The organism is Steroidobacter cummioxidans (assembly GCF_003104955.1).
The window spans coordinates 1-57,671 of the sequence record NZ_LSRW01000057.1; the positions used below are offsets into that span (position 1 = coordinate 1).

The window sequence follows — 57,671 nt, forward strand, 5'->3', positions numbered from 1 at the left end:
GGCTCGGAGATGTTTTACTCAGCGCAGGACGAAGGCCACTTCCATGCGTAGGCCAAGGTCGCCGCCGATGCAAAGCTGCATCCGGTTATAATCCAGCCTGCTCGTTTGCAGAGTCTTGCGGCACGCTATGGGGCGATCCATGTCGACTACCGGGACGGAGTCTTATGGCTGACCCGACCGGATCGTGAACCGGCGCAGGAGCAAAGCCTGACGTCATCGCCTTCTACGGGTCGTCAAGTTAGCCATGGAAACTGAAACGCTCGAATTGCGTGGGGCTCACGGCTGGTTCTCGATGCATGCTCGTCTGCTCGAGCTGGGAGTGAGCCGCCTCTGAAACGTGCAGTACATTCAATACGCCGCGGGCGGCAGCGGGTTTCAGGGAACGGGATCATCATTTGTCGAAGATGAGGCGCTTCATCAATTTTGCCGCGACATCCCTGCGTCAGCTGAAAATCTTACGAACAGTGTCGAGATCTGAGGTCACGAAGAGCGGGGCTTGGTACTGAGCATCAGCCCTGGCCATTCGCCGCAAACGCGGTGCTCTATCGCTTCATCCAATCATCGCAGTGTCGGGTGTTGCACAGTGTCGAAACAGTTGCCGGCGGCTCTCGAATGTCGCACGACTTCAGGATGGCGTTATATACATTCTCCAGCAGCCGAAGTGACGCGATCTCCACTTCGTCGCTCGCCTGGTCATACCAGTAGGACACCATTCGCATGCTCGGCGGCGGTCCATCGAGGACCATTATGCTGACGCCCTGGGCTCCGTCCCGTCTCACGTTGAATTCGACCGCTCCTGCTTGATCCTGTATGCGGCCGAATTTTTCCACCGGCCCGACATATCGGGCCGCCCCGTCAACACACGCTGGATCGATTGGGCTCGGAGTGTCGACAGTAATTGAGGCTCCCGAAAAGCTTTCGCAACCGGCAAGCACGCAGGACAAGCCGACGACGAGGCTTGTCCATGCGCGCTTGTTGAATCGCACGATCCGCATGCTTTATGGGAATATCGCCGGCACTATCACGTTGAGCTCAGGCAAGGTATTGCCAACCTGGTTGCATTGCGACCATTGAGTTTCGCTGTTGTTGAGTAAGTACCGGTCCGACACGAGCTCGGCCTCCTGTTCCAGATTGTACTCCCAGAACGTCTTGCTGAGATCGATCGGCGTGTAGCAGTAGTTCCCCAACGAGATGATACGCAGGGCCAGCATACAGCCGTTCGTCGCCCGGCAACCGCGATTGCGATTCTGATAAACGTGGAACAACTCGTGCACGATGTTGCCCCTGTTGGTGGTGGGCACCCCAGTCGCCATGTAGTCCGGGCGCCAGGGCAGGAACCAAACGTTACGACCCACGTAGATGTGCCCGTTTGGTGCCATGACCTGGCTCTGAATGCCGAGGAATCCGCCATTGCATATCCGCACGCGGTCGACGTTGCGAATGTGCATGCCATTGCCCAGCGCCAGCTCGCTCTTCTCGCCGCTCGTCAACAGCCGGCAACGCGATGAATCCGTGGTAAGAGCGGCGAACAATGCCGCGATCTCCGACAGGATCTCGAAGCCGCGCGATTTCGGCAACTCTGGATCGGCCGAAGACTCATGTTCACGGGTGCCTCCTCCGCGAAGCACGCCCTCCATGACTTCCACGCCGAAGGTTTGCTCGAGCACGTTGGCAATGACCGTGGCGTTGGACGACTGCGCGATCACGGACGTATCCTGCAACGTCGGATCGAACGCATTGGCCAGGTTATTCGCAGCCTGGCTGGTGAACGTGGTCTGAAACTCGAGCACGTTATAGTGAACGTTCAGCCACATGATCCAGCCATACGTGGGGCTATAGTCGCAAAGGCCACCGGTGCACACGTCCGGCACGGTCTGGCTGTTGAACATGTTGCCGGTGATCGGCATGCCATTGATCAAAAAACCCAGCAGCGACAGTTGGTAGAGCGAATACCAACCGGTCTCGACGACTTCTTCGATCCGCGCCGGAGACATGGTCCAGTTATGTACGTCGGTTATGAACTGACGCACCGACGCGGTTACGGTTGTGAGCGCGGCAGGCGGCGCGAAGCGTTGAGAACTGCCGTATACGATCACTGGATCGCTGTTGGGAATGCCGGATACCAGCACGTCGAGGACACCGTCCATGTTGGTGTCGACTGTTTCAACCAGGATGCTCGCCGCCTGCTGCCATTGTGAGATGGCGCTGCGCTGCGCGCCGGTCAGACTGGACACGATCTGAAAGGTGTTGTTGGGCTGACGCTGCAGCACGAACGGCGCCACGTCGGTTCGCGTTGGCACTGGAATGAGCAGGTCTTCCAGCGGGATCATCGCCAGCTTGGGCTTCGCTTTTAGATAAATATCCTGCAATCCGTCGCCATTGAGGTCGCCGGTCACCGCCGAATAGTTGTGATCGAAGCCTGCCGCGTGAGCGACCACCGGAACGATAGCCCAGCACAGAACCAGCAGACATGCCGACGTGAATTTGTTCATGGCCTGTTACTCATTCCTTGTGTCTGACGCCCATCACTGCGTTTAGTCGCGCAGGCGCCGCCGCCCGCAGCCCGAATTGGCCTTGCGATTTTTCGTACTCGCCAAACCTCGCCTCGCCAAGCCCCTGTCGGATCGCATTCGCGGTGGCGGCTCCCGACAGCGGTATGACCCCATCGGTCAGCGCATTGGGACCGGCAGTTGCGATCAACGACGAGAACACGCGACGGAATTCTTCTTCTTCGAACTTGAAGCCGCCCGCAAGCAGAGCCTGTGCAGCCGGGGAGGCGCGCAGCTGATACTCAAAGAGCTCTTCGGGGGTGAGTAACTTTCCCAGCGAGCCGAGAAAGGCTTCGCGGACTTGTGCCAACTCACTTGGACTGGCGCCGCGAATAACGGCCTCCGCGCGACGGCGCGAGGTCTCGGCCTGCAGGCGCGCAAGGTCTAGCTGCTTCGCGGATGAGAGAAACGGATATTCCGTATCCAGCGGCCGGAACAAAGTTCGGAACGCGGGATCTTCGACAGCGCCTTCGCCCTCGATTTTCAAGATGTCGCGACGCGCCTGTTCGGCTGCCGCCGCCTCGGCCACTTGCCTGTTCGAGTCGCGGAGCATCTGCGGCGTCCAGTACTCGTAGGGTGCCGGAGACGCGCCGGCATTGAGGAGCTGTTGCGCCATCAGTTGCTTGGCCGTCCCTTCCGCCATGCCACACTGCTTCAGTTGCGCGACGAGCGAGATGGCATCCGCTGGCCCGTCATCCCCGCTCGACGATCCGACATCAGGTCTGCGATCGATCCCCCACAGAGCGAGGAGTGCAGCGTTGATTGCCAGCGAAACGATTAGCGCAGATCTCATTCAAAGCCTGCCTTAACCGGAATTCGGCACTACGCACCGAGATTTTTCGTATCAGCGCCATCACGGCGGCGCATGAGCGCCGGACCGAGAAAGCCGAGGACAGCACAGATCGAGCATGGCCCGATGAAATGGGAGTTTTCTTGAAAGAGGGAGTCAGCGATCCTTGCCATCTTCTATTGCTTTCATTATTCGCCATCCATGGGAACGTCTGTGTTGCTGAAAATCTCGCACCGCCGTCAGTGCTTGTCAATACGCCATGCTTTGCGGAAACATAAATTCAGGTTTTTGATGAGTTGGCCAATGTTGTCGCACCAACGGCTCTGTTGGCTATCGTCTAACCAGTGGTTCCTTTGCTGATCTGGAAAAGCTCGGTCTCACGCCGGAGCAGGCAATTGGCATGCGGTTCTCACGCAATGGAGGAACCGACGCAGACGAAAATGGCCGGGCTGCTGATATCATGTTCGATGGCACTATCGTCTGCAAGGTGATAGGAAGAATGTGGCCGGCTGCGGATTCAGTAAGCGTGCGTGGCTATCCGAGTGCGTTTGTCGAAGCCTCGGGGAGAGGCGAAACGAGTATATGGGCGGGAGTTTCTTTATAGACGCTCGTGCACGATTGGCCAGTCCAGTCACATCTTGTCGTTCACGGTCTAGGGAGCGCAATCATGAGTGGAATCGGTACGGTGCTTCGCCTTTCTGGCTCCAAGAGGAGCGTGGAGACCTTTCTTGCGGGAACGAAATGGACGCCACTGTCTGTGTATTGGAAAGGTAGGAAGCGTTTCGAGAGCTCAAGATCGGTTTCAAAGGTCAGCGGTCTCAACGTGAACATTTCCGACGCAACTGGTCTGCAACTCTCAAAGCAAGTCAAAGACGCGCTTCGCATTCTTCGTCGAGATGCGGTCGAGTTACACAGGCTGAAAGAGCTCAAGCTGCACGCGGTGCTGGACTTCGGTGTCGAGGTCAAAGACAAGGATGGACCCGCATTCTTTCGTTTCCCATCCGAGCTCCTGCAGTCGCTAGCGCAATGCGGTATCAGCCTAGAGGTTTCCTACTACGGTAGCCAGCCATGACTGCTAACAAGCGCTGCGGAACGAGCGTAAAGGCTCAAGCATGGCGTTAGATCTCAAATGCGGGACTACGGTCAGAGTATGAGTGCATGGCGACGGAAGGCGCTGGGGCTGTTTCCGGATCTTAGGAACGACATCGAAGATCCGGATACGTCCGTTATGGGGCTCTTCTTTGAGTTGCTGTCGCGGTGTCGCGATGCGCACGGCCGCAACGATCTGGAGGAACTGAGGAGGATCTATGGGTTTGCGGATTGGTGTGCCAGCCAGACGGCGAAGGAGCTGTGGAATGCAGCCGGGGTCGGCTTTTACGAGCATCTCGCTGACTCAAGGCAAACGTTCGATGAGATACCGCTATGGGTCAGCAAGCAGGTCTTTGAGGATATCGCAGGCCTATTGGAGGCTAGGGGCGGAAGAGAGCGCGTGGCGGAACTGCGGCGAAGATACCGATGACTGATAACATCCGGCTGGAGTACTCAGCCGATTGCTCAGAATTGCCACCAAGATAGCCTCCTTGGTGGCAAATTGACTTGCCGATCTTGAGGAGTGATCGAGAGTTCAAGTCGGCAATGCGAAGCACGTAGTTAGTCGACTATTCTGATGCCGTGTATGTAACAGGCGTCCCACGCCCCGTACTTGGTCGAATCATAGTAGTACTCGATCACCACCCTGCTTCCAGATAACTTTGCTGAAAGGGTCATTGCCATCTTGTTCTTGCGGCGCTCCTTTACCGCTTCGTCCACAGGAGAGACCTCGCGGTTGTAGAGATAAAGACTGTTCCCTTCAATGCAACTGGAGTTGACGGCTGTTGAAAACCGTACGAACGGGTCACCCCATTCATTCATGTAGATACTGTCGATAGAGAGTGGTGGGCTCGTGGCGACCGTATATGCAGCCGACGCAGTCGTGCTGCCGAGCAAGAGTACAGCCGCTGTAATCGAAATCGTAAATTGTCTGTTCACTACTTTGAATCCTCGCTGACCCTGATATTTACAAGCCGATGTAATATCGCTACGCAAACGGCGCGAGACGGATCACGTGCGTGCGAGTAGCCAGGCTGCGTGCCATATCCGTTCAACGTCGCGTCTGTGATGCAGGTGAATCGCTCCTTGCTTCCCTTCCGTTTGGCAGGTACGCCAAGCTGCTATCTTGTGAGCAGGGCTAATTAGTTGTGTGTCTGGGCGAGAAATTGACGGAAATGCATTGCCCTGTCAACCGCGAGGGATGAAATTCAGGATTTCCAGGAGCGATGCGATTGCGGTCGGCAGGGGGCTCGATGGCAGGCTGCGGTAGACGAAGACAGCGATGCAAGATCGTCATGATTGGACTGGCGAGCGGTAGGCCAGAATCGAAATCATCAGCTCAGTCCCTGAGCTCGTTGCATGCAGTCTTGGGATGTTGACGGGAAGTGTTGATGTGCGTGGCCGTACAAGTGCTTGTTGCAGGCTGCTGGTGTGAGGATATGTCAGACAGGGCCGTGTTCGGGTCCTCGGCTAAACGAAGCGATCGGTGAAGACTTGAGAAAGCGAGGGCACTATCCGGTTTCATTCTAGAGAGACTTTTCTTGCCGGACATTGCTTGAAAAGCAGACGGCCCGAGGATTTCTCCTCGGGCCGTCGCCGGATCAATCGTCTTTGCTATCAGCCGCTGCGCCGGCTTCGCGATAGGCTCAGAACTGATTCATCGTGTTGTGTACGCCGCCCGCTTTGAGGGCCGCTTCACCAGCGAAGTATTCTTTGTGGTCATCGCCGATGTCCGAGCCGGACATGTTCTGATGCTTGACGCAGGCAATACCTTCGCGAATTTCCTTGCGCTGCACGCCGGCAACGTAAGCCAGCATGCCTTCCTCGCCGAAATAGCCCTTTGCCAGATTGTCGGTAGACAATGCAGCCGTGTGGTACGTCGGCAGCGTAATCAAGTGATGGAAAATACCGGCGTCGCGCGCCGCATCGCGCTGGAAGTTTTGAATGCGACGATCGGCTTCCTTCGACAGCTCGGAACCGTCGTAATCTGCGCTCATCAGCTTGGCGCGGTCGTAAGCCGATACATCCACGCCGTCCTTGCTCCAGGCATCGAAAACCTGCTGACGGAAATTCAGCGTCCAGTTGAACGACGGGCTGTTGTTGTAAACCAGCTTCGCGTTCGGCACGACCGCGCGGATGCGATCCACCATGCCCTTGATCTGGCCGATGTGGGGTTTCTCGGTTTCGATCCACAGCAGGTCGGCGCCGTTTTGCAAGCTGGTGATGCAGTCGAGCACGCAACGATCTTCGCCTGTGCCGGAACGGAACTGGAACAGGTTGCTGGGCAGGCGCTTGGGGCGTAGCAGCTTGCCGCCACGATTGATGATGACGTCGCCATTCTTCATGGTGTCCGGCGTCACCTCGTCGCAATCCAGGAAGCTGTTGTACTGGTCGCCGAGGTCCCCGGGTTCGCGCGTGTAGGCAATCTGTTTGGTCAGGCCGGCACCCAGAGAGTCGGTGCGAGCAACGATGATGCCGTCATCGACGCCGAGTTCCATGAACGCATAACGCACGGCGCGAATCTTTGCGAGAAAGTCTTCGTGCGGCACGGTGACCTTGCCGTCCTGATGGCCGCACTGCTTTTCATCGGAAACCTGGTTTTCAATCTGGATGCAGCAAGCGCCCGCTTCGATCATTTGCTTGGCCAGCAGGTAAGTCGCTTCGGCGTTACCAAAACCCGCATCGATATCGGCGATGATCGGCACTACGTGAGTCTGAAAATTGTCGATGCGGTTCAGCACGTCCTTTTCTTTGGCCGCATCTTTCGCGCTACGCGCCGCATCGAGATCGCGGAACAGACCGCCGAGCTCGCGAGCATCCGCTTGGCGAAGAAAGGTGTACAGCTCTTCGATCAGCGACGAAACGGAAGTCTTTTCGTGCATCGACTGATCCGGCAGCGGACCAAAATCGGAGCGCAACGCCGCGACCATCCAACCGGACAGATACAAGTAGCGGCGCTTGGTCGATCCGTGATGCTTCTTGATGGAGATCAGCTTCTGCTGACCGATGAAGCCATGCCAGCAGCCCAGCGATTGGGTGTATTGGCCGGAATCCTTGTCATAGGCGGCCATGTCCTCTCGCATGATCTTCGCGGTATAGCGCGCGACATCCAAACCCGTCTTGAAGCGGTTCTGCAGACGCATCCGCGCTACATATTCCGGGCTGATCGCGCTCCAGCTTGGGCCATTTTGGGCGATGACCGCGCCGGCTTGATCCGCGGTGCTTGCATAGTTCGACACAAACGTACTCCTAATCGAGATGACAGGGCTTCTGGCGACGGGGCCCTGCAGGCGGACCCCGGCGCCGATAGCCACGGGTTGAGGCCACCTTAGCTGCTTGCCATCCCGACGTAAAATATATGGTTCATTGAAAGGCCATACTTTTTTCGTATGGCATATGTGGTTGCGTCGCCTAAGCTATTTTTCGCCGTCACCGAACACGGTCCGGCTTTTAAAATCAATGGCTTAGAGAGTGGGGTGGGTGGGCGAATTGTGTGTCACGCCGTCGCAGGCAGCTGATGCACCCCGCGGCAATGAGGGCGTCAGCGATGCTGAGCTGTACGAAGACACCGGCCAGTACCAGTTTTGACGATACGAGATCAGTTGATGATTATGGATAGCTGAGTGTCTGCCGGAGGGAGCGCTCAGTATCAATCATTTACCGATTAATCATTCGTCGACGTCCGCTTGATCGAGGTCGTGCTTACCGTGCTCCCTGTGAAGCAAGCAGTAGGGCAGGCGTGAAGACGTCCGAAGCGCGGATCGGTCTCTCTACCCGCGGCGCGCTCGATGCCCACTGTCGTGAATACCCCCGTCAAGCCGAGGAAAGTTTCATGAGCAATCGCGTACTTCGAGGCATTGTGCCGCTCGTTGGTTTGCTAGTGAGTGTGGCTCACGCTCAGGCGCCGTTCGACGCGGAGCTTGATCGCATTCAGCAGCAGTGGACCGTCGCGACCTACCAGATCACGTCGAAAGACGAGAAGGTGAAAGCATTCGATGCACTGGCATCCGAAGCACATCAACTCTCGACAGCCAACCCGCAACGCGCCGAGCCGCTGATTTGGGAGGGCGTCGTGCTCATCACCTACGCTGGTGCGAAGGGCGGCATGGGCGGGCTCAGCCTGGCAAAGAAATCCCGTGCGGTGCTCGAAGCGGCACTCGAGATCGACGATGAGGCGCTGGATGGTTCGGCGTATACGAGCCTGGGGGTGCTGTACTCGAAGGTGCCTGGCTCTCCGGTAGGCTTCGGCAGCGACGACAAGGCGCAGGAGCTATTTACCAAGGCGCTCCAGCTCAATCCCGATGGCATCGATCCGAACTACTTCTATGCCCAATATCTTTGTGACCGCAACGAATGCCGCGACGCCTTGCACTACTTGGAGCGTGCTGCAGAAGCGCCGGCTCGTCCGGGTCGTGAGCGGGTAGACGAGGAGCGACGTCGTGAGGTCATGGAGCTGATGGCGAAGGCGCAGTGAACGGCGCCGAGACATCTCGAAGGATCAAGCCCGCCGTCGCCCTGCTTGGCCGCGGCGGTCTCATCCACACACACGCGACAAAAAAACTCTCGGCTGAGCGCGACGACTTCAGCGAGATTCGTTTCCAGCAGCCAATGACCGCCATCGAGGATGTGCATCTCGGCGTTAGGCAGATCACGTAGATAGGCGCGTGCCGAGGCTTCAGGCATGTAGCCATCTTGCGGTCCCCAGACGATGAGTGTCGGCGGCTGATGCTGACGCAGATAAGCTTGATATTTCGGGAACCACGTGAGGTTTTCGCGCAAGCCCGCGATCACCTCGGCTGCAATCTCCTTTCGCCGCGGCGTAGTCAACGACCAATGCAGTTTCCACAGATCGGGACTGATGCGTCGGGCCAGCTCGGGCCGAACTTCGTTTAGAAACTCATCCCGAAACCCGTCTTCGCTCACGGCTTCGCCGAGTTTGGCTCGACGCTCGGGTGTGGGATCGCGAAAATACTCCTGGAGTGCAGCGTATTTCGGACCCAAGACGTCTTCGTAGATGTCACCGTTTTGAACGATCAACGCGACGATACGATCAGGGGCGCGGGTCGCGAGGCGCAGGCCGATCTGCGATCCGAAATCGTGCAGATATAGAACGAAACTGCGAATTCCGAGGTGCTCGATGAACTTCTCCAGGAACGCGGCATAACCATCGAAGTCATAGGCGAAACCATCGGGGGTGTCGCTGTAGCCACATCCCGGGAAATCGGGCGCAAGGAGCCGCCACCGATCCGCCAGCAACGGAATGAAGTTGCGGAACTCATAGGAGGAGCACGGGTAGCCATGCGGAAGCAAGACCGCCGGCGCATCAGCCGGTCCCGCTTCCCGATAGAAGATGCGTACTCCCTCAATTTCGGCAAACCGGTGCTGCACTGGAGCTGGGCTCGTCATATCGGGATACCTCGCGCTGGCGCACTCAACGAACGTGTCGCGTGTGCGGAGGTTCCAAGCGGAGCGGTTTGATACGAAGCAAGCGAGCGGCCACAGATCCGAATGGATGTTGAAAGGCCGGAAACGAGCGCTGGGTGGGCAGCGCCTTCTCAGTACACAAAGAAATTAGCTCAGAAGGTGATTACAGTAACGGCCGGGCTCTAGAAAAAAGTACTGCTCAAAGGCGGGGGCATCGGGACCCGTTTCCGAGCACATGGAACGTATAGATAATATTTTGGACAGGATGCGTAAGATTTGCGCGAGTACACAAGTATGCCCCTCGAGACAGGCGACCTGAATTTGCACGGTTAGCGTGCTCTTGCAGTATCTTGAGCCTGCTTCGACAGCATTCGAAACGTCTGCGACGCGTCGTCTGTACGTGGATCAGGTATGGAGTGCACTGGATCAGTGGTTGCGCGGGTCGGTAGCCCTTGTGCAGCCATCGCGATTCGATGCGGATTCAGATCTCTATAAAGCGTTGCTGGCGAAGTTTCAGGCAATGCGCTAGCCGATCCGACAGGTGTGTGTCGCGGATTCGAATTCGGGTATTTGTTTCTTTAGTTCCGGGAATCTCTGAACTGAATCTTACCAAATGGAACTTCATGGATGATCGCGTTCCATCCTATCCGGCGTAGTTCGGGGAAAGCCTGATTCGATGCTCCGTCACGCCGCCTTCGATTGACAACGTCGAACCGTCTGCGTCATCGTCGCGCAGCGGCACGAATAGCCACACGGAAGGAACGCAAATGAACGGCTCTCTTACAAAAAGATTAATAGCTGCCATCAAGCGCATCTCGACAGTCGGTTCCGCTATATTCATTGTCTGCGCCGCTCCGGCAAGTGCCGATCAAGGACAAGCTGTAGGAGTCGCGATACAAGACGTTGGAACAGCCAACGCAGAAAGCATCGTTTACATACGCCTTGCTTCTGCACCAACGGTACGGGCAGGTTGCTCGACTCATCCGCATTGGCACTTCGCGCTGGATGTGAGTTCCGCGTTTGGGAAGGCGACCTATCCCATACTGCTAGAGGCGTTTGCGTCGGGAAGAGTTGTTACGATCTATGGTACCGAGAGCTGCTATGGGAATATCGAAGCGCTTCGTGCCCTCACAGGGCATAACTGAAACGCAGACGCCTGCGTGCGGTACCACGGCTGGCTGCTGTACCGCGAACGAGGGACGATAGCCGTCGAACAACTGCTTGGCGCACGCGAGCGAGCAGGGCTATTTTTCCCCCGGTGGCTCGACGGCACCCAGGTTCAGTTTGCTCCACAGGCGAAAGGCCGATAGCGCAGCATCGGCGAGCAGCGGCAGAAAGCGCGGCTGCAGTAGTGCTGTATCGAAAGCGCGCATGCGCCGCGCATTCTCACTATGGCACTCCTCGACGAAACGCCGAAACGTCAATCCCTCGAGAAACTGGCTCACCTCTGTCGTCGAGAACTCGCGTGCCTCGGATTCCCTTTGTTCGCGTCGTACCGCGCCTGCGAGCCGCCCGATGGCGCGGCTGTAGAAGCGCAGCGAGTTGGCATGCCGCAGCAGCGCGCTGCGTCCGTGTTGAGTCTCGTGCCAGGCCATCCAGTTGATGAAGAAAACGATGTGGCGTGTTTCCTCGAGCATCAGCATCTCGAAGATATCGAACAGCGAGTCCGGCAGGAATTGCGATTGCCGCGCGAACTTGAAGGCGCCGAAGCCGAGAAAGCTGTCGAGGCACTCGCCGAAGCCGAAATCGATGAAGCGCGTTTCGAGGTCGCCCTCGATCGGCGCGAGCGGCCGCTCCGGCGCGTCGATGCCATAACGTTCGATCATCACCGCGAGCAGCCGGGCGTGGCGCGCCTCCTCGAGACCCTGCAGTACGATCGCTTCGCGAATGAGCGGATCAGCCACGCATGCGGAGAACGCGGCGACAATCGCCGCTGCGCGCCGCTCGGTGTGCCTCACTTCCTGCCAGAACGGCACGCCGCGCATGCGCTCGAGCTCGGTCTCATCCAACTCGGGCCAGGCGAGCGTGGTGGGCTCGAAATCGGTATAGGTGTCGATGAACTGTCGGCAGAACAGTCGTTTGTGAGCGTCCGATCCGATCCGCAGCATCTCGGCCGAGACCGGAGCGCCAAATAGCGAGGATGGCAAGGGATCGTTCATTCGAGGGTGATGTTGGTACGTGAGGTGGGTCGTCGTGGGATCACGGACCGCCGGTGTCCCCCTGCGAACATTCGGTCAAGGGCCTGCGCTTTGCGACTTCAAGAAGTCGACAGCTTCTCGGCGGTGTAAAGCACAACCCGTAGCGCGCTCGTCCGTTCCAAAGTGTTCTCCGAATCGGTCATCGAGTCCGGCGAGAGCATCAACGCGTCGGCAACGCATGACGGCTCAAGTCTCAGTCGGTGTTTGGCGCTGCAAGGTATGAATGCGATGAGCGAATTCGCTGGCTGCTCGTACGTGAAAAGTGACGAATGTTGACGGCAGCGATGGCTTTGGAGGCGATGTTTCGATTCATCTATCGCTGCGGCTATCGTCGGACAGAGTGACGCTCCGAATCATCTAAACCCCTAAATCGCAATAAAGTCGGTGACGAGTTTTGTCGCTGCTGCGATCTTATATCCTATAAGAAGCAATGTTTGCTGCCACGGTGCCTTTTGCCGGTCAGGGAAAACCATCGGGTCCTTGGCGTGTGACAACGGGTCGAAGGGTGGATACCCGTGGAGCGTCGGGTAAGTAGCGCACTTGATAATCAACGGAGTGCCATGAAGAGTGCGACCGCAAGATTCGTTGTGGCGTTATTGGTCGTTGCGGGTGCCTGGGATGATTTCCGTCAGGGACTGATAGAGGGCGCCGCTTGGACAGTAAATAACGAGGCGCCACCGGCGTCGAGCGGCGTTCAGCAGATAGGTCAGGCGATAGGTGCCGTTGGTTCGGGGATGGGGCGACAGCAGTTGAGCGGCTTGACGCCCGTCGCATCACGCAACATAAAATCTACGGCGCTTGTCACGGCTAAGGTCACAGCGGAGGTCGCCAAAGCCGAGGGAGCGACCGCTAAAATGGCCGGTTCACTGGTGCTCAAGGATGGTGAAACATTCACCGGCCTGAGCAATAGAGGCGGTGCGCCGTTTGCACGCAATCCGCTTGTTGACGCAGCGGTCGTGGAAGCGAAACTGGTACTTGGTAAAGCCGCGCCGGGTCATTCCGGGCCAGTGCTGTGAGCTGAATAATGCCGCACAAGCGCTCAATAGAGGATTGGATGTTCGTGGCTCTGCTGCCGCGGCCGTGGAAGTTCAAACGGGCACCGTGCGGCCGCCTTGCCCAACGTGCGCATATGTGATGAGGAAATTGGAAATCGAGCCCGCACAATGAACGCCCACTCTCGACATCTCGACTGGAAGAAGTATGACAGCCGTGTTCAAACTCTGGAGCGGCGGTTGGAGGCATTGCTCTCGTTGCCCCAATACTCGGGCGACGATCGCAGATTGGCGCGCGTCTATGTTGGGTTCGGCCGTCTCGTCGTCGACCGGTTAGAGCCCACCCTGGTCACGCATCTGACCCGGGCGGAAGAGTACGCCAGGACGAATGTTTTTCCAGAGGAGCTCGAGGGCGTATCTCACGAGCTGGGAATCGTTGCTCAGCAGTTGTCGTATCAGGAGTCGCAGTCGGGTATCGAGACCGATCAACCGTTCCTCTACCAACTGCTGGAAAGCTGCACGCGTCGAGAGTTTGCGATCTATCCGGCCACGGATGTCGAACCCGTCGCCCGGATGGCCGCGATCGGCGTCCCCGCGGATGATATTGAGAGCGTCGTTTATTCCGTTTATCCGGAACTGCGGAGCCGGTAACGCAAGCAAGGTGCGGTTGCCTGGGCAATACTTTGACCGGGAGGCCGGACTGCATTACAACTACTTCCGGGACTGCGATGCACAGACAGAGCGATACGTGCAGGGCGACCCCATTGGATTGAACGGCGGCCTCAACACGTATGCATACGGAGGAGCCGATCCGCTCAACAACAGCGATCCGGATGGCTTGGTAGTGCGCGGCTCCGGTTGCTCGGATAAGGGGGGGGCGCAAGGTAAGGAATGTCGAGGAGAGAATTCGACGGGAGCTATCTCGCACATGCACAGCCAGCAGTTCGGGAGGTCGCTGCATTCCTTGCGAATGGCAGACTCTTCTTCTCGGCGTCCTCGACACTGCACGGGTCAATTGTGCGCCCGGGTTCGCCGGCAACTCGCCAGCGGCTTGGCGGCATGCTCAACTTCTACCATCGCAAAGCGCCTGAGGATTGAATTTTCAGACACTACGGCTGTTGGGCGCGACAGCTGTCCGTAGCGAGGGCAGCGTTCGCCGAATCGGCGTAACCGGATTCTGTCGCTCGCCGATGAAGTATCGCCGGAAAGGCGGCGAAACCCAGATGATCGAGTTTGCAGGCCGTGATTGGCGACTCGTGGATTTGCGATCGGTCCGTTAAGGACTATATTCAGTCCTTGGCAGGAGATGCACTGATGCGCTATTCCACCCAGATCAAGCCCATCAGCTACTTGGGTGGCGCACTCCCGATCCACAAGACCGCTGCTGCTAGTGGCAGCGGGGCGAAGGTCAAATGAGCGCACTACGGGATTTCATATTTGCCGCTGTTATCATGGCTATTGCTGGCGTTGTTATTCCGTTCCTCAAGAAAAAGGCTTCGAGCGTAGCGCCTCGGTCGCATGAGAATCGAGCAACAGGCAAGGACATCGGGCGACCGTTGTACGGTCTGTTTATTGCCATTCTCGTGCTAACGCCAGCCGCCAGCTTCATGTTGGCGACGGACTTAGATGTGTATAACCGTGATGCCTTTGTCTTTCTATTCATGGGGATTGGCGTGTTCCTTTCACTGCCACTAACTCTACTGGTAGCTCGTCTGATCGGCGAAGATCGGTATGAAAAGTATTGGCTATATCTGGAAGAAGGTTCGAAGGTGGGCCGTCGCGCGATACTCTTGATGTGGGTCTGCGTTGCATTGATGAGTATCGGGACTGGGGCTGCCATGTTTTTGATGGAATGAGTTAATCATTCCGATCGGTTCCGACCAGCGCTTCGTATTCTTGAGCGAGTAAGGCACGCCGCTGACGAGCCGGCCTCGTCCTCGACGATGTCGACACGGCGGTTTCGTGTATGAGCTTTGAAGCCCATAGGACGCAATTGGACCGGTTCTTTGTGCGCATCGCCGATCCGAGGCGGACAGTCCAGATCGCCAGAGACATCGATCTCATTTTTGCAAACTCTTCTCATCATCGGGCCTTGCATTCAGCGAAAACCTGATTTGAGGACATGCTGTTGACGCTTCCCTGATGGCCTTGGTAGCTTCGACCCACGACTATCGCATAACTCGATTCAACCACCCGTTTGCTCATAACAGGGACGCAAATATGAGAACATCATTGATCGGAACACAGTGTTGCGAATCGTCTCTCTCTGCAATGGAGCCTCTTGGGCTGAAGCGTGGCGCAGCTCCGTCGGAAGTTGCTGCTTGTGGTTCCCAGAAGGTCGGTTACAAGTTGTTTAAAAGGCTGTTTGTGGCGACCGTGACAGCTACGATGTTCTATACGAGCGCTCACGCGGCGCAATGCCGGGGGCCTATCGGCGCTGTTGCCATCCACGACGATGGCCGGCTTCTCGTGCGCCAGGGGACGGTGAATAGCCCGATTTGGGCACTCTGCAATGTCAGTAGCAGCCAGGGTTATGCGGTGAGTGTTGCAACTTGCAAGAGTTGGCAGGCCATTCTCATGGCAGCGCAGAAGACCGGCGCGACGGTTGACCTCTACACGAACTCGTCCCCTTGCAATCTTGTTGATTGGGGAACGGCAGACGTGTACTACATCGAGGATCGTGGCTGAGCTGACCCGTCGTCCGCAAAAAAATCGATCTGGCTTCTGAACTCGCGCTTGGGGTGCTGAGCGCGTTCTGCATGATCGTCCGACTGACCTGGGATCTGTCCCGTGGTGCGGGCTCTTGTGGGTACGCCGGCTAAGCCTGAGACTACCTCCGTGGTCGATCGGCTGGGCTGTCAATTGCGAAATCCATGCTTGATCGACTGATTCAATCCATCCTGACCTTCATTCGCAGACGCGAGCGCACTCATAATGCGCTCGTGCTCTCTTTTCATGCCGCCGCCATCCTCGGTGCCATGATCATTCTCAATCTCCTGACGCTGATGACGGTGGGGCTCGTTTTCAGTCCAGCGGTCGCTCAGGCGATGGACCGGCTGGGTCAGCCGCCTGTCGCGGCAGTTTGTCTTCTCGCAATCGGGCTCATCGCCTATCAGATGATCCGACACGTGCTGCGCAAGGAGGAGCACAATCCAGGCGCGCCGGAGGTGTCCCCGACGATTCTGTATGCGTCGCTCGCGGGCTCATTTTTGGTCTATTTTCTCTGCGCACTTACGGTGAGTGTCATTCGCTGATGAGACGCCTCATGTCTCATGGCGCCACGCTTCTGTGCGGCGTGGGATGCGACTCTGGTTGCTCGTGCCGAGATTCTCGCGAGACCGTCGAATGAAGGTCGACCGTTTCCAGGGCGACGTGAGGAGCGGGTGAGAAGTGCTGCTTCGACTCACTTCCCCAGGCGGAAGTCGGCGACGCTGGTCTGAGTAAGAGACACGTCTTCGAAGGTCGCGGATGTGCCATTGCCGAGCGGCGATTGCGCGCTGACGCCCAACCAGATCCTTTCGGGATACTCATTCCTGAACAGTCGGATGAGCTGCCAACTCTGGTTGTCCATAGAATAGTAGAATCCGACTGTCTGGGTATCTGAGGATATCTTCATATGCACGCCGCGTTCGGAGATCACCTCGTGATTGTTGTCATCCGAGGTGCCGGTGGTGCGAACGGTGACCATCCGAGTGCGACGGCGCTCGTCCATCTCCATGGCCATCTTCAACCATAGATCGTCCTTGACCCAGATATAGAGCGCACCGGCGTCGTAGGTTTCGAGAAATGTCGGCGTTATGCGCGCCGTCAGCGTGAATGCCTTCTTGTTGTCGACCGCGGCCAGCAGAACAGGCGCCGTATTGTTCGACAGCTTGCCGTTGGGATCCCGGAAGTTGTCACGTTTCGCCGCGCTAGTGAGCGTTAGTTTATTGCCGCTGACCTTCGTGTTCTCGCCGGCCCCATTGAGCGAACGAGTAAAGCTGATGCCCGGCAGGGCAATGCTAACGCCGTTGCCGGGGTCCTGTGCGGAAGCCAACGTTGGCACGCACATGGCGGCAATCAGCGCGGCAAATGGGATCTTCTTCAACGTCATGTTTGCTCTTCCTCGAGTGGGCCGACGGTCGTCGACCATCCCTAACGTCTCTTCATGAGAACCATACTATCTTTGTGGTTCAAAGGTCGTCATGCAACGCTTGTACGAGTCAAAGCGATGAGTTCTGCGGACTTGGGGCAAGATGTTTGACATCGCCGCGGATCGGCGGACAATGACAGCGCTTGCCAGACCGCCCAAGGTGGGGCGTTGAACGGACAGTTGTATGGTGATGCGCAACCGAGGGAAGGTGCTATGTTTCAGCTCGCCCGCGCGCTCCGCTCAGTGACAATCGCGTTTTTGAGCGGCGCTGTCATGATTCTCGCTGGCGTGGCCGCGCCGGCAATCGCCAAGGACAACAATAGAAGTGGGCGGTCTCACGTCCGATTCCATGTGGGAAGTCCGAACCCGGCGGCACTCCGGCAGATCTATGAACTAATTCGGCAGCGGCAGTATAAAAACGCCGAGCTTCTCCTCAAACTGGTGCTCGTACCGCAGGCAACGTGGTTGGTCGGTGGTTCGCCTCAGGAGGTGGCCCAGGCGGCCCGACGTACATTGCTGGAGGCCAAGCTTCAGCAGGCAACGCCGGTCTTCGTTCTATACAACATACCGGGCCGCGATTGCGGCAGCTATTCTGGCGGTGGTGCGCAGACGACGGCCGCGTATGTGGCCTGGATCGACGCGATTGCCGGTGCCCTCCGTGACCGCGAGGCAATCGTAATTCTCGAGCCGGACGCTCTGGCCAATCTGCCGGTGGATTGTGGTTACGATCCGACGGGCGACCTCACCGTGGATCGCTACACGCAGCTGCGCCATGCAATCGATACTCTCGGTGCATTGCCAGGAACCCGCGTGTATCTCGATGCAGGTCACAGTCGCTGGCATGCCGTGGGCACGATAGCAAGTCGTCTTGTGCAAGCGGGTGTTGCCGATACTTCGGGTTTTTTCCTGAACGCGTCCAATTACCAACCCACACCTGCGCAGGTCCAGTACGGAACGTGGATCAGCAACTGCATTGCATTCGCGAGCGATCCGTCGGACGGCGGCTGGAGATTGGGGCACTATGATTATTGCGCCAGCCAGTACTATCCAGCCAACGCCGATGATTACAGCACCTGGGCGCTCACCGACGAATGGTATGCGAACAATCTATCCGGGCTGCCGCAGAATCCGACTCACTTCATCATCGATACCAGCCGAAACGGCCAGGCACACGCTTCCAATTCACCAAATGATCCGACGTACGCGACCGAGCCGCCCGGGCGCATGACGCTGTACGCACAATCGCCCTACCACCAGCCTTCGAGCGTCATCTCCACTCTGGCCGCGGGCAGCTGGTGCAATTTGCCCGGTGCGGGAGCCGGCGCTCGCCCCACGGCGGCAACGGGCAATGCTCTCGTCGACGCCTATCTTTGGATCAAGATCGTCGGCGAGTCAGATGGCTCCTGCGACGCAGCTGGCGGAGTTCGCGCCTGGGATTACAGCACATACAGCGAGCCGGGCTGGCCGACGATATTCCTCGAGCAGCAAACATTCGATCCGTTGTGGGGACGCAAGGATCCGGATGCAGGTGCCTGGTTCCCGGAGCAGGCGTTGGAGCTCGCGAAGAAGGCGGTGCCGCGTTTGTGAGCGCTCATCCATGCCTCGCACCAACTGATTCGAGGTCAGTTGGTGTGATCAGGAAAACCATCGAGTCGTGATGAGCGAGATCGGCAGTTTGCGCACTTAATTCTATAGAGAATTATAGAGGCAGCGCTTGTTCCGCTGCGGAGAAAACGTAACTCGCGGAATCTAAAGCAGGAAAGTGGTGGGCCGAGGCAGCGGCGCGCCGATCGAGGTTCGGTCCAATAGCGAGGGCAGAATTTTGCCGAATCGAGTCGGATCCGCAATTGAGCTAGTAGCTGATCACGTCGCGGTCGCTCCTGCCGTCTGAACATCGATGTCGTATCGTTGGATCGCCTCGCTCACGCGATTGGCAGCGATGCGACCCTCGTCCGCAAGTGCTTTGAGTGCCGCGACGGCGATGTAGTGTCGATCTACCTCGAAGAATTTACGTAAAGCCTCGCGCGTATCGGATCGACCAAAGCCATCCGTGCCCAACGAGACGAAGCGATGCTCTGGCAGGAACTGTCGAATCTGATCCGCGACGATCTTCATATAGTCGCTAGCCGCAATGACGGGGCCCGGGTGCGAAGCGAAGCACTGCTGTACATAACTAACTCGTGGCGGATCCTGCGGATGTAGGATGTTCCAGCGTTCCACTTCCAGTCCTTCACGCCGCAACTCGGTGAAGCTTGTGGCGCTCCAGATATTGCTCGCAACTCCAAAGTCCTGTTTCAGCAATTCCGCGGCGGCAATCGCTTCGCGCAGAATCGATCCGCTGCCCACCAGCTGAACCTTGCAGGCGGAGCCCGGATCGTCGGCCTGCTGCAACAGATAAAGTCCTTTCAAGATGCCTTCGTGCGCCTCTTGCGGCATGGGTGGGTGTGCGTAATTCTCGTTGAGCAGGGTGATGTAGTAGAACACATCATCGTTCTCGCGATACATGCGCTCAAGACCGCGTTGGATGATCACGGCGAGCTCGTATGCGAAGGTCGGGTCGTACGACACGCATGACGGGATGACGGACGAGAATACGTGGCTATGGCCATCGGCGTGCTGCAGTCCTTCACCCATCAGAGTCGTGCGGCCCGCGGTAGCGCCGAGCAGGAAGCCGCGAGCACGACAGTCGGCAGCGGCCCAGGCCAGGTCGCCAATGCGCTGCATGCCGAACATGGAATAGAAGATATAGAACGGCAGCATGGCCAGGCCGTGATTGCTGTAGGACGTCGCCGCGGCGATCCATGAAGACATGGCGCCAGACTCGTTGATGCCTTCCTGCAGGATCTGTCCGTCCTTTGCTTCCTTGTAATAGCTCAGCTGGCCTGCGTCCTGCGGCGTGTAGAGCTGCCCGACGTGCGAGTGAATGCCGATCTGGCGGAACATGCCTTCCATTCCGAAGGTGCGGGACTCATCTGGAACGATGGGGACCACTCGCTTGCCGACGTGCGGGTCCTTGAGTAGGGCGCTGAGGATGCGCACGAATGCCATCGTCGTCGAAATCTCGCGACCGCCCGTGCCTTGTAACTGACTGTCGAATGCATCGAGCCGCGGAATCTCGATCGGATCGTAAGCGGACGATCGTGCGGGCAGGTGTCCTCCGAGTAGTGCCCGGCGTGCGGCGAAATATTTCGCGTCGTCGCTTTCCGGGTCCAACTGCAGGTACGGCATCTCGATCAGTTGATCGTCGGACACGGGAAGTGCGAACCGATCACGAAACGCCCGGACTGCGTCGGGTCCCATCTTCTTCAGCTGGTGATTGACATTCAGGCCCTCGCCGGCTTCGCCCATCCCAAATCCCTTCACTGTTTTTGCGAGAATGACCGTTGGCTGTCCCGCGTGGCTCATGGCCGCCGCGTAGGCAGCATGCACCTTGAGCGGATCGTGACCGCCACGCTGCAGTGCCCAGATCTCATCGTCCGACAGATTTTTTACCAATTCGAGCAGCTCTGGGTACTTGCCGAAGAAATTCTGCCGAACGTGGGCGCCGTTGTGCGACTTGAATGTTTGATAGTCACCGTCCGTGCACTCCATCATTCGCCGGTGTAGCAGGCCGGTGCTGTCGCGGCTCAACAGCGCGTCCCAGCCGCTGCCCCACACGACCTTGATCACGTGCCAACCAGCAGCGCGGAACACGCCCTCGAGCTCTTGGATGATCTTGCCATTACCGCGCACCGGCCCGTCCAGACGCTGCAGATTGCAGTTCACCACGAAGATGAGGTTGTCGAGTTTCTCGCGCCCGCCGAGCGAGATCGCGGCCAGCGATTCGGGTTGATCCATCTCGCCATCGCCGAGAAAGGCCCAGATTTTTCGGCGCTGTGGGGTACGCAGCCCGCGCAGCTCCAGATATCTCATGAATCGCGCCTGATACGCGGCCGTGATCGGCCCAAGTCCCATCGAGACGGTGGGAAATTGCCAGAACTCCGGCATGAGTCGTGGATGAGGATAGGAAGATAAGCCGTCACGGCCAGCTTCTCTGCGGAAGTTGTCGAGTTGGGTAGCGCTGATGCGTCCTTCGAGGAAGGCACGTGCATAGAAACCGGGCGCGGAGTGCCCCTGTAGATAAAGCAGATCGCCGCCGAACTCGCCCGTGCGTGCGCGAAAGAAATGATTGAAGCCCACGTCGTAGAGCGCAGCTGCCGAAGCGTAGGTCGCGATGTGTCCACCGACGTTCGAATGCTTGCCCGCGCGGAGCACGGTGACCATCGCGTTCCAGCGGATACAGGCGCTGATCCGGCGTTCGATATCAAGATTGCCCGGATACGCGCCTTGGTTCTCCGCGGCGATAGTGTTGACGTAGGGCGTCGTGACAGCGGCGGGCCGGTCGCCGTGCAGCGCCAGGTCACGCTGCAAGAGTGCATCGATGAGGAAGTGGCCGCGCTCGCGACCTTCGTGCTCGAGAACGTTGTCGTAAGCGTCGAGCCATTCTCGAGTTTCCTGGGTATCGACATCGGTGGCAGTGGTCGCGAGGATGTTCAATGGCGTGCTCCGCTCGATACAGTCGCGCGACGGCCGGGTCCATCGCGCCGGTGACATATGGTACGATACGTTACCACACTATTCTAATAATGGTACGGTAGCGTACCAAGGAGCATCGATGCCGAGGGCAAGAACCGTAGCCCGCGCCGTGAGCAAGCCACGCGCCTCCGTCGCGGGTCGCGCGCGTTCCGCGAAAATCCTCCGCGTCGCGGCCAAAGTCTTTTTCAAGCACGGCTACGCGGGCGCCAGCATCGATACGATCATTGCCGAGGCGGGCGGCTCGAAGCGCGACGTGTATAACCAGTTTGGCGGCAAGGAGGGGTTGTTCGCGGCGATCGTGCGTGACAATTTGCAAACCGCGCTTGGCTCGCTCGCGCTCGGGCCCGACCAATCAAAGAGTTTGCAAGAGATGCTCCTCGAATTCGGCACCGGGCTGGCCGAACGTCTGTCGACGCCGACGGGACTGAATCTCTATCGCATCATCGTGTCGGAAGGGATGCGCTTTCCGGCGCTGGCGAAACTGTTCTACGAAAGCGGTCCGGGTCTGGTAGCGAACAAGCTCGCCCAGGTGCTGGAGCAGCGGCAGCGCGCAAAGGAGATCGATATGGTCGATTGCCGCGCAGCGGCCGACCATTTCGTCGGTATGATACGCGGCAACCTCCATCTGGCAGTCATCTTGGGAATACGCCCGCCGCCGAGGCCGGAGGAAATACAGGCTTTTGTTTCCAAGGCTGTGGCGGCCTTTCTATTTGGCATCGTTATCGGTCGTAAGAACGGATGCTCATAGCACGCCTTCGATCGGAATGCCGAGGTCAGCGGCCGCGGAATCGTGCTGAGAGTCTGATGGCATATCAATCTAGGTGGTCGAGTAGAGCGCCGGGAGAGACTCGGTGGAATGCTCAACTTCTACCATCGAGAAGCGGCGTGACGCCTGAATTTTCAGACACTACGCGGTTCGCTACAAACAGGATGCAAACGGGAAGTGGTTGTTCAATACTATGATTCCACAGCCGGAGTTATAGTGATGGATGCGTTGCCTGAGCCGCTGGGTATGATTTTGGAAGGCTTCTGCCACGTCGAATGGTGGGAAGTGCACGAGCTGGCTGAGCTGGTACAGAGCGGCAACGCCAGATTCGATGTCGGCGCGCTGAAGGCTCAAATGGAGGCAAAACTCGCCGACCCCACCGGCATCGCGAGCCCGATCCACAAGCTGACCCTTGTGGAGTTTGAGTCAGACGAGGAGGCTCGTGCCTGGCTTCAAGACATCTACCAAACGGTATTTGGTGGGTCGGCATCCTGAGGATATGCGTGGCTTGGGATGTGTGTTTAGGCCGCGACAGTGAGGCTGCCGAGCGCGCTCGACGAAGGGATGCGATAGAGGTACAAGGGGCAGAGTCTTAACCGCGCTCGCCTGAAGGATTCTCCGGAGCTATTCGCTTGCGTCGCTTGCAGCGCATTGTTGGGCTTCGAACCCCGACTTGAACTCAGCGATTTCGCGGAGTCGATCGGCTTCAGCCAGTGAGAGAAATGTGCGGAAACTGGCTTCCGGTATTTCGGCTTCGCCCATCCTTTGCCCGGCCCAAGAAGCTAGCTCATGCGAGCGGCATTTCGGACATACGTGGTCTGCGGTGAGGCGCTGCCCACCGACCGGGTCCGCGAAGTGGGCGCAAGCGGCGAGAAGGAAGTCTCCGCGCTGAATTCCATTCGTCAGCGTTGGCACGAAGCCTTCTGCGCGCTTCCACACGGGGTTTTCAATTGCCTCGAAGTACGCGTGCACGGTGCCACTCACTCCCGTAAAGATGAATGACCCGTAGGCAAAATCGCCCAGTTCTGGCTTCGCAAACGATGCCCGGCAAGCTGCGCATCTTGCTTCAAACAATCGGATGTTCATTGCTCTCAGCCCAACTTGATTTAGGAATGCGTACCTTGCTGTCCATCAGTATTGGCAGTCCGTCGCTATTGATGTTTCATGGCGTTATGATACATGCGCGCAGCCAAGTGTGGCGCCGTGGGTGGATTTCCAGGATGTTGACCGTGGACCAGGCCCAGATGAATAGCAAAACTTCGGCCCGAGGGTCGCGCTGCCTTGCCAGGCTGCTGACGTTTGCGTTTGCCAGTTTTGGTTTTGCGTTCAGTGCGACTGCCGTCGCTTGTCTTTGTGGCTCAGCTGATGTTGGATTCGTTGAGGAGTATGACGAAGTCTTTTCTGGTCTGGTCATTTCAACGCAGCGCACCGACGAGCCGGTGGCTGATACAGCGTCGTCAGGTGAGGCAGTTGTCGAGGACCCCGGCTACTGGGTGAGATCAAGAATACTCGTGATGCGCACCTGGCGAGGTGCGCCATCGACAGTAGCCGAGGTGTGGGCTCCCGTTGCCACCAATTGCGATTCTCCGCCCATCCCGGGTTTCTATTTTGTAGCTTTGGTGCGATCGGAGAAAGGCCGCAGCGTCGCGAGCAATTCCCTTTGCGATCACGCCCTGAAGGCTGCAGCGACAAAAGAGCGAGGAAGCTTTGCAGTCGCGGGTATCACCATCGCAGCAGCTGGAGCTGGCGCAGCCACGGCGGCACTACTATGGTTCGTAAAGATAATTCGACGACGCAGACCGCCGCGATGATGGAGGCATCTTTCCGCTGCCTCTGATCCGGACGAGCGCCGTATGGAGCTGAGCGCGACCGCATTGGTCGATTTTTGGACAGAACGGGATCTCACTGCGGCGGACTTATATCAGCTGCCTGCGGCCCGCGTGACGCTCACCAAAGATCATCGAGTGATGTCACGCTCATCACTCTATCCGGTGTTCTTCGAGGCTCTGCTAGCCGGCCAAATGTGAGTCCGGCGAAGAATGAGATCTTGACACCACCCATGTCGTGTTCCGCAGTAATAACGGTTTTCCATGCGGCAGGCGAAGCGTCGCGATCAACCCACGATCTGGGGTCCGACGGAGTTCGAACGATCCGTTGAACCGTTCGACGATGCTCTTGACCAACGTAAGTCCCAACCCGACTCCCGACCCGATATGTGCACGGCGCCAGAATCTCTCGGCGGCCAGGGTCAGTTCGCTTTCGCTCATGCCAGGCCCATGGTCCCGGATGCGGAATATCGTCGCTCCATTTTTCTCTGCCAGCTCGATATCGACGGTGCAATCCCGAGGCGAGTATTTCAAGGCGTTGTCGATGACATTGCGCAACGAGACGACGGCGATAGCTGCCGGGATGTCGAGTAAGCCGAGGTCGGCGCGTCCATGAATCCGTACCCGATGGTCGGGATCGCCGCCTGCCGCATCGAGGGCGCGATCGATGGCTTCCTGCCCGGTGATACGTTCGCCATCTTCGAAAGATGCGCGGCCCTCGAGGCGTGCAAGCATGAGTAATTGGTCGAGGGTTGCTCGCATCCGTGCGACGCCGGTAGTCGCATCGTCCAATGCTCGGACGGCGGTTTCCCCGGAGGTGCGGCGGGCCACTTGCAGATGAGTGTCGATGCCGGTGAGCGGGGTACGCAGCTCATGTGCCGCATCGCTCGTGAAGCTGCGCTCGCGTTGAATTGATCGTGAGACTCTTTCCAGAAGACCATTCATTGCGTCGACTAGGGGCTTCAGTTCGGCGGGCAGCCCCTGGGTCGCCAATGGGACAGTTGCATCGAGTCCGCGATAGGAAAGTTCGTCTTGCAGGCGGCGCACAGGAGCTAGTGCGCGCCCAACGCCGATACACAGCGCGAGCAGTCCTCCGATACCTGCGATCACAAACGGTATTCCGGCGGCCAATGCGATCTTCCGTTGCAGCAGGGAGCGTTCATCGATGCGATCAGCCGTCGTGACGTCGAAGCCCTCCGTGCGCAGCGTGAATGTGCGCCAGCTCTGGCCGTCCAGGAACACGGTGCGATAGCCAGGATTCGTGCTCTGTAATGGCGCGTGACCGGCGTCCCTTGTCGTCGCGATGATTTCGCCCCGCAGAGAGCGCACCTGACAGGCCATGGTGCGGCTGCCGGGCACGATGAGCGAATCACGCGCGCCGGTTGAGGCCGTATCGAGCGAGAACGAAGACTGGGCTAGTAGTCCCGCGACCATGCGAGCGGACATTGCAAGACGCTCGTCCAACGTGCTCTGCAGTCCGCGATCGAGATCGCGGAACATCCAAACAGCCGCCGCGCACCACAACACGGCGAGCGCAACCCCAATGATGAGCAGCAATCGTGCGCGCAAGCTCATCGTTCGAACCAACCGAAGCGATAGCCCAGGCCGCGGACTGTCTCGACGACGGTCGCGCCCAGTTTTCGCCTGAGATGATGGATGTGCACGTTGAGTGCGTTGCTTTCCACGTCCTGTTCCATGCCGTACAGACGATCCTTCAGTTGTTCGTTGGAAAGGCAACGGCCTCTGGCTTGAATGAGGCTAGCGAGCAGCACGACCTCCCGCCGGGACAGCTCTACGGATCTTCCCTCCATCCAAGCCTCGCCGCTACTCGCGTCGAAGCGCAAGGGACCAGCCTCCACCAAGTTCACACTGCGTCCACCCGAGCGGCGAATGAGCGCATGCAGCCGGGCGGCAAGCTCGCCAAGATCGAAAGGCTTCACGAGGTAGTCATCCGCGCCGGCTTGCAGCCCTCCGATGCGGTCTTCCACGGCGTCTCGCGCGGTCAGCAAAAGCACGGGCATGTCGTTGCGGTTTTTCCTCAGGCGCGTCAACAGAGCGATTCCATCTTCGTCCGGCAAGCCAAGGTCGAGGACCATGGCGTCGCAGTCGGCATGCGTGTAGGAAAGTTCCGCCTGCGCGGCCGTCGACACGTGATCGACCGTGAACCCGTACGAGCGAAGTCCCGCGACTAGCCCGCGAGCGATCAGTTCGTCGTCTTCCACCACCAAAATCCGCATTTCTCTCTCCGCAGCCAAGCATACAAACGCTGACATCGAGCCGGCTTGGCTCGCTTAATCCTGTGTTAACGCGCTTCGATCACGCTCCTCGCAGCGCATTGGCCGCGTTCGCGACCCACAACTCATGCGGTCGTCGACTATGCGCTCACCGGCGCCGTCGTCGAATACCGCACACACGCACAGACCCAAACGATGTGGATTGTTCAGTACGCCCTGAGTCGCCGATACACGATCGGCGTGCTCGCCATCTTGATTCTGCTGTTCGGCACGCTCGCCGCACGGCGGATGCCGACCGACATCCTGCCCGAGGTGGGCATCCCATCGGTGAACCTGGTGTGGACCTACAGCGGCCTGCCGGCTGCCGATATGGCAGCGAAACTGACCTCGTTCTCCGAAGTTGCGATCATGAATAACGTGGACGACATCAAGGAGGTCCGCTCCGAATCGCTGAATGGGACCAGCATCGTGCGCATCGAGTTCCAGCCGAGTGTGAGTCTCGATCGCGCGCTTGGGCAGATTACGTCGGTGTCCCAAACGATCCTGCGTCGGATGCCGCCGGGAACCTCGCCACCACTCGTGATCCGCAACAATGTGTCCAGCACGCCGGTGTTGATGCTCGTGCTGTCGTCGGACTCGCTCTCGGAAGCTCAGCTCTACGATTACGCGCGCCTACAGCTTCGTTCACAGATCCAAACCATACCCGGCATTCGCATGACGCTGCCGTATGGGGGCGCTGCGCGGCAGATCATGGTCGATCTCGACCCGGCAGCATTACAGAGATATGGGCTGACACCCGCGGACGTCAGCAACGCACTCGAGCGCGGCATTCCGACGTTGCCCTCAGGGGCGATTCGCGAGAGCACCCGGGAAATGCAAATCTCGCTCGACATGAGCCCGGCAACCGCGAGCGACTTTCTCGACATTCCCCTGACGTCGAGAAACGACGGCTTGATAAGGGTGGGCGATGTTGCCTCGGTGCGCGACGGTGCAGCCTTGCAGACCAACGTCGCTCGCATGGATGGCTCGAGCGCCGTAGCGGTGGCCCTGATCAAACTTGGCGGCGCCTCTGCTGTGGAGATCGTGCACGCCGTGCGCGAACGCCTCCCCGAGATCGAAGCCTCGGCGCCTCCTGGTACACGCATTCAACCAATCTTCGATCAGTCGGTGTTCGTCGATAACGCGATTAGCTCCATTCAGCACGAGGCCCTGATCGTTGGCCTTCTGGTCGCGTTGGTCGTACTGATCTTCCTCGGCTCCTGGCGATCGAGCCTGATCGTGCTATCGGCGATTCCCCTTGCGCTGCTCGCGTCGATAGCGATGCTCAACTTGCTCGGTTACACCTTCAATGTGATGACGCTGGGCGGTCTGGCACTCGCGATCGGCATCCTGGTCGACAACGCGCTGGTCGACGTGGAGAACACCAATCGCAACCTCGCCATGGGCAAGGACGTGCGTACCGCGATCATCGACAGCGCGCGTGAGATCGTCTTCCCGGAGATGGTGTCCACCGTCGCGATCTGCATCGTCCTGACACCGATCTTACTGATGACCGGGCTGTCGGCCTGGGTGTTCACACCGCTTGCGCTCGCGGTCATCTTCTCCATGCTGGCGTCATTCCTGCTCACGCGTACCCTCATTCCGGTGCTGTGCAGTCTGCTGCTGCCGGCTGACCTTCGCAGTCGTGAGAAGCCGCGCTGGGCCGAGAGCGTGCTGCTCCGGATCCATCACAAGGTCGAACACGCGCTCGACTCGTTGCGTGAACGTCATCGAACATTGTTGAGCACGCTGGGGCAGCGGGGCGGTGTTCTTGCAATGAGTGCGCTGTTCGTCCTCGCAATAGGTGTCGCCGCCACCCTGTCACTCGGCCGGGACTACTTTCCCCGCGTCGATGCCGGCCAGTTGCGCTTGCAGGTCCGCCTGCCCTCGGGGACGCGTTTGGAGGAAACGGCGGCCCGGCTCACCGAGATACAGCGCGAAATTCGTCAGATCATTCCGGCGGCGGAGCTGCAGACGGTGTACGAACAGATAGGGATTCCAGACTCCGTGAATCTCGCGCAGGTGGATAGTGCAGTCGTCGGATCGTTCGAAGCAGAGTTGATGCTGCAGCTACAGACGCCGCATGGCCCGAGCGAGGAATATCTGAAACGCATTCGTCGCCGGATCGCGGAGCGATTTCCAGACGTGCAGCTTTTCGAACGTCCGCCGGATGCTACCAGCCGAACGCTGGCCGGTTCGGCTGCTGCTGCGTTCGAGGTACGCTTGATCGGACGCGACAGTCGCGGCAATTTGCTCGTGGCGCGTGAGCTGGAGCGGCGCCTCACCAATGTCCCGGGTGCAGTGGACGTTGCGGTTCGCCAGGTGCTCGATTTACCCGAGTACCAATTGCACATCGATCGCACTCGCGCCGCGCAGCTGGGAATCGATGCACAACAGGCTGCACGCGCGGTGTTGACGGTGCTCGGCTCGGCCGGCACCGTGACTCCGGTGTACTGGACCGATACCGCCAACGCGCTTGCATACACCGTGCAGGTACAAGCGCCGGCACCCAGTACGACACACATCGATGCGCTCTTGAACGCGCCTTTGCGCATTGGCAGAGACGGCGGCGCGGTGCTTCTGAGAAATGTTGCAACCGTAACCGCCCGCAAAGTGCCCGCTAGCCTGGCGCGCACGACGCTGGCGCCGACGATCAGCGTTCTGGCGAACGTGGAGGGCACGGATCTCGGATCGGTCCACGACGAGCTCACCCGCATCACCGCAGAGCTCAAGAGTGATCTCAAACCTGGCAACCGTATCGAAATCGTGGGCCAGGCCGGCGAGATGCAAAGCGCTTACAGCGAGCTGGCCGGCGGGTTGTTGATGTCGGCGGCACTGGTTTTTCTGGTGCTGGTGATCAATTTCCAGTCGTGGGTCCAGCCTCTGGTCGCCATGTCCGGCCTGCCGATTGCAATCGCCGGCGCCGCGATCGGTCTCTTTGCCACGGGCACGGCACTGAGTGTTCCCGCCCTCATGGGAATGATGATGGTGATTGGCGTCTCGACGGCAAACAGCGTGTTGGTCACGAGCTTTGCACGCGAACTCGTTGCTCGAGGACACGATCGCGAGACGGCCGCATTCGAAGCTGCGGCGGTTCGACTTCGACCGGTGCTCATGACAGCAAGCGCCATGCTCCTCGGCGTCCTGCCCATGGCCATAGGACTGGGCGAGGGCGGCGAACAGAACGCGCCGCTGGGCCGGGCAGTGATCGGCGGTCTTCTGTTCGGTACGCCGGCGACGTTGTTGTTGGTTCCTTCTGTTCTCGCGGCGCTGGGTCGACGCACAGTTGTCCATGGCCGAGAGACTTTACTCGTCGAGTCCGATTCTGTAGTTCATGGAGCCGATTCTGGAGCCATTAGATGACGTTCTCGCTATCCCACTTGATCCATGCCGCCACCGTGATCGCAGCGGCCGCTATAGTTACGGGGTGTGGTCGAACCGCGGCGGAAAGCGCCGTTGTCCAGCCCATGCCAGAGGTGTCGGTTGCCCGCGCCAAGGCCACTGAAGGCTTTGTTGAATTGAAGCTGCCGGCGCGTGCGCTCGCTGGAGAATCGGCGCGGATTTATGCGCGAGCGACCGGATTCGTCAGCGAACGCCGAGCTGATCTGGGCGATGCGGTTCGCAAAGGAGATGTACTTGCGATCATTTCGGCGCCTGAGATAGATGAGGCTGTGCGCGAAGCGGAAGCCGTCCTCGCCCAGGCGAAGGCCGATGAAGAGCTGGCGCGAGCGAATTTCGCGCGCGCCGAAGCGCTCGTGGGGTCGGGCGCTATCTCCAAAGAGAAACACCTTGAGCGCAAAGCGAATTTGGGCGTAGGTGCGGCGGCCCGTACGGCTGCCGAAGCTCGCCTTGCCGCTGCGCGCGAACGTCAGGCGTTCCGGATGGTGCGTGCGCCGTTTGCAGGTGTAGTCGTTTCCCGCGACGTTGAGCGAGGCGACCGCGTGGTCGGCGATGCCGTGAGCGCTCAGCCCATGTTTGGAATCAACGCGCTCGACCCGCTGCGCGTCGTCGTCGATGTGCCGCAGAATGCGGTGTTGCGGATCCAAGAGGGGCTCAAAGGTGAGATCACATTCGCCGAACTGCCAGGCGAAAGCTTCCAGGCGGAAGTGGTCCGCTCCGCGCGGGCCATCGACGCCGCTTCTGGCGTAATGCGAGTCGAATTGCGCCTGCCTAATCCGGGCAATCGTATTCCGGCGGGGATGCTCGGCACGGTCAGCCTCCGGCTGCGCCGCGCAGTGCCCGCAATGGTGGTTCCGGTTTCGGCAGTAATCCAGGATGCACGAGGTGCACGGGTCGCCACGCTGAAGGGCGATGCGGTGGAGTATCGGGAAGTGTCGATCGGCAGGAATCTGGGCGACCAGATTGAGGTTCTCTCCGGAATCGCCGCGAACGAGCAAATCATCCTTGCTCCGAATGCGCTTCTGACGCCGGGAACCCAGGTGAAGGTTCGTGACGCCGGTGCTTCGGTCGAGGGAAGGTCGTAGCTGCTGAGTTCCTCCCATGTCCATAGGTCCCTTCGTCATTTCCCTTCATCGCCTGTTCCTGTTGGCAGGGGTGCTGGTCGCGTTCGGCGCGACGGCCCTGATGCTACGTGGGGAGAAGAGGGCGAGAGGTTCGTCCATCCTTTGGACGTCGATTCTCGCAGGCGTGATCGCCGCTCGAATCGCCTACGTGCTGACACATGGGCAGCACTATCGAGAGAACCTCTTCGAGATCCTCCATGTGTGGGACGGGGGCTTGAACGCGGTTCTCGGCATGGCCACGGCCTTTGTTGTAGCGGCATGGCTCGCTGTACGCCGTGAGGTCGGCGCGGGGCGTGTGCTCGCGTCGCTTCTGATCGGCATGAGCGCTTGGGGTTTGTTGCACGTCGGCGCCAGCATCATGCGCGATGAGCATTCGCCCGTGCTCGCTGACATCACACTCTCCACGTTGGATGGAAAGCCAACGCAGCTGCGATCCTTCGTCGGCAAGCCCGTCGTGTTGAATCTATGGGCAACATGGTGCCCTCCTTGCCGACGGGAGATGCCCGTGCTTTCCGCCGCACAAGCGGAACACGAAAATGTGCACTTCGTCTTCGCGAATCAGAATGAAACGGCGGACGAGGTGCGCAGATTTCTGATCGCGCAACGCTTGCCGATCGAGAATGTGCTGCTCGACGAGGGCTTGCTCGCCACCGAATACCGCGCGCCAGGGTTGCCTACGACACTGTTCTTCGATCGCGACGGCCGCCTGCGACGCGTCCACCTGGGCGAGCTGTCAGCCCCGCGGCTCGCCGACTACCTGAGTTCCATTGATTGAGAGAGTGCGCAGACTGGCAAACTCCACGTTGCTCTTTCCATCACGAACATTTGCTATTGAGGTCCATCTCAATTCAGCGGTGGCAGCTTGGGTGGATTTCTCGAGGCGGGACCAAGGTTGTCCTCCGCAAAAATTTGATCTGTCCTCTGAAACGGCTGGCGGGCGCAACTGTGGCATGATCATAGCGTGCTGAGCGCGCTCTTCATGATCGTCCGTCTGACCTGGGATCTGATCCTGTGGTGCGGGCTCTTGCTTCGGCCACGCGAGTCGCTGGAGGCGGATACTTTTTCTGCGTCGGCAGCTGGCGCTGTATCGGGAGCGCGGGGTGAAACCTAAGCGGATCGATGCATCAACTCGAGTGGCGTTGACGTTTCTATCGCATTGGTTCGACTGGCGGTCTGCTTTGGTTGTCGTAAGGCCGGAGACGTTGATCGGCTGGCACAGGGCGGGCTTCCGGCTCTTTTGGGACCGGCGCCGGGTCGGAGTCAGCGATGCGGCCGCGTGATGCTCAACTCGCCACGCACACACACACACACATACACACGCAGCGTAGGCTGGATCGAGTTAGCCGCTTGTGAGCGGCGTGGAGTTCGCGTGTTCTGGGCAGGTGCTCAGCGGCAAGATGCGGGCATTCACGTTTCCGCAGGCTGGCAGGCAGTCCAAGATCCACTCAGGTACTATGCGTTCTCCACGCTCGGAGAACTTCATGACGATTTCGATGTATCAAGCCTCGGTGCCTGCCTTTATTCGCGCTCTCAATAATCTCGCTGCGATCCTCGAGAAAGGTGCTGCTTACGCTCAGGCGCGAAAGATTGACGAGTCCGTGCTCCTGAACAGCCGGCTCTTCGCGGACATGTTCCCATTGGTGCGGCAGGTTCAGATTGCGACTGACACGGTGCGAAGCGGTGCAGGTCGCCTAGCAGGTGTGGATTCTCCGTCCTACGAGGATAAGGAATCGACCTTCCAGGAGTTGGGTCTACGTATCCGCAATACGATCAGCTTTCTGGAATCGCTGCAGCCGGCTCAAGTCGATGGTAGCGAAGACAGGACCATCACCTGGCAGACTCGTAGCAGCACCAAGAGCATGCAGGGGCAGCCTTACCTCATGAATCACCTGCTGCCGAATGTCCATTTTCACGTCACCACAGCCTATAACATTCTGCGTCACAACGGCGTGGAGGTCGGCAAGAAAGACTTTCTAGGCCCGGGGTGATCTTGGCCGCGCGTTGTATTGGCGCTTCGGCCCGAAGGTGACGGTCAGCATGTCCCGCACTGTGCGGGGCGCGCTGATCGAGGCCAGGTTCGATAGCGAGGGCTGAGTTCCGCCGAACTACCGGCGATACCGGCTCTCCCGTCGGTAGTTGGAGTTTCGCCGGGAAAGCGGCGAAAGCTCAGTTGAGGGCTCTTGGGTCAGGCCGATCATGGTGAGCGAGCACGACATCGAAGTGAGGATCGCTGAAACCAAGCGCCAGATTCTCAGTCACTATCGCTCCTGGAAGGCCGCCTGCACATCGCGTTGAAGGGCGGCTGGCGCAACCTCGAATCGCTTGCGCAGCCGGAGAAACGGCTTTTCGACGAGGTAATAGGAAGCGATCGCAGCGGCAAAGGAGAAGACGATCTGCTCCAGCCATGACAGGTTCCAGGTGTTGAACATCGCCAGCTGCTGCCACAGGTAGAGCGAGTACGAGATCGTGCCAACGTATGCGACCGGCTTCCAGTTCATGATGGCCCCGACGATCGTGCCCGGATGCCGCATGTATCGGTCCAGCACCATCATGATCAGCCCGTTGTAGGTCGTGTTTTTGAGCAGATCCCAGACGAGCGTGTCATGGATGGTCAGGCGCGTTATGAGCAACGTTGCGACGGCGAAAAGCGGTAGAAACGGAGAGTTCACAAGCCCTGCGTACAGCCTGATCTGCATCAGTCGATCGCGAAACACCGCAAGCGCACAGCCGGCCGCGAGCGCATCAGCGTTTGCTTCAAACGAACGTGCAATACTCCCGGGCCAGTAACCGTTATCGATGGCGACGCGGAACAGTGGCGAGAGGAGTAAGGCGGCCACCAGTAACTTAAAACCAAACCGCCACCCGCCGAGCACGAGGATAAACGGCCACAGCAAGTAGAACTGCTCCTCCACCGATAACGACCATGTGTGGTCCCAAATCCTTTGCCCCTCCGCGTAGTTCGAGAGAAACGACGCGGCGACGAAGGGCAAGTGCGCTATGTCTATGCTCGTCTGCCCGAGCAGCCCGAGGACTGTGGTGACGAGCAAGAAAACATAGAGCGCCGGGAAGATTCGGAACGCCCGGCGCACATAGAAATTCCGCAGCGAGATAGACCCGTTCCTGGCGTACTCTTGCAGCAGCAGCGTCGTGATGAGGAACCCGGAAATAACAAAGAAGATCCGGACACCAAAGTTACCGATGTCCGTCGCATGAATCTCAGCCGAGTACGGAATCGTCTCGACTAGTGCGAGGTGCGCGACGAGAACCAGAAAGATCGAAAAAGCCCGAGCGCCGTCCAGTGAAGGGATTTTGCTCTTTTCCATGATCGCAACCTTTGCACCCTGTTCTTGTTCAATATTTCATAGTTGGCGGTGATCATCCGCCACTAAAATGAAATGTTACATATATCGCCAGTCGCAGGGCTTCCGCAGAATGGACAGGGGGAGTGGCTCATCCGCGAACAGCTGTCGCAACTTGTCACAGAGATCTGGCGCCGCTTCGATGCCGATCACGCGATAGCCGAGGGAGAGATAGTGCTTCGAATCGGCGCCGTCGTAGACGCCAATGTCATGGGCCAGAACGTCTTGCCCAGCTTCATGCCACAAGCCCCTTATTTGCCTTCCAGTGCACCCTTGCTTGAACTGTAACAAATAACCGGGCGATAACCAGTAGGATTGGTGACGTAATCCTCGCTTCTGTGATGTTGTTATTGAATATTTCATCTTGCCCGCACTGTCTGTCGATATCCCTTACAGAAAACGGTGAGGGCAGGGAATCGATGCTGTCCGAGGACGCCGGCCTATAACCACCGATCACAAACTCCTGCGCCAGGTTGAACCGCATCTTCTGCCAGGCGCTGCTTCGTGGCTCACCGCCGCGGTAGGTTGAGTCGATGCGTTTGGCGACGACGCTTTCGAACTTCATCGCCCGTAGCTTTTCGAACTCGTCCGGATCGGTGGGCAGGGCAGCGCATAGGATGACCAGTATCCCGGATGACGTCGGCCAGCAGCGCCTGGCGATCCGATAGTGGCTGTGACAGCAGTGACTTGTGTGTGGCGAAGTCGAATCTCTGCAAGGTGGCCAATGGTGTCTTTCAAGCGTACGGCGGCGTCAACAATCGCCGACTCTCGTAATCCTGATTCTGTGAAATGGTCACCACCTTTTCATAGACGCGCCGGACCACAATAACGGATGGTGGCCAGTGGAGTGGTCGCCTCTCCCGTAGGCTCCGGAAGGCCAAGCGCATGACACAAGCGGCGACCACCCCAACGTTCCAAGTTACGCTCCTCGGTACGCGACTGAAGGACATCGGCGCCGAAGATCAGATCGCCCTGTTACGGGCGAAGCTCAAACTTTCACCGGAGCAAGCCGCGTACCTGCTGCAGGGGAGGCGCACGGTCAAGCGTAATATCGACCGCGCCGCTGCGGAGCGCCTCGTCAGTATCTTCGCCCAAGCCGGACTGAAGGCTGTGATCGAAGAAGCGACGCCGGTCACGCCCAGCAAACAAACCCCAGCGGCCACCGCCGAGCGACAAGATCCGCTGGCAGCGTTGCGCACACTTGCAGGTCAGAAGCTGCCGAAACCTCGCACGAGTCCCGGCTATCTGCTCAGTTTGCTACTGGTAACGTTGCTCTGCGTGGCCATACCCGCGCTCTACGTGTCTCTCACCGCTGGCATCGCGGTCGCTTGGGTTTGGTACCTCACTCACATCCACCAGCACCTGCCGCGCAACCTGCATTTGATTATCCTCATGTATGCCGTCCCTGGGCTAGTCGGTGGCGCGCTCCTGCTATTCCTGCTCAGGCCGATGTTTGTTCGCAGCCCACCGGCAAGCGACACACTGAATATCGATCAATCTAAAGAGCCAGGTCTCGTCGAGGGCGTGCGCACACTCTGTCGAGCCATCGGCGTCTCAGCTCCCTGCGAAATCCAGGTGTCGTGGGATGCGAATGCCTCCGTGCATTTTCGTAACGGCTGGCAGGGGCTGTTCACCGGTCGCAAGGTGCTCACGATCGGAATGTCGCTGGTGGCCGGACTGAACGCGCAGCAGTTCGTTGGCGTGCTGGCTCACGAGTTCGGCCATTTCGCGCAACGGGCTGGGATGACGTGTTCGTTCATCGTGAACTCGGTAAACAGGTGGCTGGAGCACTGTGCTCACGGTGAAGACCCATGGGAGCAAAGGCTGCGTCGGTGGGGCAACGCGGCGGATGAGAAAGAAGACGGCGCATTCTCCGGGCTCGTGAGTGTGAGCACCGGGTTGGCACGGGTGGCGATCGCCGGGACGCGGCTGCTCATGGCCGGGCTGTTCCAAGTGAGTTTCCGGCTCAGCCGACACATGTCGCGAGAGATGGAATTCGATGCCGACCGCTACGAGGCATTGCTCGCCGGCAGCGACACGTTTCGTATGACCGCGCGCAGCCTGCGTGGCCTCAATCATGCGTTCGTCGAGATCAACCGCAAGAACGTTGCCGCCTGGCGCGAGAACCGCCTGTTACGCGACATGCCAGGAGCAGTCGCGGCGCATTTCGCTGCGTTCGACTCAAAGCGCCTCGCAGAAGTCCAGGAAGAGTTACAAGAAGTGACCACAACGCGGTATTGGGACTCACACCCGCCAGACGTAGCGCGTATCGAGAATGCCGAACGGCAGCGCTCGCCCGGCTTGTACCGCGAGTCGGCGCCCGCTTCTCTCCTGTTCGCGGATTTTCGTGGTTGCTGTGAACGCGCGACGCGACTCTTTTATCGGGATGCGGGAGTAAAGTTCGACGAAGGAATGTTACGCGCCAAAGAAGAGATACTCGGACTGGTACAAGGACGCGAGGGACAGCGCGAACAGCTGATGCGTTTCTTCAACGGACAATTTCAGCCCTGGCCGCTTCTGTCGTTAGTCGAACCAGCCGTCGCCCCCCAGCTCCCGAGCGATTGGCAGTCAGTCATCGATCAGATCCGCAGACGCTCGCCGGACCTGACGCGAGCATGGCTGAAAGCAAAGGATGCTGAAGAGAGCCGGCCACTGTTGCGGATCGCAGCCACATTGAAGCTAAGCTCACAACAAGTGTCGCTTGGAGGCCCGACCCGCACCTCTGAAGAACTGGGGCGCGAGTTGGAGCAGGTCACCGCTCGACAGATGGATTGCCAGCGTCTATTGGCCGAAGGCTTCGGCTTGTATGCCCTCCGCATCAAGCATGCCATTGCGTCGATGCCGGCCGCTGAGCGCAAGAAGGCTACTTCCGCCCGCGCTGTTTTGCTCGAGTTGAGCGGGCTTGGGCGCGAGGTCGCGGCCATGGAAGAGTTCGCCACTGCCGTCACCATCCACCAGAATGCACTCGAGGAAGATGAAGAAGATCAATTGTCCGACGGTTGGATGCTGAAGATCGCGGAGCTGGCAACGCATGTGCTCGCCAAGGCGGACCGGATTCCGCAGGCTGTCACGGTCGGCGAAACAATCGGTGGTTATCTGCGCAGCCGCTGCCCATCACTTCCGCCACGCGATAACAAGTGGGAGCCAAAGCGTCTCGCGGAGGCCGCATGGTACTTGCCCGACGTGTTTCACGAACTCTACATGCTCGCTCTAGGCGAGCTGCTGAGCCTGTGCGAAGCGGCGGAAAAGGCGCAGGGCATCAGGCCGATCCGGCTGGTGGCTTGAATGACGCTGCTCAGCCGATAGCAAAGTGATCGTTCTCGACGACTATTGATGGTGATCTATCCGCCGTGGGTTGTATCAGTTGCCTGCGGCCGCGTGACGCTCAATTCGCCACACAGGATGGGGAGGGTCACACCAATTGCTTCAACGTCAGTTGGTGTGCAGGGAAATCGTCAAGTTGGGCGCGCCAGATAAGCGCCAGTGCGCCGCTGAATTTTAGTGAGAGAGTTTTATAGACGTTGGGCAACATGAAGTACATCAGATACACGATGCTGCTCCTTTGGTGTTGCGCAGGATGGGCTGCGGAACCACAAGGTGCCTATCAATCGAAACGATGGCCACTTCCACCGGGGATGGTTTCTTATGCGTCAAGCCTAAAGAGCGCAGTCGAAAGACAAATGGTGTACCCGCCTGACCATTCCGGAAAGAAATGCACTGCACGCGTGGAGCAGGACCAGCAAGGAAATGTGTTACAGCTTCAGGTCACGCAGTGTGCGTCGGTGGAGTTACAGCGAGCCGTTGAGCAGGCAATTAGAAGGGCGGCGCCGCTTCCGTTGCCTTCTGATAAGGCGCACTATGAGCGTTATCTGGTACTTCAGTTTGTCGTTCCGCGTGAAAGCTAGGAGCCCAACAATGCCATCAACGCGACGTGCGAAGACGCTCGCGCGTGTACGACGTTTTCAGTCGCCGCACGAGTATCAGCCGCGGCAACGGCACGACGACGGGGTTCGGCTATGACGCCGCGTCGCGCCCGTTGAGCTTAAGTCAGGATCTGGCCTCCACCGGGCGAGACTTGAACCTCAGCTTTGGCTACAACAGCGCAGGCCAAGTGACTGAGCGTGGGCTCTCCAATGATGCCTACGCCTATTTTTCGACGACGCAGTCGACGAGTTATGCCCGTGACGGGCGCAACCGGTACACCACGGTGAGCGGCGTGGCGCACGTCTACGATCAACGCAGTGGTGGGGTCACGACGCGCTATCTCTATGACGGTGATCAGTTGGTCGCCGAATATCATGGCGCAACGCCCGTGCGACGTTATGTGCGCGGTGCGGGCGTGGACAAACCGTTGGTTTGGTACGAAGGCGCGGGCTTGACCGATCGGCGCTGGCTGCATGCGGATCATCAGGGCAGTGTCGTCGCCACGAGTGACGGCGCGGGCGCGGGCACCGTCTACGCCTATTCGGACCCGACGGGCGTCCGGGGCATTGCCAAGCTCTACGGGTAGCGCGATCGCGTTCGCTGTCGACGGCAAGTGGGGCGCGGAGGGCGTGCGCGGCACCGCAAAGGCGGTACTGGATCTGGCAAAAGCGACCAAAGGAGGAAAATCAAATGCGCCCTCGACGCAAAGCCCGTGCCCATAGGCTGGCCTGTACGCTGGCGATCGCCTCGGGGTTGGTTGGCTGCCAGCATGTCGGCTCGACGTCCGAGAGCGTGGTCAAGCGTTATCTTGCCGACGATATCGACGTGGACACAGGCACGGTCAAAGGAACCAGCATTGCGAGCTTGGAGGACGTGCAAGTCGAACTGCGGGGGCTCGTCAAAACGCTTTCCGGTGGCAGCCCGATCCTGTACTTGTCGCACGACAAAAATGCAGCGGAAAACGGTGCGTACCGCAACTGCATCCATCTCATCATCGATAGCAAGCTCAATTTCAAGTCCCCTACGGTGACCGATTACATCTTCACCGGCACATTCATCCTGGTCGATCGTCTCGACGCGCAGACGGTCTATTTGACGTACGACGGCGTCCGGTTTGATACGGACTGCCAAGCCTTCAAAAAGCCCGATCAGTATCCTTATTTTGTCGTCAAGCGCTTTCGGAAGGCGGAAGGAGCAATGACGGGGGAGGACTGATGCCGGTCTGCGGCGTGGGGTTGCTCAACACACGCCCGAAGCGCCCGGATAGGGCTCAATAGAAACGCAGAGGCGCGCTGGTTGAGCGTCAGTCCGCACCGGGCGCAAGCGTTTCGCGGCAAACGTGGCGAATCTCAACGGTCGTAATCTGAACCAGCTGACTAGCCTGGTTGGCGGGCGGAATTTTATAGAGAATGATCAAAAGACCCGAGAAACCATGCGAACTCCAGCGCCAATTTTATAGAGGCACCCGATCGTTCGGCAGAGCTTGGATACAAATCCCACTGATGCCTACCGAGTGAGGAGCGCGGGAGATTCTGCGCACCCTGATCCCGAGCCGGATTGAGCTCACGGGCGAGTTGCGCCTTTCAGCCGAGGAACCAGGGCTGGTGGCCGCCAGGCGTGGTCGATGGTCCGGTGCTGTGGGCGCCCGAGATCTCGAACTGAAGCGGCACCACTTCCATGATTACTACAATCACGGCCGGGTTCATGCGTCGTTGAAGGGCGTCACTCCGGTCCGTCCAACCGATCGCAATTTGATCGCGCTCGGCGATTACCCATGGCAATCTCACTGTCGTGAGTTGTATCAGCTGCCTGTGGCCGCGTAATGCTCAATTCGCCACCCACCTACCGGTCGCTAATAAAACTACTTTAAGGAGAATGGCGCTTGACGAACCGTCGAGAATTTCTCACGCAGGCTGCTGCCGGCGTCCTGGCAGTCTCATCTGCCAAGAGCATCGGGGTATCGAAAGCCAATCGTAGTCCAAGTGGCACAGATTCCCAGCCTGCGGGCACAGTCCAAACCGTACTAGGACCGATCGATGCGTCAAAGCTCGGCTTCACGCTGACTCACGAGCACGTGGGCAACGAAAACTCGATGAAGGTCTACGGAGGTAGGGAAAACTGCGTCGCCAAGGCAATCGAGAAGTTAAAGGAGGCACGGGACGCCGGCATCGACACTGTTGTCGATGTCACCACGTTTGATATTGGCCGAGATATCCGCTTCCGAGAAGAGATTTCACGAGAATCCGGAATGCAGATCATTGCGTGCACCGGTCAGCACATGTTCGCGCCTGAGGCCCTCAGTGCGCGAAGCGTGGAGGAGATTTCCGAGCTCTTTGTCCGAGAGATCGAACGGGGTATCGATGGTACCGACATCAAGCCGGGCGTGATCAAAGTAGCGTCGCGCGCCGGTACGCTGACATTTGCCGAAGAGAACGTTTTCAAAGCGGCGGCCCGAGCCAGCAAGGCGACAGGAGTTCCGATCTCAACCCATACCAATTCGCGCCTCCGCGCCGGCGAGAAGCAGGTTGAAATCTTTGAGGCCGAGGGGTTGAGTCCAAGCCGAGTGTCTCTCGGGCACTCCGATGGCACCGACAATATGGAATACCTCACGGGGCTTTTAAAACGTGGATACACCCTCGGAATGGACCACACATTCTGGGGTATGGCGCCAGGCGAGAAATTTCCTTGGCAGCGGCGGGCTGAATGCATCAAGGAGCTGATTGAAGCGGGTTTCGCAGATCGGTTGTTCTTCTCGAACGATTGGGTACTCGGCGACATAGCGCGGGAGAAGATCAATCCGGATGGGATGCTTTTTACCGTCCGCAGAACAATTCCGTATCTGGAACAGGTCGGAGTGGCGAAACGCGACATACACACGATTACAGTGAAAAATCCCGCACGGTTCTTCGTTCGAGAAGCGTGATAAAGGTATCCGCCAACAGCTGATCGAGCCGTTGGTGCATTCCAACTTCGTTTCGCCGGCCCACCTTTATGAAGTTGTTGCGCCGAACTGCGAGCCGAGATCGATTTTGCCGAAACGAATTTTATAGAGAATTTTATAGAGGCGGGAATTTCGTAGTCGCCTCGACTTCGTAACTCGAAGAATTCAAACGGGAAAAGTGGTGGGCCGTATAGGACTCGAACCTATAACCAACTGATTCAGAGTCAGGTTAAACGATCAGGAAAATCGTGAACTTAGCTACGGGAATTTTATAGAAACAGGTCCAAAGAGGCTGGAAGCGGGGCGGCTTTGGGAGCTTATTTTATAGAGGCAGCGAGTCGACTGGTCGGGGTTCGGGTACGACAGCGAGGGCAGAGTTTCACCGAGATATCGGCGATACACGCTCTTTCCCGGTGTCGGTGTTTCGCCGGAAAAGCTGCGAAACTCAGTGCGATTGAGTTCTTGGACACTACGGGATCGGGTTCACGCCGAATCTATGCACGCCGCGCTGTCGCATCGCCTCGACTTCGCTGCGTATGAGTGCAACTGGCTCTCGCACCATGCCCAGAAACCCGAATCCGCCTGCCTCGCAAACGGCAGCGGCCAGGTCCGAGCGCGCCACGCCGCCCATGCCCGCCAACAGCAGCGGATAGGTACATCCGAGCGGTTCACAGACCGGGCGATGCAGTAGGGGCGTCACGATGATTTCCTCAAGTTGAAAGCTGCGACGGCAGCAGCCATCGAAGATTGTGATCTCAGAGCCGAATTTTTTTCGCTTGTCAGGGGGCCTCGTGGCTTTATCCTAAGTCGGGTCGTGCCGAGCTGAGTATTGCATGAACGTCATTGTGCCGCCGCTGCCGTATCCCGTGGATGGACTCGAACCGCATATTTCCCGACGCACCCTGGTCGCTCACTACGGCAGCCATCACGTGACCTGCGTGGAGCGCACGCGCGCGCTCATCGATCGCACGCCCCTGGAGTCCGCATCGATCGAAACGATCGTGCAGGCCAGTCATGAAATGGGCAAGCCCGTGCTTTTCAATGCTGCGTCGGAGGCCTGGAACCATTCCTTCTACTGGTCGTGCATGCATGCCGCCGGTGGCGGCGAGGCGACCGGGCCGATCGCGGAACTGTTAGAAGCAAGCTTCGGCAGCCAGTGCGCATTTCGAGAACAGTTCATAGCGACCGCTGCGGCGCATGTGGGCAGTGGCTGGATCTGGCTCGTGCTGGAAGGCGAAGGGCTGAGAGTCGTGGCGACTTCCAATGCGAAGACGTGGCTGGTGGCTCCGAGTACGCCGCTGCTGGCACTGGATGCCTGGGAGCATGCGTATTTTCTTGATTATCGGCATCGTCGCGTGGACTACGTGAACGCTTTCATCACGCATCTAGCGAACTGGACGTTCGCGAACGAGAATCTGCTCGCTGCGCGCGATCGCAGAGTAGACCGGCCTGAACGCTGGAAGGCAGTAGCAAGTGCTGCCGCGCCGGATATCCCGATACGGGCAGGCGGAGGATACTAATGGTGAGCGCCGTCCGCCTCGCTCGCGGTTGCGCGGATGGTTGACAGTGCGAGCTCGAGAGCGGCGGACTCGATCCTGTTCGAAAAGCAGAGATACGCCTGGATTCGGAACTCCGGCGTGTTCTCCACGCGGTGCAACCTGCCTTGGGATTGCGACTCCCGGACCAAGCGGATGGGAAAGTATCCGGTGCCGCCGGCCGCAAGCATGTGCTGCAATCCGAGCCAGCCAACGTTCGTTGCGAGACGAGCCCCCGAGAAATTAGGGAACGCCAGACTGTGATAGCCGAAAAATTCGGCGCCCCAGTCGACGTACATATAATCCGATTCGGGCACGCTCGCGGCGTTGCGACGCGTCGATACCATGACGAGTTGTTCTTCGAGCAGCAGCTCGACCTTCAATCCCGGACGTGCCTGCGGCGTGTACATCACCGCCGCGTCGATGCGGCCTTCGATCAATCCCTGCATCAGGTCCTCTTCGAAGCCGACGATCGCGCGTACGGCGACATCGGGCGCGGTTGCTGCAAAAGAGGGGATCCAGCGCAGCAGGAGATCTTCCCACAAGCCGATGCGTCCGCCGACGGTCACCGTCGCGCGAAAACCGCTCACCACGCCGATTTCCTGACGGGCCTGTTCGACGATTCTGGTGAGAGAGGCCGCGTGGCGCTGAAATTGCTGGCCTGCCGGCGTGAGCGTAGTGCCGAATTTGTTACGCATGAACAGTTCCGCGCCCAGCAGCTCTTCCAGGCGCTGAATACGAGCGCTCACGGTGGATTGCGTGATGTGCAGTTTCTGAGCGGCATCGACAAAACTGCCGGCTGCAACCACAACCAAGAAGGTACGGGCGAGTTCGGTATCCATCGCGAACGAATGTCGTTGGATACCGACTGCTTGTCAATCGCCGCGTTCCAGGCGCGTGCCATGAAACGCGTTCAGATGGACGACATCGCGGCGAGCAGAAAAGCGAACATCAGCGCACCGGCCGCTGTAATCATCCAGAGCGGGTTGACGCGCCGGTCGTTGCCCGGTGGGGTAGGTCGATCCTCCGCGGCGGGAGAAGATAACTGCACAACGGGTGCATCGGTTGCGGGCCGCGCGGAGGACCGGGGGATCGAATCGTCGAGCTCCGAAGGTTGGCGTTGCAGCTGTGCATTCATGTCGTTTCTCCCGCAGCTCATCGCACGTCGGCCAACGGGCTGCGCCGAGGAGCGCTGTCTCACACGCTAGAACGCACGGCTCTCACACACAAGCGAAGATTTTTCGTGCCTGCAATCGAAATGCCCGATACGGGACCTTCCACCCTTGCCCAAAGCGGAGTTGATGGCGCTCAAGCGATCAGTGGCGGAGTTGGGCGCGATCGGCCGCAACCTGTGTGTGGCGAATTGAGCATTACGCGGCCACAAGCAGCTCATATAACCCGCGGCAGCGTGATCGCTCTCGACGATTTCAGGTGGCGATCTCATTGCCGAGGTATGTATCAGTTGCCGGCCGCAGCGTAACGCTCAATTCGCCACACACACACACACACACACACACACAGCATCATTGAATCGAGGGAAGCGCAACTTTGGCGACTGCCCGTCGGCTATGCCGCTAGTTGCGTTATGAGTCAGTACACGGCCCGCCGGAGCGTACTCCGGCGGGCTCCCCAGTGGATCACTGACGCTGAACGCGTCTCAGAAGAAACATCCACATCATGGCGAGCGCGGCGAAGACATCGAAGCTTCCGCCGCCGCCACCACCGCCCGGGTTCGAAGGAGGCGGAGGCGTGCTCACGGAAACTGACGCTGATGCCGAATTGTTTGCGGAGATACTGTCCGGTTGGGCGCCCTCGATCTTGGCGTTGATTGCCAGGGAGCCGCTGGTTGCAGGCGTCGCGCGCACGCGAATCGACGCCGTTCCGTCAGTGCGCAGGATACCGAGCTTGCAAGTGACGAAGTTGCTGGAGATAGCGCACGTACCAACATCGCTAGTAGCGGAGGTCGCCGAGATGCCGGTTGGAAGCTGCGTCTCCACTTGGACCCCCGTAGCGTCGAACGGACCTTTGTTGGTTGCCTTGGCCGTGAACTCCAGCTCCGAGCCGGGTGCGACGCTTGCAGGCGACTCGATGGCCAGCTGCAGGTCAGGCTGGATGGACATCTGCCTGACACCGCCGCCGGTCGTAGCTGCCAGCACCAGATGCGCCGGGTCGGAGGCGACAGTGATCGATACGGCGCCGCCTGCGTCGTAGTAGTCAGGCATGAGACGCTGAAAGCTCACCCCGCCGTCGACGGAACGCACCATGTTGGCGATGGCACCCGGCGAGTCGATGTAAATGATGTCCGGGTCGACGGGATCAATAGCAACGGCGCTGACCGGCGAGTCGGTCACTCCGGGAAACAGTTCGAGCGCCTGCCATGTCTGGCCGGCGTCGGTCGTTTTGAATGCACCTTCGTTGGTGCCGACCAGCAGTGTCCGCGATTCGGTTGGGTGGGCCACGACGAGCGCCCCGCGCTTTTCGAGCGCCTTGGGTGTCGGTGCCCAGCTCTGACCACCATCGAGAGATTGGTAGACGACGCTGTTGCTCGATGTTCCGGAGAGCACTGCTGTGTACACCGTTGTTTGATCGGCAGCCACCGCGATATCGCCCACTGCGGTGTGCGCAGGCAAACCATTGCCCGCGGGCGACCAGTGATTGCCCAGATCATCCGAGCGATACAGGCCATCGCTGGTGCCCGCGTACAGCGTCCAGGCGCCGTTGTGGACAGCCGCGAGCGAAGCAATTTCCGCCGCAGGCGGCGTCGCGGCGGGGGTCCAGTGGACGCCCAGATCCGATGAGAGTGCAATTTTCCGGTCGCGAAACGCCGCGACCAGTGTCGTTGGCAGTGACAGTATGGCGGTGGCTTCAGTGGCCGGTTCGCTCGGCGTGCCCGGTGTATTGACAGTGAAATCCACCGTGTCCTCGCCGGGACGCAGGGCACCGATCCGGTTGCCGAGGATCGGAAAGAAGAGGTGACCGGAGGAGGCGGGCGCGTTCGAGAACTGGCCGGGCGACGTGGCATGGATCCCGTGATCGATGTGCTGCCAGTTTGCTCCGCCATCGGTACTGGTGAGGATGCCCGTGTCGCCGAAGAGATATAGGCGTGATGAGTCCGCGGGATGAATGGCGAAACGCTCGTTACCGAGCTTTGGCCTTTGCGGAACGGGCAGCGCAGTCCAGGTGGTGCCTCCATCCGTCGTGCGCATGACATTGCCGTCATAGCGTTTCGTGGCGTAGATGATCTGCGGATCGGTCGGGTCGACGTCGATATCTATCACGCTCTCGTTGAGCACCGTTCGCGACGTGGCGCCTGCATCGTCACTGACTTGCAACGATGCGCTCGTGGCGATCCAGAGGCGACCGGTGTGCTGTGGATCGATGGCCATGGTCTGTACACCACTGGAGAGGGCCGGGGGCGCGAAGGCCCGGATCCAACTCGCGCCAGCATCCGTGCTGCGATAGAGGCCGTCCCAGGTGACGGCGTAGACAATCTGTGCATCCGATGGATCGACGCAGAGCTTGTACACGTGGACGTCGAGGTCGCCGAGCAACCTGCCGCGCAGCTGGCGCGTGCGGCCGCCGTCTGTACTGAGATAGATCCCGCGATTCACGGTGTAGTAGATGGCGGAGCCGTCCGCCGCAGCGGCGATTGCAAAACTGTGGGCTTTGAGTGTCACGCCAGACGTCGTCACACTCAGTGTGAGGCCCCGATCGTCACTGCGCAGGCCGTCGCCATATGCCGATGCAATGTGCACCGAGGCGGGATCACCGACCGCCACGGCAAGCGCCGTCGCACGGAAGTAGTTGCCCAAGGTCGTGGGGGGAGCCGTGAGTTGCCAGGAAGCACCGGCGTCGTTGGACCGGTAAAGCCCTCCGAAAGTCGCGGCGTACATCGTCGCGGGATCGGTGGGATGAAAAGCCAGGTCGTGCACCAGACCTCCGTCCGGTCCCACCGATGTCCACTTGTTGACGCCGGCCTGAGCGGCGCTCATCCCGGCGAGCAGGGATGTGAACATCACGAGGCCGCGCTTCGCGCGGTCCCGGAACTTATGTAAGGCAGCTGGCCTACCTGCCACCGCGTCCGTGATTCGCATGAACAATTCCGCTGATTCCGTTCCGGCGATTGGTATCACCGCTCCAAGAACTTACGGAGCGCAGGGTGCATGCGCCAGGATTACAAGTCAACGAACTCCCCGTCAACATCGCGGTCGCCTGCGGGAGAGGCTGCCTAAGATCACGACGGCCAGACATGCCAGTGCACCGAAGATGAGACGCTTAGTCGACTATGTGGAATCTGTGCGTCGAGTCCTGCGTAACCGCATACTGCAGCGACCATTCGGCGTCTGATGAATGGCAACTTGAGCCAAAGCCTCTCGCGACCCGGTTGGCAGCAGCGCCGAATGCCCGGTCCGATTCTGACAGTGTGGAGATGATGCGGTGGCTTTGTTGTAGGTTCGTAGTTGTGATTCGCGTGCCGCTCGATAGCTGGCGAGTGCATGGGGCACCTGTGGGGGCGTCGCGTGATGCAGTACCGCAGCGAGAGTGATTGCATCTGCCAACGCCATGTTTGCGCCCACACCCAATTGCGGATCGAACGCGTGGGCTGCGTCGCCGATGCAGACGAGATGCTTTGTGTGCCAAGGCTGCATTCGATCGTGTGCGAACGACCAATGCTGGAGGACATCAAATCCCGTCAACTCTTGCACGCCGCCATGGACGCCGAAGTGATCGCGCGCGAGCAGCGATTCACGCTGCACGGCTTGAAGCACCGAGGCATCACCGACACCAAAGGCAAGAAGGCGGATAAGAAAGAGGCGAGCGGCCACAAGTCTGAAGCGATGCTCGATCGCTATGACCATGAAGTTGCTATCGTTGAACCAGCCAGGCCCGGTGAAGTCGGCGGCGTTTCTTAGGCGCGGGCATTCTCAGCGAGCATCAAGCCGCCCGAAGAACGCGCGTGGCGGCGCGTCGTCACAGCGCTAACCCAGGCCGATGTTGTCACACTGAAGCACCGTGAACCCGCGTGACGGCGCGGTGATCGCTGGCGCGGGAGGCGCAACTCCAATCTGTTTCGCCGGTTCGCCCTGATGACGTTGTTTCGTCGAACCGCCAGTCGATGACGATCTTGCCGGAACGAATTTTATAGAGGCGGGAATTTCGTAGTCTCGCCGAGTTCATAACTCGGCAAATCTAAAAGGGAAAAGTGGTGGGGCCGTATAGGACTCGAACCTATAACCAACTGATTAAGAGTCAGGTTAAACGATCAGGGAAATCGCGAGCTTAGCTGCGGGAGTTTTATAGAAACATGCCCAAAGAGCCCGGAAGCGGGGCGGCTTTGAGGACTTATTTAGCGAGGCGCGCTCGTCGAGGTTCGGCTCCGACAGCGAGGGCGGAGTTTCGCCGAACTATGGGCGATATAGGCTCTCTCCATGGTGTCGGAGTTGCGCCGGAAAAACGGCGAAACTCAACGCGATTGAATTCTTGGACACTTCGGGGTCGGCGCCTATCGGACGTACAAAACTGCGCGGACCGCAGCGGATTTGACCAAGAACATAGCCCTGAACGAAGAGGCTGGGCCATTCACACAGGACAAGTCTGGAAAGATAAAGGGCGAGCTCGACGACTACGGCGAAATCGCGGATCATGAGCTACCAGATGCCGAACGGCAGTTGCAGGAAAGCATTGCGCAACGCGAACGCGAGCAGGCGCGCCACGATCGCGGCTCGCGCAATGGCGACAAGAAAGATCGACAGAATGACAGCGAGTGGCGCAAACATCAAAAACGGATAGATGATGAGCAGAATAGATTGAAGGAGATAACACGCCGTTTAGACGAAATTGAGAAGCAGCAGTCATGAATGAAAATCCGTATGCTCTGCTGAGGAAGATCGATTGGACGCAAGAGGAAGAGGATTCGGATCCCTATCAAGGGGCAATCGTCGCGTTCGATCCGCACGCATCGGAGGAGCTTCGCTCGCTCCTGCTGGATGGGGATCCGATCATTCGACGTCGAGGTCTGTTCGTTTTTGGTTCCATTGGAAGGAAGGCCTACGTCGTTCTGGATGCCGCTCTAGAATCCGTTGCCGCCCCTGACGTCAATGCACGATCGAATCTAATGGATGGCGTCTTATGCTTCTCCAAGCTGACCCCATCGCAAGCGCGGATCATCCTGACATTGGCGGATGATCCGGACGATCTCGTTCGAGAAAAGGTGGTGGCGTTCCTTGGTGCCGAAGCACCGGAAACCATCGAATCGGCCATTGAACTCTACGACGAACCGCTTCGATCCGAGTACAAAAGGGCGTTCGGGAAATTCTCAGCTGACCCATCAAGCGCGCAACTCCTATTGGAGGAGGGCCTGGCGAATACCTCCGTTTCAGCTACGTTCGCTTTAGCCTCGATACAGAGAATGGCGAGAGATGGTCGCCTGAGTGCCGCGCCGGAGTACCATGGCGATAGCTATCTGGGACAAGGCGTCGTGGCAAATACGGCTCGATTGATTCGAAACGCAGCTCGGATGAGCAGGAGCGGAGTGGAGGGCAATGAAATCGAGGATCCGAGGCTCAAGTAGTGGGGCTTCTGTCGCATGGCCAGTCGGATCGCCCTGGTGCGCGTCACGTTGAATGATGATCCAGGTCGAACGCGAGCGCTTGTGCCGACACTTTCGCGCGAGCGCAATTCGGGCGCCGATTTCGAGCGATCGGTCAAAGTGAGCAGCATAGTGTGCTGAGCGTGTTCTCCATGATCGTCCGACTGACCTGGGATCTGCTCTTGTTGGAGGCGGAAATACTTTTTCTGCGTCGGCAGCTGGCGCTGTACCGGGAGCGGGGGGGGCGAAGCCGAGGCGGGTGGATGCGGCAACTCGAGTCATAGCGCTGCTGTCGCGCTGTTTCGATTGGCGGAGCGCTCTGGTGGTGGTGCGGCCGGAGACGCTAATCGGCTGATGCGTATTCCAACGATCGTGAACAGCGATTCCGTTCCATTAGCGCTCACGCCTCATGGAAACCCTGAATCTTCTTGTTGGTCGTTGACAGTACAATCCGCTTTCGTGAATTCTACGACACGGCGAAAGAACAAACAATCGACTCGCGACTTGGTGTCATACCTCAACGTCGGGTCTCGCACGGAAGCAGGCAGTGATTCTTCTTCATCCCGACAAGGCGGCTCCATCTCATCGAGCTCAATCAGTGCGGCTAGCGCTCGCATCGGCCGTGATCCTGTTCACTTACTCGCGCCTGGAGCGCTGGGTCAGCCATGCTTTCAAGCGCAGTGAGTTGCATTTCGCTGTTAGGAATAGTTGTGCGGAATTGCAGCTTTAATCGCTGAATGCGAGGGAGTCCGGCGCGCGAGCTTCCTCGGTGTTCGAAGTATCTGATTTTGTTATTAGTAGATCACGATGATCTAACCGGAGGAATGAATGTACCGATTGGCCCTGGCAGCTTTGCTCTTTTGTGGAATCTCACCTGCGTTTGCGGCTGGTTCGGTGGCCGGCACCGTAGTGTGGGTGCGCGTCGATAGCAACGGAAAGGGAATGGTTTACTTCAGCGCGCCCGTGTCTGGAGTGCCCGTCGAATGCGCGAACGCATCCTATCCCAACGCGCTTGGCTTCGACTCCGAGACTCCGGGCGGGAAGAGCATCCTTGCGGTCGCATTGGCGGCGAAAGCGACGGGAAGCGAAATCACTGCTTACGGAAAGGGAGTGTGCGCTGTCTACGGTAGTGGCGTCGTCGAGGATCTGCATCGCATCATAGTTCACTGAAAGGGGCTAGCCGCGATGGACTCACGTTGCAAGCGGATGTTAGTGACCGCGAGGGTGGCGCAGGGGTTCGTTGGAGGGCAGGGCGCTGTGGAGTGAAAGGAAGCGGAACATTGGTAAGTGTTCGGTTTGGCGGCTGAGTACGCATTACCCGTGAATCGGCATCAACACGAAGTTGAAGCGATGGATCATCGGCGTCGGCGGAGGATGTCTGTCGCGTCCTTCGCCGGTGCAGCGGCATGACAAGGGGGAAGTGCGCAATCGCTTCTGGGGGCGCGGACGCAAACCGGGGAAGTCCTGATTATATCCTTCACAGATTCAAGTCGTTGACAGTGTCTCGTTACCACGCAAGTATTGTCATCGGGCACGCAGGTCGATTCACGTGCAGCGATGCATCGAGGCGCAGGGGATTTGCGTCGCAGTTCCAATTCCCTCGAATATGGCTGCCAAGTCAACGCGATGGTCTACTATTGGAAGATTTTCTCGTAAGGTAGTTTCATATGCGAACGTTTTGCGGGCTTACGCTTCTTGCGAAGCGCCTTGACGCAATCCGACGAATACAACGAGATTGAGAGCGCCTGCATGGATGCGACCAACGATAACGAACATCAACAGGGAAGAAGATCGCTCTGGCACTATTTTGAGTCGGCTCGCCTGCGGTCCAAGAAGAGAATCTGGGGCCAGGGGGCATTATCTGTAACTGTGGCGTCTGATTCTCTCCAGCGACCTGCTTGGATCTTCTGAGAATCGCTAGCCTTGATTTTTTCCGCGGGTAAAGGAGACGACGTATGCCTTTCTCGCTCGGGTGCCGGATCGATGCCATGGTCGGCCCAATACATTCGAGATCGTCCCGCGCCAACGTCATGCCCTAAGTTCGCCAACGCGCCTTGGATTCGCGAATAGCCCCAAGATCGATTCTCCAGTGCCATGCGAACGATGAGCTGAGCGATCAGCTGTATCGTTCGGGGCCGCCCAGGTCCAGGGCGATGCGTGTACGTCCATTTCTGTGCGACCAACGTCCGATACCACCGCATCAGCGTGTCGGGCGTGACCAACGTATCGAGTTCGCCGAGCGCCCTGCGACCCAAGGCATGCGCTCTGCGAGCGAGTCGACGGTGTTCGAAATCTGTAAATTGAAGGCGTCCGCCAAGTCGCTCTTTCAGCAGCCGGTTCTCTTCCTTGAGATACTCGATCACCTCGGTCTGTTGGCGATTGATCCAGCCGGCAAGCAGCGTCGGGAGGAAGTGCAGCGGCTGGATGGAGCGAAGCATCGTCATCAGTATAGCGGAGTACAACTCGTCGAGCGCGCCGACTCTCCCCGACTGAAACGAGACGTTCGGATAATTGGATACTACGGGCTCTTCGATGTTAGTTCATCCAAACCCTGATTCAAAGAGACGCTGTTGACGGCTCCCTGGGAACATTGTTAGCGTCTATCGACGCATATCGCTGTCGTGATCCGACGCCATTCGCTGGTAACAGGGACGCAAATGATAAGAACATTGTTGCTCGGAACGCTGCGATACCTATCTTTCCTGGCTTTAACCGAGTCATAGAGTTGGCAGTCTGCAAGGGTTGGCAACGTCTTCTCATGTCAGTCAGAACACTGGCTCGACGATCCGTCTCTACGCGCAGTCGAGTGCCTGCAGCAGTCTCGATGACTGGGGGCACTGCCGACGTGTACTTTCTTATGAGTCGTGGGTGAGTTGACGAGCGCGTAAAGCGCTCCATTCGTTATGCCATCACACAGGCGGCCTGTTTTGCGAAGGTTTTCGCGGGAGTCGCTTGTCTGGAATGTCTTCTAGCGGATGAAGGAGGAGATGATGGGATCATCGAAGGCTATTGCTATTCTGGTCGCCGGCGTATGCGCCGCGGGTAGCGCACACGCGGCTCAGAACGTCAGTTACGTGTACGACGCGCTGGGGCGCCTCACAGAAGTACAAATTCTCAGCGGCCCGGGCAGCGGCGTGACGGAGGCGTATCAATACGACGCCGCAGGAAATCGGCTCAATTACAGTGTTACCGCGCCCGGACAGAGTGCCGTCACGCTCACGGTGACGAACCCGCGGGTAAACATCAGTTCGGCGGGAGGTACATTGTCCGTGAACGTAGCGGGCTCATCGCCGGGTGGCACCGTTACGTTCACGGCGAATGGAGTGTTCCTGGGGAGCGCGCCCGTTATCAATGGGGAAGCCAGCATTACCGTGGAAGGGCTGGCTACTGGCTTGCATTCGATCACGGCTACTTACTCGGGAGATGGCGTCAACGCTCCGCAAGTAGCTACGTTCAACGTCAGGATCCAGGATCTTCGCTGGTTGCCTGCGGTGCTGGAGCTGTTGATGAGGGAAAGCCCTCAGCCGTAGGAAGAGGCGAGTCGCTACTGACGTCCTGGGGTGTTTTCACGTTAGCTAGTGTCGATTCGCGGCGCGCCGCTCGGATGAGTGCGTGACGCACATGATGGCCGTCGCGCTAGAGCGGGCATTTGCCGTGTGAATTGCCTGCGAAAAGTGCTGCTGTTGAGAAAAATCGAAGGGTGGGGTTATGAGCGGAGGCGCGGTGATGGTCAGCAATGGAAAGGCTGCGAGAAGAAGCGGCGTTCGCCGAAATGGGTGGTGTTTCTACCTGTCACTAGTCTTCGGGCTTGGATATTTTTTCTCCGCATCGGTACTGTCCCAAACCGCGCTGCCAATGCCCCCGGAGCGCGTGCAAGTGGATGGAAACGGCGTCGACATAGCGTCGGGCGACATCATTGCTTCAAACAAACATCTGTCGATAGGGTCAGACGATTATGGATTGTCGCTGACGAGCGTGATGAGTGCTGCCGGGTGGACAGATAGCCTAAGTGGAATGCTGGAAGTTACGGTGGGGGGCGTGAACAGCTGGGATGTCTCAAGGAAGGCATCTTGGGATAACAGAACATATAGTTTTCAAAACCACGGCTGGCGTTCCGAAACGAATGCTACGTTGTCGCAAGTTTCGGGTACCAGCTATGCTTTAACCCTTGCTGACGGATCCGTGGTGACCTACACGGAACTTGTTGCTCCCTTGTATGCTTGTGAGCCGTCGTCTGGGCCGTGCGACCTATACTACTACCCAACCAAGGTCGAGAAGCCCAATGGGCTGGTGATTTCAGTTCACTATGCGACGTTTGTACGCCCGATAGCCTGGCAGGTACGCATTCAATCCGTGACGAACAATGCGGGTTATCAAATAAAGTTCAACTATGAGTCGAACGTCGTAAGCGATTCGACCTGGAACTCGTGGATCAACCGCGTGAGCGCGGTTGCGATTAACAATGCCGTCGACTACTGCGGCCCAACTGCAAATACATGCACCTTCAGCCAGAGTTGGCCAACAGCCTACTACGCCAGCACCTATACGGCAGGGTCGAACTCTACTTACACCATCACGGATCCGTTGGGGAGAGCCACGAGGTACACCAATGTGTTTGCAGCCCAGGGTGGCAATGGCTCCAATTCGTTCAGGATCAAAACCCCTGGGAGCGCGATTGACAACATCGTCTACACGCGTGAGTTCTATACGCATACATCGGGTGTGGGTAACGGCTATCGTGTTGCGTCTGTAACCGCGGATGGGAAGTACTGGAGTTACTCGACTTCGTCCGGGGCCTCGGCTTTCTCCCGCGTATACACAGTAAGGAACCCGCAGAATCAGCCGACGGTATATGAAACCTACTTCTTCGGGCCGGACTACGCGCCGCTGCTCACATCCGTAAAGAATCCATTGAACGAAACAGTCACGTATAGCTATGGCTGTACGAGGGCGCCAGCGTCGAGTGGGTTCACCAGCACAGGTGCATACGATGTCGCCCTGCCTGAGGGTAATCAGTTCAAGGTGGCGTGTGACGCACGCGGAAACGTCACATCGAAAACGCTCGTTCCAAAATCTGGTCCGAGCTCGTCAGACCCTGTGGAGCGCTGGGCGTATCCTGCTGGATGCCCCAACCCGAAGACCTGCAACAAGCCATCATCATACCAGGATAGGAGAAGCGCTCTGACCGAGTACGATTACGATCCGGTGCATGGCGCTTTAGTGCGCCATACCTTACCCGCGGTCAATGGTGTCCGCCCGCAAAAGCGTTACGAGTACGATGCGAAGTTCGCCTATGTGAAGAATTCGTCAGGCACGCTCGAGCCGGCGGCAACTGCCGTTTTTGTTCCTACCAAGATTTCGGAATGCCGAAAGGGCAACACCTGCACCGGTGCTGCCGAAACCGTAACAACATTCGAGTACGGTGCTGAGAACACAGTCAATCGGCTGCTTGTCAGAGGTAAGGTCGTCACTGCAGGTGGTGTGACGCTACGCACCTGCTACACGTACGATCGCTACGGCAATCGGATATCCGAGACGACAGCACGTGCGGGTCTATCGACATGTCCGTGACCGCGAAAACAAGGGAGTTGGCCATGCGATCATTTTCTCGGTCATTTACAGTCCTTTTATCGTTGTTTGCTGCCGGCGGAGCGCAGGCTTGTGGCTCGTTTACGACCGCGTACCGGTTCGACCTCGCGCGGCAGGTCGTCGGCGTGATAAGTCCGGCGGACGGTGCTGGTCGCGAAGCCGTGCGCAACACCTACGATTCCGAGGGTCGGATCACAAAGATCGAGCGTGGCGTGCTTACGGCGTGCCCCAGTGAGGATGTGCTGCCCAGAGATTGGCAGGGTTTTGACGTTCGGCACGTCGTTGAGAAAGCATATGACGTGATGGGAAGACTCTTGTCCGAGAAGCGCTCGGGTCCGACGCTGACACAGCATAGTTACGACACCGTTGGCCGGCTCGAATGCACGGCGGTTCGCATGAACTCCGCTGTCTACAACTCCATCGCGACACTGTCAGCGTGCCAACTCAGCGCGCAAGGTTCGCAGGGCCCGGATCGGATTACTCGCTTTCTTTACGATGTTGCTGGACGTGTAGTAACTGAGCAGCGCGCTTACGGCACCAGTATCCAGCAAAACTATTCGACTTACGGCTATACCCCTAACGGTCTTCAGGACTGGGTCGACGATGCGAACGGCAACCGCACCGACTTCACCTATGACGGCTTCGATCGCCTTGGTCGTATGAACTTTCCTCGGGATGCGGTCGGAGCTCGCGATGCGAGCCTGACCGATTACGAGGCCTACGGATACGACAACAACAGCAACCTGATCAGCAAGCGCCTGCGAAGCGAGGAGATCATTACCTATGGCTTCGATGCTCTCAACCGGCTGGAACTCAAGAATCTGGCGGGCACGGGTTCGGTCTCCTACACCTATGACAATTTCGGCCTGAACGAAACCGCCCAGATTTCCGGCGGAGCCGGTATCAGCAACACCTATGACGGATTCGGTCGTTTGACCCAGGCCACGTCAACTTCATCCGCGGGCTCCTTAATGCTTGGCTATAGCTATGACGAGGACGGCAATCGCACGCGGGTGACCTGGCCCGATGGCACCTACGTGCAGTACACCTATGACGGCCGGAACCGGATGAAGCAAGTCCGGGAGAACAACGCCGTCTCAGGGCCCGGGTTGCTGGCGGATTACTCCTATGACGTCTTCGGTCGCCGTACCAACCTCGTTCGTGGCAACGGGGCGACGACGGCGTACGACTACGATCTGGCGTGGCGCCTTTCAAGCCTGAGTCAGGATCTGGCATCCGCCAGCCAGGATCTGAGCCTGGGCTTTAGCTACAACAGTGCAAGCCAGGTTGCCGGACGTACGGTGTCCAATGAGGCGTACTCCTATTTTTCGATGACCCAGTCAAAGAGTTATTCACGTGACGGACGCAATCGGTACACCACGGTTGGCGGCATAAATTACGTCTACGATGGCCGAGGAAATCTCAAGTCAGATGGCGCTCGAACATTCAACTACGATCTGGAGAACCATCTTCTGAGTGTCACCGGGAGCGAGAAACCGGTGAGTCTGACCTATGATCCCAACGGCCGCCTGTTAACCAGTACGAGCGGTGGTTTGACCACTCGCTATCTATATGACGGCGATAAGTTGGTGGCCGAGTACAACGGCGCTACGCTCGTGCGGCGCTATGTGCACGGCGCGGGCGTAGACGAGCCGCTGGTTTGGTACGAAGGCGCAGGCTTGACCGATCGTCGGTGGCTACACGCTGATCACCAAGGCAGTGTGGTTGCCAACAGTAACGGCACGGGAGTAGGCACCGTTTACGCATACAGCGCGTATGGTGAGCCAGCCTACGGCAACTGGGGTGGAAGCCGGTTCCGCTACACCGGCCAGATCATGCTGCCGGAGGCTAAGCTCTATCATTACAAAGCACGAGTGTATGATCCGGTGTTGGGAAGGTTCTTGCAGACGGACCCGGTCGGGTATAAAGATGACTTCAATCTCTATGCGTATGTGCGTAATGATCCGCTGAACAAGACCGATCCAACTGGACTTGCAGAGTACAGTTTCGGATTCGATGTGCAACTCTACCTTGGAGCTGGCGGTAAGCTCGGCGGTGCAGTCACGTTTGACACTGAGACGTTGGAGGTGGGGGCGAAGGGGAGTGCTGCGTTGGGTGGCGGATTGAGCGCAGGCGTCGGCATCATTGCCGAAAGAGGACCAAGCTCCACGAGTCCTGCGAGCAGTTCAACTACGAAGAGTATGAGTATCACCTTTTCGGCCAATGCGGGACCTGTGGGGGTCAAGAAAGAAGTTCCCGTCACTGAGAATGGGAGCAGCGTCATTGGGCAGTCAAACAAGACAAGTGGCTCGTTGACTGGAGAGATCGAAGCACCGGCGGTTGCTAAAATCAAGCCTGAAGCTAAGATTGGTGCGGATGTATCCATCGAGTGGACGACCAAGAAGACGAGCGATGCAATTCCTCGTTCCATCAGTGAAATCAACCGGGCAATGGATAACATCATACGGAAGGCGAGCTGTCCTAGAAATGGAGCGCGTGGTAATTGTGAGCCGTAAACTCTCCTTGGTACGATTGAAGCTCTGGGCTTTATTAGGGACCTTTCTAAGTTGCTGGTTGGTTCTGCGATTCGTCGATTT

At 58.5% G+C, this 57,671-nt stretch carries 47 protein-coding genes and 3 pseudogenes; 30 read left to right on the forward strand and 20 right to left on the reverse strand.

Annotated features, from left to right (window positions below; all coding sequences use genetic code 11):
* Positions 1-998 precede the first annotated feature (998 nt).
* A complete protein-coding gene (locus D0550_RS24045; protein WP_116811743.1) occupies positions 999-2,492 on the reverse strand; it encodes a VCBS repeat-containing protein in 1,494 nt (497 codons plus the stop codon).
* Positions 2,493-2,502: 10 nt separating this feature from the next.
* Positions 2,503-3,192, reverse strand: a complete 690-nt coding sequence (locus D0550_RS24050) for a hypothetical protein (RefSeq protein ID WP_153067313.1) — start codon at positions 3,190-3,192, stop codon at positions 2,503-2,505.
* An 814-nt stretch (positions 3,193-4,006) separates the two neighbouring features.
* Here D0550_RS24050 and D0550_RS24055 point away from each other — a divergent pair.
* Together D0550_RS24055 and D0550_RS24060 are read left to right on the forward strand one after the other, a co-directional pair.
* Entirely contained in the window at positions 4,007-4,411 is a 405-nt protein-coding gene (locus D0550_RS24055) for a DUF4279 domain-containing protein (protein ID WP_116811745.1), read from the forward strand.
* A 78-nt stretch (positions 4,412-4,489) separates the two neighbouring features.
* A complete protein-coding gene (locus D0550_RS24060; protein WP_153067314.1) occupies positions 4,490-4,858 on the forward strand; it encodes a DUF7674 family protein in 369 nt (122 codons plus the stop codon).
* Between the two features lie 131 nt (positions 4,859-4,989).
* On the opposite strand, the gene D0550_RS24065 is transcribed toward D0550_RS24060, so the two are convergent.
* Both D0550_RS24065 and D0550_RS24070 read right to left on the reverse strand, forming a co-directional pair.
* Entirely contained in the window at positions 4,990-5,367 is a 378-nt protein-coding gene (locus D0550_RS24065) for a hypothetical protein (RefSeq protein ID WP_153067315.1), read from the reverse strand.
* A gap of 707 nt (positions 5,368-6,074) precedes the next feature.
* A complete protein-coding gene (locus tag D0550_RS24070) occupies positions 6,075-7,667 on the reverse strand; it encodes an isocitrate lyase (RefSeq protein WP_116811748.1) in 1,593 nt (530 codons plus the stop codon).
* 593 nt (positions 7,668-8,260) lie between these two features.
* Between D0550_RS24070 and D0550_RS24075 the strand changes: the two genes are divergently transcribed.
* On the forward strand, positions 8,261-8,902 hold the full coding sequence (locus D0550_RS24075; RefSeq protein ID WP_206606504.1) for a tetratricopeptide repeat protein: 642 nt from the start codon (positions 8,261-8,263) through the stop codon (positions 8,900-8,902).
* A gap of 74 nt (positions 8,903-8,976) precedes the next feature.
* Here D0550_RS24075 and D0550_RS24080 read toward each other — a convergent pair.
* A pseudogene (locus D0550_RS24080) lies at positions 8,977-9,834 on the reverse strand (alpha/beta fold hydrolase); the annotation flags it as partial.
* 1,262 nt (positions 9,835-11,096) lie between these two features.
* Positions 11,097-12,011 (reverse strand): hypothetical protein, encoded by a 915-nt coding sequence (locus tag D0550_RS24090; protein ID WP_206606505.1) that lies wholly within the window; start codon positions 12,009-12,011, stop codon positions 11,097-11,099.
* 599 nt (positions 12,012-12,610) lie between these two features.
* On the opposite strand from D0550_RS24090, the gene D0550_RS24095 reads away from it, so the two are divergent.
* The 6 genes and pseudogenes from D0550_RS24095 to D0550_RS24120 all read left to right on the forward strand — a co-directional run bounded on the left by D0550_RS24095 (position 12,611) and on the right by D0550_RS24120 (position 16,296).
* Positions 12,611-13,066 (forward strand): hypothetical protein, encoded by a 456-nt coding sequence (locus D0550_RS24095; RefSeq protein WP_116811751.1) that lies wholly within the window; start codon positions 12,611-12,613, stop codon positions 13,064-13,066.
* A gap of 96 nt (positions 13,067-13,162) precedes the next feature.
* Positions 13,163-13,693, forward strand: coding sequence for a hypothetical protein (locus D0550_RS35610; protein WP_206606506.1), 531 nt, complete (start codon positions 13,163-13,165; stop codon positions 13,691-13,693).
* Between the two features lie 10 nt (positions 13,694-13,703).
* A pseudogene (locus tag D0550_RS36930) lies at positions 13,704-13,883 on the forward strand (RHS repeat-associated core domain-containing protein); the annotation flags it as partial.
* A 571-nt stretch (positions 13,884-14,454) separates the two neighbouring features.
* A complete protein-coding gene (locus D0550_RS24110; RefSeq protein ID WP_153067316.1) occupies positions 14,455-14,898 on the forward strand; it encodes a hypothetical protein in 444 nt (147 codons plus the stop codon).
* A 364-nt stretch (positions 14,899-15,262) separates the two neighbouring features.
* Positions 15,263-15,730, forward strand: a complete 468-nt coding sequence (locus D0550_RS24115; RefSeq protein WP_153067317.1) for a hypothetical protein — start codon at positions 15,263-15,265, stop codon at positions 15,728-15,730.
* Between the two features lie 185 nt (positions 15,731-15,915).
* Positions 15,916-16,296 carry a hypothetical protein gene (locus D0550_RS24120; RefSeq protein WP_116811756.1) on the forward strand — a complete coding sequence of 127 codons (381 nt, stop codon included), beginning with the start codon at positions 15,916-15,918 and terminating at the stop codon, positions 16,294-16,296.
* 149 nt (positions 16,297-16,445) lie between these two features.
* Here the strand turns inward: D0550_RS24120 and D0550_RS24125 are convergent, their stop codons facing one another.
* Entirely contained in the window at positions 16,446-17,135 is a 690-nt protein-coding gene (locus tag D0550_RS24125) for a DUF1349 domain-containing protein (protein ID WP_116811757.1), read from the reverse strand.
* 312 nt (positions 17,136-17,447) lie between these two features.
* On the opposite strand from D0550_RS24125, the gene D0550_RS24130 reads away from it, so the two are divergent.
* On the forward strand, positions 17,448-18,761 hold the full coding sequence (locus D0550_RS24130) for a glycoside hydrolase family 6 protein (protein ID WP_170134687.1): 1,314 nt from the start codon (positions 17,448-17,450) through the stop codon (positions 18,759-18,761).
* A gap of 276 nt (positions 18,762-19,037) precedes the next feature.
* Here D0550_RS24130 and aceE read toward each other — a convergent pair whose 3' ends face one another.
* Complete coding sequence (gene aceE / locus D0550_RS24135) at positions 19,038-21,704, reverse strand: pyruvate dehydrogenase (acetyl-transferring), homodimeric type (RefSeq protein WP_241520903.1); 2,667 nt, start codon at positions 21,702-21,704, stop codon at positions 19,038-19,040.
* Between the two features lie 154 nt (positions 21,705-21,858).
* Between aceE and D0550_RS24140 the strand changes: the two genes are divergently transcribed.
* Both D0550_RS24140 and D0550_RS24145 read left to right on the forward strand, forming a co-directional pair.
* Positions 21,859-22,497, forward strand: a complete 639-nt coding sequence (locus D0550_RS24140; protein WP_206606508.1) for a TetR/AcrR family transcriptional regulator — start codon at positions 21,859-21,861, stop codon at positions 22,495-22,497.
* Between the two features lie 237 nt (positions 22,498-22,734).
* A complete protein-coding gene (locus tag D0550_RS24145) occupies positions 22,735-23,010 on the forward strand; it encodes a hypothetical protein (RefSeq protein ID WP_116811761.1) in 276 nt (91 codons plus the stop codon).
* Positions 23,011-23,139: 129 nt separating this feature from the next.
* Here D0550_RS24145 and D0550_RS34995 read toward each other — a convergent pair whose 3' ends face one another.
* Positions 23,140-23,601: a hypothetical protein gene (locus tag D0550_RS34995; RefSeq protein WP_116811762.1), complete on the reverse strand. Its 462-nt coding sequence runs from the start codon at positions 23,599-23,601 to the stop codon at positions 23,140-23,142.
* Positions 23,602-23,627: 26 nt separating this feature from the next.
* Here D0550_RS34995 and D0550_RS34680 point away from each other — a divergent pair, with 26 nt between their 5' ends.
* Together D0550_RS34680 and D0550_RS35000 are read left to right on the forward strand one after the other, a co-directional pair.
* The gene (locus tag D0550_RS34680) at positions 23,628-24,326 is read left to right on the forward strand and encodes a hypothetical protein (RefSeq protein ID WP_161966015.1); all 699 of its coding nucleotides are present in this window, start codon (positions 23,628-23,630) and stop codon (positions 24,324-24,326) included.
* Between the two features lie 42 nt (positions 24,327-24,368).
* Positions 24,369-24,542 (forward strand): hypothetical protein, encoded by a 174-nt coding sequence (locus tag D0550_RS35000; RefSeq protein ID WP_161966016.1) that lies wholly within the window; start codon positions 24,369-24,371, stop codon positions 24,540-24,542.
* On the opposite strand, the gene D0550_RS24155 is transcribed toward D0550_RS35000, so the two are convergent.
* Together D0550_RS24155 and D0550_RS24160 are read right to left on the reverse strand one after the other, a co-directional pair.
* Positions 24,525-25,916, reverse strand: coding sequence for an ATP-binding protein (locus D0550_RS24155; RefSeq protein WP_116811763.1), 1,392 nt, complete (start codon positions 25,914-25,916; stop codon positions 24,525-24,527). The two genes, D0550_RS35000 and D0550_RS24155, sit on opposite strands and share 18 nt — an antisense overlap.
* Positions 25,913-26,578, reverse strand: a complete 666-nt coding sequence (locus D0550_RS24160; RefSeq protein ID WP_116811764.1) for a response regulator — start codon at positions 26,576-26,578, stop codon at positions 25,913-25,915. The genes D0550_RS24155 and D0550_RS24160 overlap by 4 nt, the downstream gene beginning before the upstream one ends.
* Before the next feature lie 192 nt (positions 26,579-26,770).
* Between D0550_RS24160 and D0550_RS24165 the strand changes: the two genes are divergently transcribed.
* The 4 genes from D0550_RS24165 (at position 26,771) to D0550_RS24180 (ending at position 33,125) form a co-directional block, all read left to right on the forward strand.
* A complete protein-coding gene (locus D0550_RS24165; RefSeq protein WP_116811765.1) occupies positions 26,771-29,977 on the forward strand; it encodes an efflux RND transporter permease subunit in 3,207 nt (1,068 codons plus the stop codon).
* 104 nt (positions 29,978-30,081) lie between these two features.
* Positions 30,082-31,098, forward strand: coding sequence for an efflux RND transporter periplasmic adaptor subunit (locus D0550_RS24170; protein ID WP_241520904.1), 1,017 nt, complete (start codon positions 30,082-30,084; stop codon positions 31,096-31,098).
* Between the two features lie 16 nt (positions 31,099-31,114).
* Positions 31,115-31,912: a TlpA disulfide reductase family protein gene (locus D0550_RS24175; RefSeq protein ID WP_116811767.1), complete on the forward strand. Its 798-nt coding sequence runs from the start codon at positions 31,115-31,117 to the stop codon at positions 31,910-31,912.
* A 706-nt stretch (positions 31,913-32,618) separates the two neighbouring features.
* Positions 32,619-33,125 carry a DUF1993 domain-containing protein gene (locus D0550_RS24180; RefSeq protein WP_116811796.1) on the forward strand — a complete coding sequence of 169 codons (507 nt, stop codon included), beginning with the start codon at positions 32,619-32,621 and terminating at the stop codon, positions 33,123-33,125.
* Positions 33,126-33,395: 270 nt separating this feature from the next.
* Here D0550_RS24180 and D0550_RS24185 read toward each other — a convergent pair whose 3' ends face one another.
* Together D0550_RS24185 and D0550_RS24195 are read right to left on the reverse strand one after the other, a co-directional pair.
* Positions 33,396-34,460, reverse strand: a complete 1,065-nt coding sequence (locus tag D0550_RS24185) for an acyltransferase family protein (RefSeq protein WP_116811768.1) — start codon at positions 34,458-34,460, stop codon at positions 33,396-33,398.
* Positions 34,461-34,731: 271 nt separating this feature from the next.
* Complete coding sequence (locus D0550_RS24195) at positions 34,732-35,061, reverse strand: hypothetical protein (protein WP_116811770.1); 330 nt, start codon at positions 35,059-35,061, stop codon at positions 34,732-34,734.
* A 320-nt stretch (positions 35,062-35,381) separates the two neighbouring features.
* On the opposite strand from D0550_RS24195, the gene D0550_RS24200 reads away from it, so the two are divergent.
* The gene (locus tag D0550_RS24200; RefSeq protein WP_116811771.1) at positions 35,382-37,781 is read left to right on the forward strand and encodes a M48 family metallopeptidase; all 2,400 of its coding nucleotides are present in this window, start codon (positions 35,382-35,384) and stop codon (positions 37,779-37,781) included.
* A 127-nt stretch (positions 37,782-37,908) separates the two neighbouring features.
* Here D0550_RS24200 and D0550_RS35005 read toward each other — a convergent pair whose 3' ends face one another.
* Positions 37,909-38,046: a hypothetical protein gene (locus D0550_RS35005; RefSeq protein WP_161966018.1), complete on the reverse strand. Its 138-nt coding sequence runs from the start codon at positions 38,044-38,046 to the stop codon at positions 37,909-37,911.
* 85 nt (positions 38,047-38,131) lie between these two features.
* Here D0550_RS35005 and D0550_RS37190 point away from each other — a divergent pair, with 85 nt between their 5' ends.
* The 4 genes from D0550_RS37190 (at position 38,132) to D0550_RS24225 (ending at position 41,343) form a co-directional block, all read left to right on the forward strand.
* Positions 38,132-38,401, forward strand: coding sequence for a cell envelope integrity TolA family protein (locus D0550_RS37190; protein ID WP_414717334.1), 270 nt, complete (start codon positions 38,132-38,134; stop codon positions 38,399-38,401).
* A gap of 44 nt (positions 38,402-38,445) precedes the next feature.
* Positions 38,446-39,006 (forward strand): hypothetical protein, encoded by a 561-nt coding sequence (locus tag D0550_RS24210; RefSeq protein ID WP_116811773.1) that lies wholly within the window; start codon positions 38,446-38,448, stop codon positions 39,004-39,006.
* Positions 39,007-39,110: 104 nt separating this feature from the next.
* The gene (locus D0550_RS24215; RefSeq protein WP_153067320.1) at positions 39,111-39,635 is read left to right on the forward strand and encodes a hypothetical protein; all 525 of its coding nucleotides are present in this window, start codon (positions 39,111-39,113) and stop codon (positions 39,633-39,635) included.
* Positions 39,636-40,302: 667 nt separating this feature from the next.
* A complete protein-coding gene (locus D0550_RS24225; protein ID WP_116811776.1) occupies positions 40,303-41,343 on the forward strand; it encodes a phosphotriesterase family protein in 1,041 nt (346 codons plus the stop codon).
* A 490-nt stretch (positions 41,344-41,833) separates the two neighbouring features.
* On the opposite strand, the pseudogene D0550_RS24230 reads toward D0550_RS24225, so the two are convergent.
* Positions 41,834-42,067, reverse strand: a pseudogene (locus tag D0550_RS24230) (nitronate monooxygenase); the annotation flags it as partial.
* A 127-nt stretch (positions 42,068-42,194) separates the two neighbouring features.
* On the opposite strand from D0550_RS24230, the gene D0550_RS24235 reads away from it, so the two are divergent.
* The gene (locus D0550_RS24235; protein WP_116811778.1) at positions 42,195-42,881 is read left to right on the forward strand and encodes a superoxide dismutase; all 687 of its coding nucleotides are present in this window, start codon (positions 42,195-42,197) and stop codon (positions 42,879-42,881) included.
* Here D0550_RS24235 and D0550_RS24240 read toward each other — a convergent pair.
* From D0550_RS24240 to D0550_RS36935, 4 genes are all read right to left on the reverse strand, one after another.
* Complete coding sequence (locus D0550_RS24240; protein ID WP_116811779.1) at positions 42,878-43,738, reverse strand: LysR family transcriptional regulator; 861 nt, start codon at positions 43,736-43,738, stop codon at positions 42,878-42,880. The two genes, D0550_RS24235 and D0550_RS24240, sit on opposite strands and share 4 nt — an antisense overlap.
* Before the next feature lie 71 nt (positions 43,739-43,809).
* Positions 43,810-44,034: a hypothetical protein gene (locus tag D0550_RS34685; protein ID WP_153067321.1), complete on the reverse strand. Its 225-nt coding sequence runs from the start codon at positions 44,032-44,034 to the stop codon at positions 43,810-43,812.
* Positions 44,035-44,533: 499 nt separating this feature from the next.
* Entirely contained in the window at positions 44,534-46,912 is a 2,379-nt protein-coding gene (locus D0550_RS24250) for a VPS10 domain-containing protein (protein WP_241520905.1), read from the reverse strand.
* Positions 46,913-47,179: 267 nt separating this feature from the next.
* Entirely contained in the window at positions 47,180-47,755 is a 576-nt protein-coding gene (locus D0550_RS36935; protein ID WP_206606509.1) for an FAD-dependent oxidoreductase, read from the reverse strand.
* 681 nt (positions 47,756-48,436) lie between these two features.
* On the opposite strand from D0550_RS36935, the gene D0550_RS34690 reads away from it, so the two are divergent.
* From D0550_RS34690 to D0550_RS24270, 3 genes are all read left to right on the forward strand, one after another.
* Entirely contained in the window at positions 48,437-48,754 is a 318-nt protein-coding gene (locus D0550_RS34690) for a hypothetical protein (RefSeq protein WP_153067322.1), read from the forward strand.
* Positions 48,751-49,467, forward strand: a complete 717-nt coding sequence (locus D0550_RS24265; RefSeq protein WP_116811784.1) for a HEAT repeat domain-containing protein — start codon at positions 48,751-48,753, stop codon at positions 49,465-49,467. The genes D0550_RS34690 and D0550_RS24265 overlap by 4 nt, the downstream gene beginning before the upstream one ends.
* Before the next feature lie 846 nt (positions 49,468-50,313).
* On the forward strand, positions 50,314-50,655 hold the full coding sequence (locus D0550_RS24270) for a hypothetical protein (protein WP_153067323.1): 342 nt from the start codon (positions 50,314-50,316) through the stop codon (positions 50,653-50,655).
* 632 nt (positions 50,656-51,287) lie between these two features.
* Here the strand turns inward: D0550_RS24270 and D0550_RS34695 are convergent.
* The gene (locus D0550_RS34695; protein ID WP_153067324.1) at positions 51,288-51,923 is read right to left on the reverse strand and encodes a hypothetical protein; all 636 of its coding nucleotides are present in this window, start codon (positions 51,921-51,923) and stop codon (positions 51,288-51,290) included.
* A gap of 552 nt (positions 51,924-52,475) precedes the next feature.
* Between D0550_RS34695 and D0550_RS24280 the strand changes: the two genes are divergently transcribed.
* The 3 genes from D0550_RS24280 to D0550_RS24290 all read left to right on the forward strand — a co-directional run bounded on the left by D0550_RS24280 (position 52,476) and on the right by D0550_RS24290 (position 57,590).
* On the forward strand, positions 52,476-53,015 hold the full coding sequence (locus D0550_RS24280) for an Ig-like domain repeat protein (RefSeq protein WP_161966021.1): 540 nt from the start codon (positions 52,476-52,478) through the stop codon (positions 53,013-53,015).
* 178 nt (positions 53,016-53,193) lie between these two features.
* Complete coding sequence (locus D0550_RS34700) at positions 53,194-55,056, forward strand: hypothetical protein (protein WP_153067325.1); 1,863 nt, start codon at positions 53,194-53,196, stop codon at positions 55,054-55,056.
* A 23-nt stretch (positions 55,057-55,079) separates the two neighbouring features.
* Positions 55,080-57,590, forward strand: coding sequence for an RHS repeat domain-containing protein (locus tag D0550_RS24290; protein ID WP_161966022.1), 2,511 nt, complete (start codon positions 55,080-55,082; stop codon positions 57,588-57,590).
* Positions 57,591-57,671 lie beyond the last annotated feature (81 nt).

What these genes read in the sequence shown, in the direction of transcription:
- D0550_RS24045 (WP_116811743.1), bottom strand. Translation starts at nt 2,492, where the DNA reads ATGAACAAATTCACGTCGGCATGTCTGCTGGTTCTGTGCTGGGCTATC.
- D0550_RS24050 (WP_153067313.1), bottom strand. Translation starts at nt 3,192, where the DNA reads ATGGCGGAAGGGACGGCCAAGCAACTGATGGCGCAACAGCTCCTCAAT.
- D0550_RS24055 (WP_116811745.1), top strand. Translation starts at nt 4,007, where the DNA reads ATGAGTGGAATCGGTACGGTGCTTCGCCTTTCTGGCTCCAAGAGGAGC.
- D0550_RS24060 (WP_153067314.1), top strand. Translation starts at nt 4,490, where the DNA reads ATGAGTGCATGGCGACGGAAGGCGCTGGGGCTGTTTCCGGATCTTAGG.
- D0550_RS24075 (WP_206606504.1), top strand. Translation starts at nt 8,261, where the DNA reads ATGAGCAATCGCGTACTTCGAGGCATTGTGCCGCTCGTTGGTTTGCTA.
- D0550_RS24090 (WP_206606505.1), bottom strand. Translation starts at nt 12,011, where the DNA reads ATGAACGATCCCTTGCCATCCTCGCTATTTGGCGCTCCGGTCTCGGCC.
- D0550_RS24095 (WP_116811751.1), top strand. Translation starts at nt 12,611, where the DNA reads ATGAAGAGTGCGACCGCAAGATTCGTTGTGGCGTTATTGGTCGTTGCG.
- D0550_RS24110 (WP_153067316.1), top strand. Translation starts at nt 14,455, where the DNA reads ATGAGCGCACTACGGGATTTCATATTTGCCGCTGTTATCATGGCTATT.
- D0550_RS24115 (WP_153067317.1), top strand. Translation starts at nt 15,263, where the DNA reads ATGAGAACATCATTGATCGGAACACAGTGTTGCGAATCGTCTCTCTCT.
- D0550_RS24120 (WP_116811756.1), top strand. Translation starts at nt 15,916, where the DNA reads ATGCTTGATCGACTGATTCAATCCATCCTGACCTTCATTCGCAGACGC.
- D0550_RS24125 (WP_116811757.1), bottom strand. Translation starts at nt 17,135, where the DNA reads ATGACGTTGAAGAAGATCCCATTTGCCGCGCTGATTGCCGCCATGTGC.
- D0550_RS24130 (WP_170134687.1), top strand. Translation starts at nt 17,448, where the DNA reads ATGATTCTCGCTGGCGTGGCCGCGCCGGCAATCGCCAAGGACAACAAT.
- D0550_RS24145 (WP_116811761.1), top strand. Translation starts at nt 22,735, where the DNA reads ATGGATGCGTTGCCTGAGCCGCTGGGTATGATTTTGGAAGGCTTCTGC.
- D0550_RS34995 (WP_116811762.1), bottom strand. Translation starts at nt 23,601, where the DNA reads ATGAACATCCGATTGTTTGAAGCAAGATGCGCAGCTTGCCGGGCATCG.
- D0550_RS34680 (WP_161966015.1), top strand. Translation starts at nt 23,628, where the DNA reads ATGCGTACCTTGCTGTCCATCAGTATTGGCAGTCCGTCGCTATTGATG.
- D0550_RS35000 (WP_161966016.1), top strand. Translation starts at nt 24,369, where the DNA reads ATGGAGCTGAGCGCGACCGCATTGGTCGATTTTTGGACAGAACGGGAT.
- D0550_RS24155 (WP_116811763.1), bottom strand. Translation starts at nt 25,916, where the DNA reads ATGAGCTTGCGCGCACGATTGCTGCTCATCATTGGGGTTGCGCTCGCC.
- D0550_RS24160 (WP_116811764.1), bottom strand. Translation starts at nt 26,578, where the DNA reads ATGCGGATTTTGGTGGTGGAAGACGACGAACTGATCGCTCGCGGGCTA.
- D0550_RS24165 (WP_116811765.1), top strand. Translation starts at nt 26,771, where the DNA reads ATGTGGATTGTTCAGTACGCCCTGAGTCGCCGATACACGATCGGCGTG.
- D0550_RS24170 (WP_241520904.1), top strand. Translation starts at nt 30,082, where the DNA reads ATGCCAGAGGTGTCGGTTGCCCGCGCCAAGGCCACTGAAGGCTTTGTT.
- D0550_RS24175 (WP_116811767.1), top strand. Translation starts at nt 31,115, where the DNA reads ATGTCCATAGGTCCCTTCGTCATTTCCCTTCATCGCCTGTTCCTGTTG.
- D0550_RS24180 (WP_116811796.1), top strand. Translation starts at nt 32,619, where the DNA reads ATGACGATTTCGATGTATCAAGCCTCGGTGCCTGCCTTTATTCGCGCT.
- D0550_RS24185 (WP_116811768.1), bottom strand. Translation starts at nt 34,460, where the DNA reads ATGGAAAAGAGCAAAATCCCTTCACTGGACGGCGCTCGGGCTTTTTCG.
- D0550_RS24195 (WP_116811770.1), bottom strand. Translation starts at nt 35,061, where the DNA reads ATGAAGTTCGAAAGCGTCGTCGCCAAACGCATCGACTCAACCTACCGC.
- D0550_RS24200 (WP_116811771.1), top strand. Translation starts at nt 35,382, where the DNA reads ATGACACAAGCGGCGACCACCCCAACGTTCCAAGTTACGCTCCTCGGT.
- D0550_RS37190 (WP_414717334.1), top strand. Translation starts at nt 38,132, where the DNA reads ATGGTTTCTTATGCGTCAAGCCTAAAGAGCGCAGTCGAAAGACAAATG.
- D0550_RS24215 (WP_153067320.1), top strand. Translation starts at nt 39,111, where the DNA reads ATGCGCCCTCGACGCAAAGCCCGTGCCCATAGGCTGGCCTGTACGCTG.
- D0550_RS24235 (WP_116811778.1), top strand. Translation starts at nt 42,195, where the DNA reads ATGAACGTCATTGTGCCGCCGCTGCCGTATCCCGTGGATGGACTCGAA.
- D0550_RS24240 (WP_116811779.1), bottom strand. Translation starts at nt 43,738, where the DNA reads ATGGATACCGAACTCGCCCGTACCTTCTTGGTTGTGGTTGCAGCCGGC.
- D0550_RS34685 (WP_153067321.1), bottom strand. Translation starts at nt 44,034, where the DNA reads ATGAATGCACAGCTGCAACGCCAACCTTCGGAGCTCGACGATTCGATC.
- D0550_RS24250 (WP_241520905.1), bottom strand. Translation starts at nt 46,912, where the DNA reads ATGTTCACATCCCTGCTCGCCGGGATGAGCGCCGCTCAGGCCGGCGTC.
- D0550_RS36935 (WP_206606509.1), bottom strand. Translation starts at nt 47,755, where the DNA reads ATGGTCATAGCGATCGAGCATCGCTTCAGACTTGTGGCCGCTCGCCTC.
- D0550_RS24265 (WP_116811784.1), top strand. Translation starts at nt 48,751, where the DNA reads ATGAATGAAAATCCGTATGCTCTGCTGAGGAAGATCGATTGGACGCAA.
- D0550_RS24270 (WP_153067323.1), top strand. Translation starts at nt 50,314, where the DNA reads ATGTACCGATTGGCCCTGGCAGCTTTGCTCTTTTGTGGAATCTCACCT.
- D0550_RS34695 (WP_153067324.1), bottom strand. Translation starts at nt 51,923, where the DNA reads ATGCTTCGCTCCATCCAGCCGCTGCACTTCCTCCCGACGCTGCTTGCC.
- D0550_RS24280 (WP_161966021.1), top strand. Translation starts at nt 52,476, where the DNA reads ATGGGATCATCGAAGGCTATTGCTATTCTGGTCGCCGGCGTATGCGCC.
- D0550_RS34700 (WP_153067325.1), top strand. Translation starts at nt 53,194, where the DNA reads ATGAGCGGAGGCGCGGTGATGGTCAGCAATGGAAAGGCTGCGAGAAGA.
- D0550_RS24290 (WP_161966022.1), top strand. Translation starts at nt 55,080, where the DNA reads ATGCGATCATTTTCTCGGTCATTTACAGTCCTTTTATCGTTGTTTGCT.